Annotated in this window: 44 protein-coding genes and 9 pseudogenes; 34 read left to right on the forward strand and 19 right to left on the reverse strand. The window is 69.7% G+C overall.

Annotated features, from left to right (window positions below; genetic code table 11):
* From ACWCRD_RS14945 to ACWCRD_RS14975, 7 genes and pseudogenes are all read left to right on the forward strand, one after another.
* Nucleotides 1-321 (forward strand): annotated as a pseudogene (locus ACWCRD_RS14945) (L-rhamnose isomerase); the annotation flags it as partial.
* Nucleotides 322-472: 151 nt separating this feature from the next.
* The gene (locus tag ACWCRD_RS14950; protein WP_450966241.1) at nucleotides 473-2,512 is read left to right on the forward strand and encodes a bifunctional aldolase/short-chain dehydrogenase; all 2,040 of its coding nucleotides are present in this window, start codon (nucleotides 473-475) and stop codon (nucleotides 2,510-2,512) included.
* Nucleotides 2,513-2,520: 8 nt separating this feature from the next.
* Nucleotides 2,521-3,957, forward strand: a complete 1,437-nt coding sequence (locus tag ACWCRD_RS14955; RefSeq protein WP_450966622.1) for a rhamnulokinase — start codon at nucleotides 2,521-2,523, stop codon at nucleotides 3,955-3,957.
* 70 nt (nucleotides 3,958-4,027) lie between these two features.
* Nucleotides 4,028-4,783 (forward strand): (Fe-S)-binding protein, encoded by a 756-nt coding sequence (locus tag ACWCRD_RS14960; protein ID WP_450966242.1) that lies wholly within the window; start codon nucleotides 4,028-4,030, stop codon nucleotides 4,781-4,783.
* A complete protein-coding gene (locus ACWCRD_RS14965; RefSeq protein WP_450966243.1) occupies nucleotides 4,780-6,258 on the forward strand; it encodes a LutB/LldF family L-lactate oxidation iron-sulfur protein in 1,479 nt (492 codons plus the stop codon). Before ACWCRD_RS14960 ends, ACWCRD_RS14965 begins: the two co-directional genes overlap by 4 nt.
* Nucleotides 6,255-6,923, forward strand: coding sequence for a LutC/YkgG family protein (locus ACWCRD_RS14970; protein ID WP_450966244.1), 669 nt, complete (start codon nucleotides 6,255-6,257; stop codon nucleotides 6,921-6,923). The genes ACWCRD_RS14965 and ACWCRD_RS14970 overlap by 4 nt, the downstream gene beginning before the upstream one ends.
* 72 nt (nucleotides 6,924-6,995) lie before the next feature.
* The gene (locus ACWCRD_RS14975) at nucleotides 6,996-7,274 is read left to right on the forward strand and encodes a hypothetical protein (protein WP_450966245.1); all 279 of its coding nucleotides are present in this window, start codon (nucleotides 6,996-6,998) and stop codon (nucleotides 7,272-7,274) included.
* A gap of 76 nt (nucleotides 7,275-7,350) precedes the next feature.
* Here ACWCRD_RS14975 and ACWCRD_RS14980 read toward each other — a convergent pair whose 3' ends face one another.
* Nucleotides 7,351-7,947, reverse strand: a complete 597-nt coding sequence (locus ACWCRD_RS14980; RefSeq protein ID WP_450966246.1) for a hypothetical protein — start codon at nucleotides 7,945-7,947, stop codon at nucleotides 7,351-7,353.
* A 168-nt stretch (nucleotides 7,948-8,115) separates the two neighbouring features.
* Here ACWCRD_RS14980 and ACWCRD_RS14985 point away from each other — a divergent pair, with 168 nt between their 5' ends.
* Both ACWCRD_RS14985 and ACWCRD_RS14990 read left to right on the forward strand, forming a co-directional pair.
* The gene (locus tag ACWCRD_RS14985) at nucleotides 8,116-8,973 is read left to right on the forward strand and encodes an AAA family ATPase (protein ID WP_450966623.1); all 858 of its coding nucleotides are present in this window, start codon (nucleotides 8,116-8,118) and stop codon (nucleotides 8,971-8,973) included.
* 59 nt (nucleotides 8,974-9,032) lie between these two features.
* Nucleotides 9,033-10,325 carry a vWA domain-containing protein gene (locus tag ACWCRD_RS14990; RefSeq protein ID WP_450966624.1) on the forward strand — a complete coding sequence of 431 codons (1,293 nt, stop codon included), beginning with the start codon at nucleotides 9,033-9,035 and terminating at the stop codon, nucleotides 10,323-10,325.
* Nucleotides 10,326-10,328: 3 nt separating this feature from the next.
* On the opposite strand, the gene ACWCRD_RS14995 is transcribed toward ACWCRD_RS14990, so the two are convergent.
* Entirely contained in the window at nucleotides 10,329-10,691 is a 363-nt protein-coding gene (locus ACWCRD_RS14995; protein ID WP_450966247.1) for a cupin domain-containing protein, read from the reverse strand.
* Between the two features lie 170 nt (nucleotides 10,692-10,861).
* Here ACWCRD_RS14995 and ACWCRD_RS15000 point away from each other — a divergent pair, with 170 nt between their 5' ends.
* Complete coding sequence (locus ACWCRD_RS15000) at nucleotides 10,862-11,257, forward strand: nuclear transport factor 2 family protein (RefSeq protein ID WP_450966248.1); 396 nt, start codon at nucleotides 10,862-10,864, stop codon at nucleotides 11,255-11,257.
* Here ACWCRD_RS15000 and ACWCRD_RS15005 read toward each other — a convergent pair.
* From ACWCRD_RS15005 to ACWCRD_RS15015, 3 genes are read right to left on the reverse strand one after another with little or no spacing between them, the layout of a single operon-like run.
* The gene (locus tag ACWCRD_RS15005) at nucleotides 11,252-12,235 is read right to left on the reverse strand and encodes a threo-3-hydroxy-L-aspartate ammonia-lyase (RefSeq protein WP_450966249.1); all 984 of its coding nucleotides are present in this window, start codon (nucleotides 12,233-12,235) and stop codon (nucleotides 11,252-11,254) included. The genes ACWCRD_RS15000 and ACWCRD_RS15005 overlap by 6 nt on opposite strands.
* A complete protein-coding gene (locus tag ACWCRD_RS15010) occupies nucleotides 12,232-12,918 on the reverse strand; it encodes a helix-turn-helix transcriptional regulator (RefSeq protein WP_450966625.1) in 687 nt (228 codons plus the stop codon). The genes ACWCRD_RS15005 and ACWCRD_RS15010 overlap by 4 nt, the downstream gene beginning before the upstream one ends.
* Nucleotides 12,919-12,931: 13 nt before the next feature.
* The gene (locus ACWCRD_RS15015; RefSeq protein WP_450966250.1) at nucleotides 12,932-14,296 is read right to left on the reverse strand and encodes a competence protein CoiA family protein; all 1,365 of its coding nucleotides are present in this window, start codon (nucleotides 14,294-14,296) and stop codon (nucleotides 12,932-12,934) included.
* A gap of 210 nt (nucleotides 14,297-14,506) precedes the next feature.
* Here ACWCRD_RS15015 and lat point away from each other — a divergent pair, with 210 nt between their 5' ends.
* The 4 genes from lat to ACWCRD_RS15035 all read left to right on the forward strand — a co-directional run bounded on the left by lat (nucleotide 14,507) and on the right by ACWCRD_RS15035 (nucleotide 21,485).
* Entirely contained in the window at nucleotides 14,507-15,847 is a 1,341-nt protein-coding gene (gene lat, locus ACWCRD_RS15020) for an L-lysine 6-transaminase (protein WP_450966251.1), read from the forward strand.
* Nucleotides 15,848-15,894: 47 nt separating this feature from the next.
* On the forward strand, nucleotides 15,895-17,448 hold the full coding sequence (locus ACWCRD_RS15025; protein ID WP_450966252.1) for an aldehyde dehydrogenase family protein: 1,554 nt from the start codon (nucleotides 15,895-15,897) through the stop codon (nucleotides 17,446-17,448).
* Nucleotides 17,445-19,610: a thiamine pyrophosphate-dependent enzyme gene (locus tag ACWCRD_RS15030; RefSeq protein WP_450966253.1), complete on the forward strand. Its 2,166-nt coding sequence runs from the start codon at nucleotides 17,445-17,447 to the stop codon at nucleotides 19,608-19,610. The genes ACWCRD_RS15025 and ACWCRD_RS15030 overlap by 4 nt, the downstream gene beginning before the upstream one ends.
* A 204-nt stretch (nucleotides 19,611-19,814) precedes the next feature.
* The gene (locus ACWCRD_RS15035; RefSeq protein ID WP_450966254.1) at nucleotides 19,815-21,485 is read left to right on the forward strand and encodes an alkaline phosphatase family protein; all 1,671 of its coding nucleotides are present in this window, start codon (nucleotides 19,815-19,817) and stop codon (nucleotides 21,483-21,485) included.
* Nucleotides 21,486-21,520: 35 nt separating this feature from the next.
* On the opposite strand, the gene ACWCRD_RS15040 is transcribed toward ACWCRD_RS15035, so the two are convergent.
* Nucleotides 21,521-23,464 carry an RICIN domain-containing protein gene (locus ACWCRD_RS15040; RefSeq protein WP_450966255.1) on the reverse strand — a complete coding sequence of 648 codons (1,944 nt, stop codon included), beginning with the start codon at nucleotides 23,462-23,464 and terminating at the stop codon, nucleotides 21,521-21,523.
* A 494-nt stretch (nucleotides 23,465-23,958) separates the two neighbouring features.
* On the opposite strand from ACWCRD_RS15040, the gene ACWCRD_RS15045 reads away from it, so the two are divergent.
* The 6 genes and pseudogenes from ACWCRD_RS15045 to ACWCRD_RS15070 form a co-directional block, all read left to right on the forward strand.
* Entirely contained in the window at nucleotides 23,959-26,649 is a 2,691-nt protein-coding gene (locus tag ACWCRD_RS15045) for an RICIN domain-containing protein (protein ID WP_450966256.1), read from the forward strand.
* Between the two features lie 148 nt (nucleotides 26,650-26,797).
* Entirely contained in the window at nucleotides 26,798-28,354 is a 1,557-nt protein-coding gene (locus ACWCRD_RS15050) for an alpha-L-arabinofuranosidase B (protein WP_450966257.1), read from the forward strand.
* Nucleotides 28,355-28,473: 119 nt separating this feature from the next.
* Nucleotides 28,474-30,042 (forward strand): annotated as a pseudogene (locus ACWCRD_RS15055) (alpha-L-arabinofuranosidase B).
* Nucleotides 30,043-30,215: 173 nt separating this feature from the next.
* Nucleotides 30,216-30,602: a hypothetical protein gene (locus ACWCRD_RS15060; RefSeq protein WP_450966626.1), complete on the forward strand. Its 387-nt coding sequence runs from the start codon at nucleotides 30,216-30,218 to the stop codon at nucleotides 30,600-30,602.
* A gap of 9 nt (nucleotides 30,603-30,611) precedes the next feature.
* A complete protein-coding gene (locus ACWCRD_RS15065; protein ID WP_450966258.1) occupies nucleotides 30,612-31,832 on the forward strand; it encodes a metallophosphoesterase in 1,221 nt (406 codons plus the stop codon).
* Nucleotides 31,833-32,005: 173 nt separating this feature from the next.
* Nucleotides 32,006-32,134 (forward strand): annotated as a pseudogene (locus ACWCRD_RS15070) (IS110 family transposase); the annotation flags it as partial.
* 35 nt (nucleotides 32,135-32,169) lie between these two features.
* On the opposite strand, the gene ACWCRD_RS15075 reads toward ACWCRD_RS15070, so the two are convergent.
* Nucleotides 32,170-32,769, reverse strand: coding sequence for an ATP-binding protein (locus ACWCRD_RS15075; RefSeq protein WP_450966259.1), 600 nt, complete (start codon nucleotides 32,767-32,769; stop codon nucleotides 32,170-32,172).
* Nucleotides 32,770-33,068: 299 nt separating this feature from the next.
* Nucleotides 33,069-33,320 carry a hypothetical protein gene (locus tag ACWCRD_RS15080; RefSeq protein ID WP_450966260.1) on the reverse strand — a complete coding sequence of 84 codons (252 nt, stop codon included), beginning with the start codon at nucleotides 33,318-33,320 and terminating at the stop codon, nucleotides 33,069-33,071.
* A 570-nt stretch (nucleotides 33,321-33,890) separates the two neighbouring features.
* On the opposite strand from ACWCRD_RS15080, the gene ACWCRD_RS15085 reads away from it, so the two are divergent.
* From ACWCRD_RS15085 to ACWCRD_RS15100, 4 genes and pseudogenes are all read left to right on the forward strand, one after another.
* On the forward strand, nucleotides 33,891-34,148 hold the full coding sequence (locus ACWCRD_RS15085; protein WP_450966261.1) for a mycothiol transferase: 258 nt from the start codon (nucleotides 33,891-33,893) through the stop codon (nucleotides 34,146-34,148).
* Nucleotides 34,149-34,225: 77 nt separating this feature from the next.
* A pseudogene (locus ACWCRD_RS15090) lies at nucleotides 34,226-34,353 on the forward strand (alpha/beta fold hydrolase); the annotation flags it as partial.
* Between the two features lie 106 nt (nucleotides 34,354-34,459).
* A complete protein-coding gene (locus tag ACWCRD_RS15095) occupies nucleotides 34,460-36,136 on the forward strand; it encodes a CocE/NonD family hydrolase (RefSeq protein ID WP_450966262.1) in 1,677 nt (558 codons plus the stop codon).
* Nucleotides 36,137-36,414: 278 nt separating this feature from the next.
* Nucleotides 36,415-36,918, forward strand: coding sequence for a DUF4760 domain-containing protein (locus ACWCRD_RS15100; protein ID WP_450966627.1), 504 nt, complete (start codon nucleotides 36,415-36,417; stop codon nucleotides 36,916-36,918).
* 6 nt (nucleotides 36,919-36,924) lie between these two features.
* On the opposite strand, the pseudogene ACWCRD_RS15105 reads toward ACWCRD_RS15100, so the two are convergent.
* Nucleotides 36,925-37,597: pseudogene (locus tag ACWCRD_RS15105) on the reverse strand (transposase family protein); the annotation flags it as partial.
* On the opposite strand from ACWCRD_RS15105, the pseudogene ACWCRD_RS15110 reads away from it, so the two are divergent.
* The 3 genes and pseudogenes from ACWCRD_RS15110 to ACWCRD_RS15120 all read left to right on the forward strand — a co-directional run.
* Nucleotides 37,593-38,024: pseudogene (locus tag ACWCRD_RS15110) on the forward strand (CbiX/SirB N-terminal domain-containing protein); the annotation flags it as partial. The pseudogenes ACWCRD_RS15105 and ACWCRD_RS15110 overlap by 5 nt on opposite strands.
* A gap of 683 nt (nucleotides 38,025-38,707) precedes the next feature.
* Complete coding sequence (locus tag ACWCRD_RS15115; protein WP_450966263.1) at nucleotides 38,708-39,634, forward strand: AraC-like ligand-binding domain-containing protein; 927 nt, start codon at nucleotides 38,708-38,710, stop codon at nucleotides 39,632-39,634.
* 261 nt (nucleotides 39,635-39,895) lie between these two features.
* Nucleotides 39,896-40,102: pseudogene (locus ACWCRD_RS15120) on the forward strand (M23 family metallopeptidase); the annotation flags it as partial.
* 24 nt (nucleotides 40,103-40,126) lie between these two features.
* Here ACWCRD_RS15120 and ACWCRD_RS15125 read toward each other — a convergent pair.
* Complete coding sequence (locus ACWCRD_RS15125) at nucleotides 40,127-40,924, reverse strand: maleylpyruvate isomerase family mycothiol-dependent enzyme (protein ID WP_450966264.1); 798 nt, start codon at nucleotides 40,922-40,924, stop codon at nucleotides 40,127-40,129.
* 149 nt (nucleotides 40,925-41,073) lie between these two features.
* Nucleotides 41,074-42,582 carry an MFS transporter gene (locus tag ACWCRD_RS15130; RefSeq protein ID WP_450966265.1) on the reverse strand — a complete coding sequence of 503 codons (1,509 nt, stop codon included), beginning with the start codon at nucleotides 42,580-42,582 and terminating at the stop codon, nucleotides 41,074-41,076.
* A 130-nt stretch (nucleotides 42,583-42,712) separates the two neighbouring features.
* On the opposite strand from ACWCRD_RS15130, the gene ACWCRD_RS15135 reads away from it, so the two are divergent.
* Nucleotides 42,713-43,150, forward strand: coding sequence for a MarR family winged helix-turn-helix transcriptional regulator (locus ACWCRD_RS15135; RefSeq protein WP_450966266.1), 438 nt, complete (start codon nucleotides 42,713-42,715; stop codon nucleotides 43,148-43,150).
* A gap of 8 nt (nucleotides 43,151-43,158) precedes the next feature.
* Here the strand turns inward: ACWCRD_RS15135 and ACWCRD_RS15140 are convergent, their stop codons facing one another.
* Together ACWCRD_RS15140 and ACWCRD_RS15145 are read right to left on the reverse strand one after the other, a co-directional pair.
* Nucleotides 43,159-43,962, reverse strand: a complete 804-nt coding sequence (locus ACWCRD_RS15140; RefSeq protein WP_450966267.1) for an SDR family NAD(P)-dependent oxidoreductase — start codon at nucleotides 43,960-43,962, stop codon at nucleotides 43,159-43,161.
* Complete coding sequence (locus ACWCRD_RS15145; protein ID WP_450966268.1) at nucleotides 43,959-44,966, reverse strand: NADP-dependent oxidoreductase; 1,008 nt, start codon at nucleotides 44,964-44,966, stop codon at nucleotides 43,959-43,961. Before ACWCRD_RS15145 ends, ACWCRD_RS15140 begins: the two co-directional genes overlap by 4 nt.
* 214 nt (nucleotides 44,967-45,180) lie before the next feature.
* On the opposite strand from ACWCRD_RS15145, the gene ACWCRD_RS15150 reads away from it, so the two are divergent.
* Nucleotides 45,181-45,690: a DUF485 domain-containing protein gene (locus tag ACWCRD_RS15150; protein ID WP_450966269.1), complete on the forward strand. Its 510-nt coding sequence runs from the start codon at nucleotides 45,181-45,183 to the stop codon at nucleotides 45,688-45,690.
* Nucleotides 45,687-47,303 carry a sodium/solute symporter gene (locus ACWCRD_RS15155; RefSeq protein ID WP_450966270.1) on the forward strand — a complete coding sequence of 539 codons (1,617 nt, stop codon included), beginning with the start codon at nucleotides 45,687-45,689 and terminating at the stop codon, nucleotides 47,301-47,303. The genes ACWCRD_RS15150 and ACWCRD_RS15155 overlap by 4 nt, the downstream gene beginning before the upstream one ends.
* Nucleotides 47,304-47,319: 16 nt before the next feature.
* Here the strand turns inward: ACWCRD_RS15155 and ACWCRD_RS15160 are convergent, their stop codons facing one another.
* Together ACWCRD_RS15160 and ACWCRD_RS15165 are read right to left on the reverse strand one after the other, a co-directional pair.
* On the reverse strand, nucleotides 47,320-49,740 hold the full coding sequence (locus tag ACWCRD_RS15160; RefSeq protein ID WP_450966271.1) for a SpoIIE family protein phosphatase: 2,421 nt from the start codon (nucleotides 49,738-49,740) through the stop codon (nucleotides 47,320-47,322).
* Between the two features lie 58 nt (nucleotides 49,741-49,798).
* Complete coding sequence (locus tag ACWCRD_RS15165) at nucleotides 49,799-50,794, reverse strand: PucR family transcriptional regulator (RefSeq protein ID WP_450966272.1); 996 nt, start codon at nucleotides 50,792-50,794, stop codon at nucleotides 49,799-49,801.
* Between the two features lie 420 nt (nucleotides 50,795-51,214).
* Between ACWCRD_RS15165 and ACWCRD_RS15170 the strand changes: the two genes are divergently transcribed.
* On the forward strand, nucleotides 51,215-51,865 hold the full coding sequence (locus tag ACWCRD_RS15170) for a carboxymuconolactone decarboxylase family protein (RefSeq protein ID WP_450966273.1): 651 nt from the start codon (nucleotides 51,215-51,217) through the stop codon (nucleotides 51,863-51,865).
* A pseudogene (locus ACWCRD_RS15175) lies at nucleotides 51,858-52,493 on the forward strand (SDR family NAD(P)-dependent oxidoreductase); the annotation flags it as partial. The gene ACWCRD_RS15170 and the pseudogene ACWCRD_RS15175, both read left to right, overlap by 8 nt.
* An 84-nt stretch (nucleotides 52,494-52,577) precedes the next feature.
* On the opposite strand, the pseudogene ACWCRD_RS15180 reads toward ACWCRD_RS15175, so the two are convergent.
* The 4 genes and pseudogenes from ACWCRD_RS15180 to ACWCRD_RS15195 all read right to left on the reverse strand — a co-directional run.
* Nucleotides 52,578-53,042 (reverse strand): annotated as a pseudogene (locus ACWCRD_RS15180) (SDR family NAD(P)-dependent oxidoreductase); the annotation flags it as partial.
* Nucleotides 53,043-53,064: 22 nt separating this feature from the next.
* Nucleotides 53,065-53,757 carry a TetR/AcrR family transcriptional regulator gene (locus ACWCRD_RS15185; protein ID WP_450966274.1) on the reverse strand — a complete coding sequence of 231 codons (693 nt, stop codon included), beginning with the start codon at nucleotides 53,755-53,757 and terminating at the stop codon, nucleotides 53,065-53,067.
* 99 nt (nucleotides 53,758-53,856) lie between these two features.
* The gene (locus ACWCRD_RS15190) at nucleotides 53,857-54,483 is read right to left on the reverse strand and encodes an HAD family hydrolase (protein ID WP_450762636.1); all 627 of its coding nucleotides are present in this window, start codon (nucleotides 54,481-54,483) and stop codon (nucleotides 53,857-53,859) included.
* Nucleotides 54,483-55,682, reverse strand: coding sequence for an acetyl-CoA C-acyltransferase (locus ACWCRD_RS15195; RefSeq protein ID WP_450966275.1), 1,200 nt, complete (start codon nucleotides 55,680-55,682; stop codon nucleotides 54,483-54,485). The genes ACWCRD_RS15190 and ACWCRD_RS15195 overlap by 1 nt, the downstream gene beginning before the upstream one ends.
* A gap of 161 nt (nucleotides 55,683-55,843) precedes the next feature.
* Here ACWCRD_RS15195 and ACWCRD_RS15200 point away from each other — a divergent pair, with 161 nt between their 5' ends.
* Entirely contained in the window at nucleotides 55,844-56,731 is an 888-nt protein-coding gene (locus ACWCRD_RS15200; RefSeq protein WP_450966276.1) for an alpha/beta fold hydrolase, read from the forward strand.
* Complete coding sequence (locus tag ACWCRD_RS15205; protein ID WP_450966277.1) at nucleotides 56,728-57,549, forward strand: SCO6745 family protein; 822 nt, start codon at nucleotides 56,728-56,730, stop codon at nucleotides 57,547-57,549. Before ACWCRD_RS15200 ends, ACWCRD_RS15205 begins: the two co-directional genes overlap by 4 nt.
* The last annotated feature ends 122 nt before the right edge of the window (nucleotides 57,550-57,671 follow it).

Below are 57,671 nucleotides of genomic sequence, written 5' to 3' on the forward strand. Positions count from 1 at the left end.
TTCATGCTGGACCAGTGCCACAACATCGAGGCCAAGATCCCCGCCATCATCCGGTCCGTGATGAACGTCCAGGAAGCCACCGCCAAGGCACTGCTCGTCGACCGCGAGGCACTGAACGCCGCTCAGCGCTCGGGCGACGTCCTCGAAGCCAACGCCGTGCTCATGGACGCCTACAACACGGACGTGCGGCCGCTGCTCGCCGACGTCCGCCAGGAGATGGGACTCGATGCCGACCCGATCGGCGCCTACCGCCGCTCCGGATGGGCCCAGAAGATCGTCGAAGAACGCGTCGGCGGACAGCAAGCCGGATGGGGAGCCTGAACACTGCAACTCGTCTGCCTGAACTTGTTGCTTGCAGACTGCCGGCCCGATGCGGCTGGTCGCGCCCGCGCGGCGGAGCCGCAAATTGATACAGCCCCGCGCCCCTATCGGGGCGCTGATCCGCACGTATCTCCAGAAGGACTGAATGGACATGGCATCCCACCCCGAAGCGGCCGCTCTGCTGGCTCGCTCCCATCGCCTCGGTGCTGATCCCCGCAACACCAACTACGCGGGCGGCAACACTTCCGCGAAGGGCACCGACACCGACCCCGTGACGGGGGGTGACGTCGAGTTGATGTGGGTCAAGGGGTCCGGTGGTGACCTCGGCACGCTCACCGAGGCCGGGCTCGCCGCGTTGCGGCTGGATCGGCTGCGGGCCCTGCGGGGGGTCTATCCGGGTGTCGAGCGTGAGGACGAGATGGTCGCCGCGTTCGACTACTGCCTGCACGGGAAGGGGGGTGCCGCTCCCTCCATCGACACCGCGATGCACGGTCTGGTCGACGCCGCCCACGTCGATCATCTGCACCCCGACTCCGGGATCGCACTCGCCTGTGCGGCCGACGGGGAGAAGCTGACCGCCGAGTGTTTCGGCGACACGGTGGTGTGGGTGCCGTGGCGGCGGCCCGGGTTCCAGCTGGGCCTGGACATCGCGGCGGTCAAGGAGGCCAACCCGCAGGCCATCGGGTGCATCCTCGGCGGGCACGGGATCACCGCCTGGGGCGACACCTCCGAGGAGTGCGAGCGCAACTCGCTGCACATCATCCGCACCGCCGAGGCGTTCCTCGTCGAGCGGGGGAAGGACGAGCCGTACGGGCCGGTGATCGAGGGCTACGAGGCGCTGCCCGAGGCCGAGCGGCGGGAGCGGGCGGCGGCGCTGGCGCCGTATGTGCGGGCCGTCGCCTCTCAGGACAAGCCGCAGGTCGGGCACTTCGACGACTCCGATGTCGTGCTGGAGTTCCTGGCGCGGGCCGAGCATCCGCGGCTCGCCGCGCTCGGGACCTCCTGCCCCGACCACTTCCTGCGGACGAAGGTACGGCCGCTCGTGCTCGACCTGCCGCCGGCCGCTCCCGTGGAGGAGGCGATCGCGCGACTGAAGGAGCTGCACGCCGAGTACCGCGAGGAGTACGCCGCCTACTACCAGCGGCACGCGCTGCCGGACTCCCCCGCGATGCGCGGCGCCGACCCGGCGATCGTGCTGGTGCCGGGTGTGGGCATGTTCAGCTTCGGCAAGGACAAGCAGACGGCGCGGGTGGCCGGCGAGTTCTATGTCAACGCCATCAACGTGATGCGCGGGGCCGAGGCCGTGTCGACGTATGCGCCGATCGAGGAGTCGGAGAAGTTCCGCATCGAGTACTGGGCGCTGGAGGAGGCCAAGCTCCAGCGGATGCCGAAGCCCAGGCCGCTCGCCACGCGGGTCGCGCTTGTCACGGGTGCGGGCAGCGGGATCGGGAAGGCCATCGCGGAGCGGCTGGTCGGTGAGGGCGCGTGTGTCGTCGTCGCCGATCTCGATGCGGAGAACGCGGCAGCCGTGGCCGAGGAGCTGGGTGGCCCGGACAAGGCCGTCGCCGTAGCCGTGGACGTGACGGACGAGGAGCAGATCGCCACGGCCTTCAAGGCGGCCGTGCTCGCCTTCGGCGGGGTCGATCTGGTGGTCAACAACGCCGGTATCTCCATCTCCAAGCCGCTGCTGGAGACTTCGGCCAGGGACTGGGACCTGCAGCACGACATCATGGCCCGCGGGTCCTTCCTCGTGTCGCGGGAGGCGGCCCGGGTGATGATCGCGCAGGAACTGGGCGGCGACATCGTCTACATCGCCTCCAAGAACGCCGTCTTCGCCGGGCCCAACAACATCGCCTACTCGGCCACCAAGGCCGACCAGGCTCATCAAGTGCGCCTGCTGGCCGCGGAGTTGGGCGAGCACGGCATCCGCGTCAACGGGGTCAACCCGGACGGTGTGGTGCGCGGTTCCGGGATCTTCGCGGGTGGCTGGGGTGCCCAGCGGGCGGCCGTGTACGGGGTGCCGGAGGAGAAGCTGGGCGAGTTCTACGCCAAGCGGACGATCCTCAAGCGTGAGGTGCTGCCGGAGCATGTCGCGAACGCCGTGTTCGCGCTGACCGGAGGGGAGATGACCCACACCACCGGGCTGCACGTCCCGGTCGACGCCGGCGTCGCGGCCGCCTTCCTGCGGTGAGCGCGCTCGTGAAGTCGTACGCCGCGGTGGACCTCGGCGCGTCCAGCGGGCGTGTCATGGTCGGCCGTGTCGGCCCCGACAGCCTGGAGCTGACCGAGGCGCACCGCTTCCCCAACCGGCCCGTCCGGGTGCCCGAGGGGCTGCGGTGGGACATCCTCTCCCTGTACGGGGGTGTCCTCGACGGACTCAAGGCTGCGGGGCAGGTGGATTCCGTCGGCATCGACAGCTGGGCCGTGGACTACGGGCTGCTGGACGCGGACGGGGCACTGCTCGGCAATCCCGTGCACTACCGGGACTCCCGCACCGAGGGCATGTGTGAGAAGGTGTGGGCGAGCGTGCCCGCCGAGCAGCTGTATGCGGCGACCGGGCTGCAGTACGCGCCCTTCAACACCCTGTACCAGCTGGCCGCGGCAGGGGAGACAGCCCAACTGGCCCATGCCGAGCGGTTGTTGCTCATCCCGGACCTGATGTCCTACTGGCTCACCGGCGAGCAGGGCACCGAACTCACCAACGCCTCCACCACCCAGCTGATCGATCCCCGGACGCGCGAGTGGTCGTACGAGGTCGCCTCCCGGCTGGGGGTCGACCTGGGATTGTTCGCGCCGCTGCGGCAGCCCGGGGATCCGGCGGGTGTGCTGCGGCCTGAGGTGCTGGAGGAGACCGGGCTGCGGGGGCCGGTGCCGGTGACGGCGGTCGGTTCGCACGACACGGCGTCCGCAGTGGCTGCCGTACCGGCCGACGGCGAGCGGTTCGCGTACATCTGCACCGGGACCTGGTCGCTGGCCGGTCTCGAGCTGGACGCACCCGTGCTGAGCGAGGAGAGCCGGGCCGCCAACTTCACCAACGAGCTGGGGCTGGACGGCACGGTCCGCTATCTGCGCAACATCATGGGGCTCTGGCTGCTCCAGGAGTGCGTGCGCGCCTGGGGCGAACCCGAGCTGGGCGAGCTGCTGCCGGCGGCGGCCAAGGTGCCGGCGCTGAGGTCGGTGGTGGATGCCGGGGATGCGGTGTTCCTGGCGCCCGGGCGGATGCCGGAGCGGATCGCCGAGGCGTGCCGTGTCTCGGGACAGCCGGTGCCCGAATCCCCCGCGGAGATCACGCGCTGCATTCTCGACTCGCTGGCCCTGGCCCACCGCCGGGCGATCGAGGACGCCCAGCGGCTGGCCGGGCATCCGGTCGACGTCGTCAATGTCGTCGGCGGCGGCACCCGCAACGCCCTGCTGTGCCAGCTGACCGCCGACGCCTGCGGCCTGCCCGTGGTGGCGGGTCCGACGGAGGCGGCGGCACTGGGGAACGTGCTGGTCCAGGCCCGGGCGCACGGGCTGGTCGGCGATCTCGCGAGCGGGCGGCGCCTGCTCACGCGCACCCAGCCGCTGACCCGCTACGAGCCGCGGGGCGACACCGCCCGGTGGCGTGAGGCGCAGGCCCGGCTCACCGGAAGATGAGGGGGTCTCCCCCACGCCCTGTCCCCCGGCTACCCTTCACTCATCCGATGATCGATCACAAGGAGCCGCGATGCGTGTCGCCCTGTTCCTGACCTGTGTCAACGACACGCTCTATCCGGAGACCGGGCGCGCCGTGGTGAAACTGCTGACCAGGCTGGGCGTCCAAGTTGATTTCCCGATGGCGCAGACCTGCTGCGGGCAGGCGCACTACAACACGGGATATCGGCATGAGGCGGAGCCGCTGGCTCGGCATTTCTCCGATGTCTTCGGGGAGTACGAGGCGATCGTGACGCCGTCCGGGTCGTGCGGGGCGATGGTGCGGGAACTGTATCCGCGGATGGGTGAGCGGGCGCGGGCCGAGGGGCGCGGGGACACGCTCGCGGCGACGCTGGCTCCTGTCGTACCGAAGACGTACGAGCTCACCGAGTTCCTGGTGGACGTGCTCGGGGTCACGGACGTCGGCGCGTACTACCCGCGCCAGGTGACCTATCACCCGACCTGTCATGGGCTGCGCGGCCTGGGGCTCGGCGACCGCCCCCGCCGGCTGCTCCAGGCCGTCAAGGGCCTGGAGCTGGTGGAGCTGCCGGGTGCGGAGGAGTGTTGCGGCTTCGGTGGCACCTTCGCGCTGAAGAACTCCGATGTCTCGGCGGCGATGGGGGCGGACAAGGTGCGCAATGCCGAGTCGACCGGCGCGGAGGTGCTGTGCGCGGCCGACAACTCCTGTCTGATGCACATCGGCGGGACGATGACGCGGCTCAGCAGCGGCATGCGGCCGGTGCACATCGCGGAGATCCTGGCGAGCACGGAGGAGGAGCCGGCCGTATGAGCGGGACGTTCGTAGGGATGCCGGTCTTCCCGAAGGCCGCGCACGAGGCGGTCAACAACCCGACGCTGCGCGGCAATCTGCGGCACGCCACGCACACCATCCGCGCCAAGCGGGCGAAGGCCGTCGCGGAGGTGTCCGACTGGGCGGCGCTGCGCGAGGCGGGCAAGCGGACCAAGGACCATACGCTGCGTCATCTCGACCGGTATCTGGAGCAGTTGGAGGAGTCGGTCACGGCCGCGGGCGGCATCGTGCACTGGGCCGCCGACGCCGACGAGGCCAACCGGATCGTGGCCGGCCTGGTGAAGGGGACCGGCGAGAAGGAGGTCGTCAAGGTCAAGTCGATGGCCACGCAGGAGATCGGCCTCAACGAAGCCCTCGAGGCCGAGGGCATCCGCGCCTACGAGACCGATCTCGCCGAGCTGATCGTGCAGTTGGGCAAGGACCGGCCCTCCCACATCCTGGTCCCGGCGATCCACCGCAACCGCGGCGAGATCCGGGACATCTTCGTGCGCGAGATGAGCGAGTGGGGCCGCCCGGCCCCCGAGGGCCTCACCGACACGCCCGCCGAACTCGCCGAGGCCGCCCGCCTCCACCTGCGGGAGAAGTTCCTGCGCGCCAAGGTCGGCATCTCCGGTGCCAACTTCATGGTCGCCGAGACCGGCACGCTGGTGGTCGTCGAGTCCGAGGGCAACGGGCGGATGTGCCTGACCCTGCCCGAGACGCTGATCTCGGTCGTCGGCATCGAGAAGATCGTGCCGACCTGGCAGGACCTGGAGGTGTTCCTGCAGACCCTGCCCCGCTCCTCCACCGCCGAGCGCATGAACCCGTACACCTCGATGTGGACCGGCACCACGGACGGCGACGGACCGCGCACCTTCCACCTGGTGCTGCTCGACAACGGCCGCACCGACACCCTCGCCGACGAGGTCGGCCGCCAGGCGCTGCGCTGCATCCGATGCTCGGCCTGCCTGAATGTCTGCCCGGTGTACGAGCGGGCGGGCGGCCATGCCTACGGCTCGGTGTATCCCGGCCCGATCGGCGCGATCCTCAGCCCCCAACTCCGGGGCACCGCAAGCGAGATCGACGCCTCCCTGCCGTATGCGTCCTCGCTGTGCGGCGCCTGCTACGAGGTGTGCCCGGTCGCCATCGACATCCCCGAGGTGCTGGTCCATCTACGGGAGCGGGTCGTGGAAGGCGGGCAGGTGACCCGCGAGGGCAACAAGGTGGTGCTGCAGCCCGCGAAGGGCCATGCGGCCGAGCGGGCGGCGATGCGCGCGGCACGCTGGGCGTTCACGCACCCGGGCGCCCTGCGCACCGGCCAGCGGCTCGCCTCGCGCACCCGACGCCTCCATCCACGAACGCTGCCCGGTCCGGGCAAGGCGTGGAGCGGCAGCCGGGATCTGCCGTCGGTGCCCGCGGAACCGTTCCGCGACTGGTGGCAGCGTACGAATGGCGGAAAGGACGGCGCGAAGTGAGCAGCAGGGAACGGATCCTGGGCCGGGTGCGGCGCGCACTCGCGGACGTACCGCGGGACGACACGCCGTACGAGCAGGCAGTATCGCGCGACTATCTGCAGGAGCACGGGGAGCGGGGCGTCGATCAGACGGTGGATCTGCTGGCCGAGAATCTGGCGGACTACCGGGCGATTGTGCACCGTACGGATCCGGAGGAGTTGCCGTACCTCATCATGCGGCTGCTCGCCGAGCGCGGACCCCAGTATGTGCTCGTGCCGCCGGGGCTCCCGCCGGAGTGGATGTCGGCCGCCGATCCCACCCGGATTCACGACCGTGCCGTGAGCACGCCTCACGAGCTGGACAAGGTCGAGAGCGTGGTCACCGGCTGCGCGGTCGCCATCGCCGAGACCGGCACCATTGTCCTGGACGGCAGCCCCGACCAGGGCCGCCGCCGCATCACCCTCGTCCCCGACCACCACATCTGTGTCGTACGAGTCCCGGAGCAGGTCGTCTCGTCCGTGCCCCAGGCCCTCGAACGCCTCGACCCGGCCCGCCCGTTGACCTGGATCTCCGGCCCGTCGGCGACCAGCGACATCGAACTGGACCGGGTCGAGGGGGTGCACGGTCCGCGCACGCTGGAGGTGGTGCTGGTGAGCGGTGGGGCGAGCGGCGACGTCGACTCGTAGCCTCCGTACCTGCTGTTGTACGCCGGTGTGCAGGCGACCGCGAACGCGGGCGTGCCGGAGGATCGTGCGGGTTTGGCCGCGGCCCTGATCACCACCTCTTTCCAATTCGGTTCAGCGCTCGGCCTGGCGGCGTTCAGCGGGATCGCGAGCAGCCGCACCAGCCACCTGCTGGCGGCGCACACCCCGCTCCCGGAGGCGCTCACCGCCGGATTCCAGCGGACCCCGCTGGTCAGCGCCCTCTGCCTCCTGGCAGCCGGAGCCATCGGGCTGCGCGCCTCCCACACCCGCGGCGAGCCCGCCGCCACACCAGAAACCCGACAAGACCTGGAACCCTCCTGCGACCCCGCATGACATGAAGAGATTTCCGGGATGGCGTGGAAAGCCATCCCGGGATTTCACTGTGCCGGGCGTCACCGCGGGGTGCGTGTCAGCAGTACGCGATCGGACAGCCGCGGCGCAGCGAGTGCTGGGCGGCCCGCAGATACAGCGCCACGTAGAACGCGGCGTCCAGGTCCTCACACCACGGGCCGGGCCGGGTGGCGGCCAGAATTTTGGCCGGTCCGTCCAGGAACCACATGGTCAGGTCCAGGTTGTCGTTGGCCGCCGGTATCTCGTCCACGGGCAGTGCGACGGCCGTGGCAAGCCGCTCGGCGAGGCGGAGCACCTGGGGAGCGCCGGCGACCATCGTCTCGTCCGTATAGGCGGAGTCGACGGGGAGCCGGATCTCCTCGTCGAGGGACAGTGGCACCAGCAGTGTCCAGCCGCAGAGCACCTCCTCTTCGGCCCGTGACAGATGCGAGCGGCACAGCGCGCTGAAGCCGTCCATGGGAGGCACCAGCTTCTCCTCGAACGACATCCCCGAGCCGCGCACGAAGTCCGCCTCCTCGGGCACCGAGTCGTACGGCGGCAGACCGCGCCGCCCCAACTCCTCCTCGAGCGCGGAGGCGACGGCTCCTCGGCCGCCCTCCTCCTCGTCATCGTCGAACCACTCCTGCGCACCGACACTGACCAGATAGATCCCCATGCCGGAAACGTACAAGGCGCCACTGACAAGCAGCCCGGCCAGGATGAGAGCGTCCGTGCGCCAGGGCGGCGGCTGCTTCGGCGGCCGGCCCTGGATTTTCCGTGACAGCCGGGGTGAACAAGCGCTTAGATAGTAGCTCCGACCCATGCCGAGCTGGAGGCCCCGTTGCTGTTCTCATCCGTCGACGACGTCTCCGCCCGTCTGGCCGCCACCGGCTATCTCGCCTCGCCCGCGGTCGCCACGACCGTCTTCCTCGCCGACCGCCTGGGCAAGCCGCTGCTGGTGGAGGGACCGGCCGGGGTCGGCAAGACGGAGCTCGCCAAGGCCGTGGCCGAGGTGGCGGGTGCGCGGCTGGTCCGGCTGCAGTGCTACGAGGGCGTCGACGAGTCCCGGGCGCTGTACGAGTGGAACCACGCCAAGCAGCTGCTCCGCATCAGCGCCGGCCGCGACGAGACCTGGGACGAGACGCGCACGGACATCTTCAGCGAGGAGTTCCTGCTCACCCGTCCGCTGCTCACCGCCATCCGCGGCGAGGACCCCAAGGTGCTGCTGATCGACGAGACCGACAAGGCGGACGTCGAGGTGGAGGGCCTGCTCCTGGAGGTGCTGAGCGACTTCCAGGTCACGGTCCCCGAGCTGGGCACGATCACCGCGACCCGCCGCCCCTTCGTCGTCCTCACCTCGAACGCGAGCCGCGAGCTGTCCGAGGCGCTGCGCCGTCGCTGCCTGTTCCTGCACATCGGCTTCCCCGAGCAGGAGCTGGAGCGCCGGATCGTACGGCTGAAGGTGCCCGGCCTGGACGAGGCGCTGGCCGACTCGGTGGTGCGGGTGGTCGGTGCGCTGCGCGCGATGGACCTGCGCAAGGTGCCCTCGGTGGCCGAGACGATCGACTGGGCGCGCACCCTCCTCGCGCTGGGTGCCGACACCCTCGACGAGGGTGTCGTACGCGACAGCCTGGGCGTCCTGCTCAAGCATCAGGACGACGTCCTCAAGGCGGCCGCCAAGCTCGACCTGGACGCCGTGTGACCGCCCCGGGAGTGGCCGAGCGCCTCACCTCGCTGGTCGGGGCGCTACGTGCGCACGGCATGCGGATCGGCACCGGTGAGACCGTGGACGCGGCGCAGGCGGTGGCGGCGCTGGGCCTGGCGGACCGTGAGCTGCTGCGGGAAGGGCTGGCCGCGACGCTGCTGCACGGCCCGGTGCAGCGGCAGGTGTTCGACCCGGTCTTCGACCTGTACTTCCCGCAGGGCGTCGGCGCGCCGGAGGCGGAGCCCGCGGACCGGGACGATCTGCGGGAACGGCTCGCCGCCGCGCTCGCCGCGGGCGACATCGTGCTGATGGGGCAGCTGGCGGCGGAGGCGGTCGACGGCTTCGGCGGATACGGCGCGTCTCCGGGGTCGCAGGGCTGGTCGTCGTACCAGGCGCTGGACCGGCTCCGCCCACAGACCCTGCTGGCCCGCGTCCGCGAGAACGTCCAGACCCGGGACGGCAGTTCCGGGTTCGCCGACCGGCTGCTCGACGACGAGATCAGGCGGCGTATCGAGACGTTCCGCAGACAGGTGGCCGTGGAGGCGCGGCGCCGGATCGCCGAGCAGCGCGACCGGGACGAACTCGCCCGGCGCGCGGTGGGCACCACGCCCGACCGGGTCGACTTCCTGTACGCGGGGAAGCTCCAGCTCGCCGAGTTGCGCAGGACGGTTCAGCCGCTGGCCCGTAAGCTCGCCACCCGGCTCGCGGCCCGCCGGCGCCGCGCCGCCCGCGGCAGCATCGATCTGCGGCGCACCCTGCGCGGTTCCCTGTCCACGGGCGGGGTGCCGATGAAGCCGGTGCTGCGCAGACGCCGTCCCATGCGGCCCGAACTGGTGCTGCTGTGCGATGTGTCGGGGTCGGTGTCCGGGTTCTCGGACTTCACGATGCTGTTGGTGCAGGCGCTGCACGACCAGTTCAGCAAGGTGCGGGTGTTCGCCTTCGTGAACCGGCTCGACGAGGTGACCCGGCTGCTCGAGCACGGCGCGGCCGACCCGGAGGGGCTGGGCGCCCGCATCCGGGCGGAGGCGACGCTCACGGGCTGGCACGGCAGCAGCGACTACGGAGTCGCCCTGGGTGAGTTCGCGGAGCGGTACGGCGACGCGGTGGGCCCGCGCACCACGGTGTTCGTGCTGGGCGACGCCCGTACGAACATGAGCGACCCGAATCTGTCGGCGGTACGGCAGGTGGCCGAACGGGCCCGCCGCGTCTACTGGTTGAACCCCGAGCCGCACGCCCAGTGGGGGACGGGCGACTCCGCCGCACCCGAGTACGCCGAGTTGGTGGAGATGCACGAGTGCCGCAACGCGCGGCAGCTCGGCGCGCTCATTGCGCGCCTGCTGCCGGTGTGACTGCTAGCCCTTCGACTTTGCGTAGTCCGTCGCCATCTGGCCTGCGAAGTCGTAGACCACGCATGGCTCGTCGCTGACCACCCAGGCATCGTGTCCCGGCGATATCACGAACACGTCGCCCGGTCCGACCTCCTGCTCCGCACCGTCGTCCATGCGTACCCGCATGCGTCCGGAGACGCAGTACCCGTTGTGATGGACCTGGCAGGTGTCCGTCCCGGCGATCGGAGCCACGGATTCCGACCACTTCCAGCCGGGTTCGAAGGTCCCCACCGCGAAGTCGAGTCCGGTCATATGGACGGCTTCGAGGTGTCCGCGCGGGAAATCTCGCCGCTCGTCGGGCTTCTCGACAGCCTTGATCTCAAGCATGACGGCTCCCTTCCTTGCGAGCCCCGCCCACCACACCATCGTCCGCCGGTCCAGCCGGGACCGCCATCCGGGATGCGGAGAAAACACCGATGAGCGGACAACTGGGTCGAACGAGCGGAGAATGGTGCGAGGCCGCTTTCGCCGAACCACCCAGAAAGGTGGCGATCACCGTGGCTGAACACCCCCACGCACAACTCGTCCGCACGGGCTACGAGGCCTTCTCGCGCGGCGACATGGACACCCTGCGCTCGATGATGACGGGCGACGCCACGCACCATGTACCCGGAAGCCACCAGCTGTCCGGCGACTGCAAGGGAATCGACGCTGTCCTCGACTACTACCGCCGGCTCTACGAGGAGACGGGCGGCACGTTCAAGGTCGAGCTGCGCAAGGTCATGGTGGACGGCCGCGGCCACGCGGTTTCCATGCACCACTTCACCGCCCAGCGCGGCGACAAGCGGGTCGATGAGGACGGAGCCATCGTCTTCCGGGTCGTCGGGGACAAGATCACCGACCTTGACGAGTGCGTCGCCGACATCGACACGGTCAACGAGTTCTGGTCATGACGCCGTCGCCCGGCCGCACAGCCGGGCGAAGCGGTCCGCGTCCACGTTTCCGCCGGAGACGATGACACCGATCCGGCGCGGAAGGGAGCCCGCACGCCCGGCGAGCAGGGCGGCCAGCGGGGTGGCCCCGCTGGGCTCGACGACGATCTTCAGGCGCTCGAAGGCGAACCGCATGGCGTCGCGGATCTCGTCGTCGGAGACGAGGGCGATGCCGTCGACGAGCCGCCGGTTGACGGAGAACGTCAGCTCGCCGGGCGTGTCCAGGGCCTGCCCGTCGGCGATGGTGCGCGGCACGGGGATGCTGACGCGCCGGCCCGCCTCCAGGGACCGCTTGGTGTCGTCCCCGGCCTCGGGTTCGACGCCGATCACCCGGATCCCGGGGTGCAGCCCCTTGGCCGCGGTGGCGGACCCGGCGATCAGCCCGCCGCCGCCGACGGGCACCATCAGCGCGTCCAACTCCCCTGTTTCCTCGAGGAGTTCGAGCGCGGCCGTACCCTGCCCGGCCATGACGTGCGGGTGCTCGTAGGGCGGGATGAGGGCGAGGCCCCGCTCGGCGGCCAGGGCCTGGCCGACGGCGACGCGGTCCTCGGTGTAGCGGTCGTACGTCACGATCTCGGCGCCGTAGCCGACGGTGGCGTCCACCTTGGAGCGCGGGGCGTCCTCGGGCATGACGATGACGGCGGTGGTGCCCAGTTCGCGGGCGGCGAGGGCGACGGCCTGGGCGTGGTTGCCGGAGGAGTAGGCGGCGATGCCGCGGGCCAGTTGCTCGGGGGTGAGCCGGGAGGCCGCGTTGTAGGCGCCGCGGAACTTGAAGGCCCCGACGCGCTGGAAGTTCTCGCACTTGAGGAAGACCTCGGCGTCGACGAGCTCGTCGAGCGTGCGGGAGCGCAGTACGGGGGTGCGGTGGGCGACGCCCTTGAGCCGCTCGGCGGCCTCGCGGACGGTGTCGAGGGTGACCGGCGGGGTGGTGGTCGTCACGCGTGTCCTCCAGCGGGGGTCGGGTCGGTGGCGGCTCGGGCCTGGGCGAGGTAGCTGTAGGCGGAGGCGCGGGAGATGCCGAGCCGGGCGGCGACCTGCTCGATCGCGCGGCGCACGGCGAACACGCCGTGTTCGTCGAGCCTGCGGAACAGGTCGAGTCGCTCGGCCCGGTCCAGTGCGGCCCAGCTCTGGTTCCGCCCCAGCCGGTGGGCGTCGAGGATGGCGTCCACGACGGAGTCGATGTCGTTGCCGAAGGCCGTGACCGGCGGCTCGGCGGTCCCGGCGCTGAGGCCCGCCAGTGCGCCGAGCAGGGCGTGGGCCTCGTTGACCGCGCCGATGTCCACGTTGACGCACAGTGCGCCGAACACCGCTCCGCTGGAGTCGCGCAGCACCATCGTGGACGACTTGACCAGCTTTCCGGCCGGGGTGCGGGTGACGTAGTTGAGGTCGTCGGCCGCCTCGTCACCGCGTGCCAGCACCTTCATGCCGATCTCGCTCATCGCCCCGCCCACGGCCCGCCCGGTCACCTCCCCGGCGACGGCGACGACCGACTTCTCCGGTTGCCGGTAGTCGTGCAGGACCACCTCGCACACCGGGCCGAACGTCGCCGCGATCCCGTCGACGACCGGTCTGAGCGCGGCGAGGATCGCGTCCCGCTCGGCGTCGTGGGCCTGCTCGTCAATCACGCCACCTAGACTACTGGTCCAGCCTCTGGACGGAAAGTCCAGATGTGGTGTCGTGGTTCGCGGCGTACGTCAGGGCCTCCCGTGCGGCATGACGGTCGCCGACCGTCTCCCACCAGGGGTGCGTGTGCATCTCCTCGGCGAGGCGACGGCAGCGCTCCCGGGCGTCCGCGAGGCGCTCGCGCTGCTCACCGGTGATCTCCGCGCGTCCGGCCGCGATGTCCATGCCGCTGGGAAGGCGCGCGGCGATGTCCGCGCAGTGCTCCAGCGCCCGGGTGAAGGTCCGGCGGGCGGCGACCAGATCGCCGGGTATGACGAACTCGCCCACGATGAAGGGCCGCGAGAACTCGGACGACCCCGGCTCGGTGTGCCACAGCGAGGCGTCGATGGGCCGTTCGTCGTCACGCGCCCGGGTGAGTTCGCTGTGAAGACCCGCCTCCAGGTGGTCACCGGCCTCCCACGCACCGGCCCGAGGCGCGGGCACGAGACCCACCCCGTCGGCGCGGGGCAGCACCGACTGGCCGGGCAGGGGCTCGGGGCGGCCTTCGAGGAACTCGTCCTTGTCCGTCGGGGTGACCCACATGTGCCAGCCGCGCCGGCCCGCCGGGTGGGGCAGGTACAGCGAGACGAGTTCGCCCGTGGCCGTGCGCCGGATGACGTCGTCGTAGTAGAGGCCGCGCACCGGTTCCCACAGCGCGTGCCGCCCACCGCAGCGGCCGGCGCCCTGCTGGGGGCAGGGCACCGGATTGCTCCAGTCGCAGCGGGACATGTGCAGTTGCTTGATGCCGCCGCGCACCGGCAGGGCCGCGCGGTCGGTCACGTCCCGCCAGCTCTGTACGTTCAGCCGGGCCCAGGGCGCGCGGTCTATGGGGATCGCGTTCTCGTTGTTGACGAGCCACAGCGGGGTGAGCCCGTCCCGGAATGCGCTGCGGGTGCGCTCGTCGACGGAACCGCCGGCTATGGCCGCAAGCTGTATCTCGTACGCGAGCCGGTGACGGTCGCCGCCTTCCACGGTCACGTCCGTACGGCGCTTTCCGCCCTCGGCCCCTTCGGCTCCCGTGACCCGGAATCCCTCCCCCGCGGCGACCTTGGCGGTGTATTCCCTCAGCGCCTTGTGGAGATCGCTTTCGTCCTTCGTCTCGGGGCGCTCCCCTTTGGCCACGTGCATGGCGTGCGGGCGGCCGTTGACCTTGCGGATGGCCATGAAGCCGGGACAGATGAACCCCTCGTCCTCATGGGCTTCCAGGCAGTACAGAAGATCGGGCTGGTAGTTGCCGTAGATCTCGTCGAGCAGCCGCGGGTATTCGGGGTGCCCGAGATCCGCCTCGGTCAGGTCGAGCGTGATGCCGAGGCCCCTGTGCCAGACGCAGTAGGTCATATGGCGAGAGTAGGACGCACCACTGACAATCGGCCTAAGTCATGATCAGTAACGCAGGTCGAGCCGTCGGACAAGCCCCTCCCGGCGGCATTCACACCTACCCGTGCACGAAATCTTGCGGCAATATCGCCGACACACCTAAGATAATTTCGTTACTCCTCGTGACTGACGAAACATCTCCTGTTCGCGGCTATCGAGAGTAGGTGTCCCATGACGGTTGCTGCTGCGTCGACGATCCACCCGGGCGAGGTGCACGAAAGACTCGGCCGTCATGTGCTGACCGACGGTTTCAAGCTGGTGCTCGACCCGCTCGCCAGTCGGGGCTCGTGGATCGTGGATGCACGCACCAGTGAGAAGTTCCTCGACCTCTACTCGTTCTTCGCGTCCGCCCCGCTGGGCCTCAACGCGCCGGGCATCGTGGACGATCCGGAGTTCATGACCCTGCTTGCGCAGGTGGCGGCCAACAAGCCCGCCAACCCCGACATGTACACCGCGCACTACGCCGAGTTCGTCGAGACGTTCGCCCGGGTGCTGGGGGATCCGGAGCTGCCGAGGCTGTTCTTCGTGGAGGGCGGGGCGCTCGCCGTCGAGAACGCGCTGAAGACGGCGTTCGACTGGAAGAGCCGCCGCAACGAGGCCGCGGGCCGCTCCCCCGACCTGGGCACCAAGGTGCTCCACCTCCGCCGCGCCTTCCACGGCCGCAGCGGTTACACCCTTTCGCTGACCAACACCGAGCCCAACAAGACGGCCCGCTTCCCGCAGTTCGACTGGCCCCGCATCGACGTACCCGCGATGCGCTTCCCCCTCGAACGGCACCTCGCCGAGGTGGAGGAGGCCGAGCAACGAGCCCTCGCACAGGCGCGCCGGGCCTTCGAGGACAACCCGCACGACGTCGCCTGCTTCATCGCCGAGCCGATCCAGGGCGAGGGCGGCGACAACCACATGCGCCCCGAGTTCCTCCAGGCGATGCAGGCGCTGTGCCACGAGCACGACGCGCTGTTCGTGCTCGACGAGGTGCAGACCGGTGTGGGCATCACCGGCACCACCTGGGCGTACCAGCAACTCGGCCTGGAGCCGGACATCGTGGCCTTCGCCAAGAAGGTCCAGCTCGGCGGCATCATGGCCGGCCGCCGGGTCGACCAGGTGCCCGACAACGTCCTGCGGGTCTCCGGGCGGATCAACTCCACCTGGGGCGGCGGGCTGGTGGACATGGTCCGCGCCCGGCGCATCATGGAGATCATCGAACGAGACGATCTGGTGGCGCATGCCGCCGCCGTGGGATCGTGGTTCGTCGCCGAACTGCGTGACCTCGAAGTCCGGCACGCGGCGGTGGCGTCCAACGCGCGCGGACGCGGGCTGATGAGCGCCATCGACCTGCCGGACAGCGGCGCCCGCGACGAGGCGGTACGCCGGTTGCGCACCGAGGAGCAGGTGATCGCATTGCCGTGCGGTGAGCGTTCGATGCGCTTCCGTCCCGCCCTGTCCATCACCCAGGACGAGCTCGCCCTCGCCCTGCGGGCTCTCGACCGGGTCCTCGCCGGCCTGCACTGACCCTCCCTGCGGACACCGCCCCACCCCAGCGGACAAGGAGCAATGTCATGGCCCGTTCCGTCGCCTCGATCGTTGCCGGCCACCCGGTCGCCGGCGCCCCCGGCGGGACTCTTCAACGCCCCAATCCCGGCCGTACCGCCGAGGTGGTCACCGAGATCTCGCTCGGGGACGCCTCGACGTTCGTCGAGGCCGCCAAGGCCGCGAAGGCGGCCCAGCGGTCCTGGTCCGACGTCCCGGCGCCGGTGCGCGGATCCGCGATCGGAAAGATCGGCCGGCTCGTCGAGGCCAACAAGGACCGGCTCGCCCGCATCGTCACCGAAGAGATCGGCAAGCCGCTCGCGGAGGCACTCGGCGAGGTGCAGGAGATCATCGACACCTGCGACTTCTTCCTGGGCGAGGGCCGCCGGCTGTACGGGCAGACGGTGCCCTCGGAGATGCCCGACAAGCAGCTGTTCACCTTCCGCAATCCCGTCGGCGCGGTCGCGGTGATCACCGCGGGCAACTTCCCGGTGGCCGTGCCGGCCTGGTACCTCGTGCCGGCGCTGGTGACCGGCAACACCGCGGTGTGGAAGCCCGCCGAATACGCCGCCGCGAGCGCCAAGGCGCTTTTCGATCTGTTCGTGCACGGCGGCGGCCTGCCCGACGGCGTACTCAACCTCGTGCTGGCCGACGGGGAGCAGACCTACGCCGGTCTGGAGTCCTCCCTCGACGCCGGCCTGGTCGACAAGGTCGGCTTCACCGGGTCCACGCTGGTCGGCCAGAAGATCGGCGCCCTGTGCGGAAGCCACCTGCAGACCCCCTGCCTGGAACTGGGCGGAAAGAACCCCCAGGTGGTCACCCCGAGCGCGAACCTCGACCTGGCGGTGGAAGGTGCGTTGTTCTCCGGATTCGGTACCGCGGGTCAGCGCTGCACCTCCCTGGGGACGCTCGTCGTGCACGAGTCCGTGCACGAGGACTTCCTCGCCCGCTTCGACGCCGCGAGCCGCGCGGCCCGGATCGGCGACGCCTTCGAGGACGTCCTGTACGGCCCGATGCTCGACGAGCGGTTCGCGCAGCGCTACGAGACCTTCCTCGGCTGGATCAAGGACCACCACCGCACCTACGGCTCCGACGGCATCGGACGGATCACGGCCGACAACCCGCGCAAGGGCTTCGTCGGCGACCCCGAAGCGGGCATGTTCTACCACCCGGTGATCGTCGACGGAGTGCGCCGCGACGACGACCTGTTCCTCACCGAGACCTTCGGCCCCATCGTCTCGGTGACCACCTACCGGGACTTCGACGAGGCCCTGGAGCTGGCCAACCTCCACGGCTACGGCCTGTCCGCCGCGATCTACACCACCGACCCGCACGAGGTGTGGACGTTCCGGCGCGGCATCTCCGCCGGCATGGTCAGCGTCAACAACACCACCTCCGGAGCCGAGGCGCACCTGCCGTTCGGCGGCAACGGCAAGTCCGGAAACGGCTCGCGCCAGTCCGGGCAGTGGGTGCTCGACCAGTTCACCCGCTGGCAGTCGATGAACTGGGACCACTCCGGCCGGCTGCAGAAGGCGCAGATGGACGTGGCCGCGCTCGAACCCGACATGGCGTTCCGCCTGTGAGCGGCGTCGACGACCTGGACCGGCACTTCCGCGAGGCGGTGGCCGGTCTGAGGTCTGCCGCCCGGGCTGCGGGCCCAATGGGCTCCCGTACCGCACTCGACCTGTTCGACGCCCAGTCGGAGAGCCGGCACGCCGACTTCGCGGCACGCTGGATGCAGCAGCAGGGCCGCGGCTACTACACCATCGGATCGAGCGGGCACGAGGGCAACGCCGCGCTCGCCCTCGCGCTGCGGCCCACCGACCCGGCGTTGCTGCACTACCGCTCCGGCGCGTTCTACTGCGCCCGTGCCCGGCAGGCCGGCGGCGTCGACGCGGTCAGGGACATGCTGCTGGGGGTGGCCGCCGGGGCCGAGGAGCCGATCGCCGGCGGCCGGCACAAGGTGTACGGGCGCCGCGAACTGGCCGTGATCCCGCAGACGTCGACCATCGCCTCCCACCTGCCCCGGGCGGTCGGGGTGGCGTGGAGCATCGCGCGCGCCAAGCGGCTCGGAACCGAGTGCGCCTGGCCCGGTGACGCCGTCGTCTGCTGTTCCTTCGGCGATGCCTCGGTCAACCACTCCACGGCGGCGGGCGCCATCAACAGCGCCTGCCACGCCGCCTACCAGGGCCTGCCGATGCCGATCCTGTTCGTCTGCGAGGACAACGGCCTGGGCATCAGCGTGCCGACCCCGCCCGACTGGGTGCGGCGCGCCTACGGCGACCGGCCCGCCCTTGCCTACTTCGCCGCGGACGGCTGCGATCCGCAGGCCGCGTACGACACCGCCCGCGAGGCGGTGGCCCATGTACGCAAGCACCGCCGGCCCGCGTTCCTGCACCTGTCCATGGTGCGCTTCCTCGGCCATGCGGGCTCGGACGCCGAAGCCGCCTACCGGATGCCGTCCGACGTCGCCGCGGACCTGCGCCGCGACCCGCTGCTGGCCACGGCGCGGCTGCTCACAGCCTCCGGCGTCCTCACCCCGCAGGAGGTTCTCGACCGGTACGACGAGGTGGGCGGCCGGGTGTTCGCCGTCGCCAAGGAGGCCCTCGAGAGCGAGCCCCTGACCACCGCCACACAGATCGCCGCCCCCATCGCACCCCGCCGCGCCGACCTCGTGGCGACTGCGGCACGCCGAACGAGCGAAGCATCCGCGGCGCCCGTGGGCGAGCCCGTCACCGTCGCCCAGGCCATCACCCACACGCTCGCCGACCTGCTCGGCAGCCACCCGGAGCTGGTCGTCTTCGGCGAGGACGTCGGCCGCAAAGGCGGGGTCTACGGACTGACCAGGGGCCTGCAACGGCGCTTCGGCACCGCCCGGGTCTTCGACACCCTCCTCGACGAGCAGGCCATCCTCGGGCTCGCGCTGGGGGCGGGCCTGTCCGGGCTGCTGCCGGTGGCGGAGATCCAATACCTCGCGTATCTGCACAATGCCGAGGACCAACTACGCGGCGAGGCCGCCACGTTGCCGTTCTTCTCCCAGGGCCAGTACCGCAACCCCCTCGTGGTGCGCATCGCCGGCTACGGCTACCAGCGCGGCTTCGGCGGCCACTTCCACAACGACAACGCGGTGGGCGCCCTGCGCGACATTCCCGGCCTGGTCATCGCCTCCCCGTCACGCCCCGACGACGCCGCCGCGATGCTGCGCACCTGCGTGGCCGCGGCGAAGGTGGACGGCACCATCAGCGCCTTCCTCGAACCGATCGCGCTCTACCACGCCCGGGATCTCCACGAAGACGGGGACAACGCCTGGCTCACCCCCTACCCACCACCCGCCGACCACGTACCGATCGGCCGGGCACGCACCTACGGCACCGGCACGGACCTGACCATCGTGACCTTCGGCAACGGCCTGCGCATCTCGCTTCGGACCGCGCGCCGGCTGGAGCAACAGGGCGTCGCCTGCCGGGTCGTCGACCTGCGCTGGCTGGCCCCCCTGCCGGTCGACGACCTGCTGCGGGAAGCCCGGGCGACGGGCCGTGTGCTCGTGGTCGACGAGACCCGCCGTACGGGAGGCGTGTCGGAGGGGGTCGTCACCGCCCTGGTCGACGCCGGATTCAGCGGCGCGGTCCGACGGGTCACCAGCGCGGACAGCTTCGTCCCGCTGGGGCAGGCGGCGCAGTTGGTGCTCGTGTCGGAGGACGATGTTCAGCGGGCCGCGGGCGAATTGCTCTCAGAGGTCCGCTGAGGCCAGGCGGGGGGAGGGCCCGTCCACCGTACGGGAGTTGTCCGGGGCCCGGCGGGCGGCGTCGGCAGCGCACCTCTTTGCGTGCGCCGATGCGTTTCTTTGGCAGGACGCGGTCCGTACGTCCGCTCCCGTACACGTTGTGCCCTTCCCATGTCGTTGCACGGTTCGCCGCCGCCCCCCGCGCCGTACAACCAAGGAGCTCCGTTGTTCCGACGTCCAGTCCGTCCCGCCCGTACCGTCGCCGCGGCAGCAGCCGCGCTCGCCGCCGCGGGCGCCCTCACCGCCACCGCCACCGCGCCCGCCGCGGCACACGCGCCGGCGCAGGCGCAGGCTCGCGCCCGGCATGTCCTGCTGCTGTCCGTCGACGGCCTGCACCAGTCCGACCTGGCCTGGTACATCGACCGCCACCCCGACTCGGCGCTCGCCCGACTCGTCGGCGGCGGTGTGGAGTACACCCACGCGAGAACCACCATCCCCTCCGACTCGTTCCCCGGCATGGTCGGCCAGCTCACCGGCGGCGACCCGGGCACCACGGGCGTCTACTACGACGACACCTACGACGCCGCACTCCTCCCGGCCGGCACGACCGCCTGCGCGGGTGCCAAGCCGGGCGTCGAGGTCGACCTCACCGAGGACCTCGACAAGAACAAGGACTCCCTCGACGCCGGTCAGGGCCTCGCGGGACTGCCCGGCAGCATCCTGAAGATGACGGGAGACGCCGCGAGCCTCATCGACCCGTCGAAGCTGCCGGTCGACCCGAAGACGTGCAAGCCGCTCTACCCGCACGGCTACCTGAAGGTGAACACGGTCTTCGACGTGGCCCGCAAGGCCGGGCTGCGGACCGCGTGGTCCGACAAGCACGTCGCGTACGACATCCTCAACGGGCCGAGCGGCAAGGGCATCCAGGACCTGTTCGCCCCCGAGATCAACAGCCAGGCCATCGGCTACCCCGCCGGCAAGGACTGGACGAAGGACAACGCGGCGACCGAGCAGTACGACGGCTACAAAGTGCGGGCCGTGCTGAACGAGATCGACGGCTACGACCACGGCCGCACCCACCACGTCGGCACCCCGGCGGTCTTCGGCATGAACTTCCAGTCGGTGTCGACCGCCCAGAAGCTGCCCTCCTCAAACGGGCTGACGGGCGGCTACCAGGCCAAGGGCGTTCCCGGGCCGCTGCTGGCGAAGAACCTCGACTTCGTCGACCAGCAGGTCGGGGCGTTCCTCGCCGAGCTCCACAAGCAGCACCTGGACCGCAGCACGACGGTCGTCCTCTCGGCCAAGCACGGCCAGTCGCCGACCGACCCGAAGGCGCTGACCCGTATCGACGACGGCCCCCTCCTGGACGGGCTCAACGCCGCGTGGAAGGCCGCCCACCCGGGCGCCGGCGACCTGGTCGCGCATGCCGTGGACGACGACGCGATGCTCCTGTGGCTCACCGACCGCTCCAAGGCCGCCACCGGCTTCGCCAAGGCGTACCTGCTCGCTCAGTCCGGCACCGGCAACGGCATCGACGGAGCAGCCAAGCCCTTCACGGCAAGCGGCCTGAAGACCCTGTACGCGGGTGCCGAGGCCGCCCGCTACTTCCACGTCCGCCCGGGCGACTCCCGCGTTCCCGACCTGTTCGGCATCACCCGGTACGGCGTCGTCTACACCGGCGGCAAGAGCAAGATCGCCGAACACGGGGGCGCCCACGCCGACGACCTCGACGTCCCGCTCGTCGTCTCCGGCGCCGCCACCCCGCGAGGAGTGCGCGTCGGCGACTCGGTACGGACCACGCAGATCGCCCCGACGATCCTGCGGCTCCTGGGCCTCAACTCCCGGTCCCTGGACGCCGTGCGCATCGAACACACTCGGGCGCTCCCCCTGCGCTGAGAGGTGTCCGGGAGGCGCGAGTTGGGCGCCTGGCCCTACGACGGGATGATCTGCCACTGCTGCTGGGCGCCGGCGGTGTAGGCCCACTGGTTGATGGCGGCTCCGTCGGCGGTGGAGCCGCTGTCGACGTTGAGGGACAGGCCGCTCAGCCGGTTGGTCAGGAGGTAGTAGCCGTCGCCGGTGGGGGTGATGGCCCAGTGCTGCTGGGGCGCGCTGGCATCGCCCCAGATATCGGCGCCTCCGCCGTTCACGCGGGAGAGCCCGCCGATTTCCATGAGTGTGCCGCTGTTGACGTTGCGGATCTTGTAGTAGCCGGAGTCGGCCCTGGCTATCGTCCACTTCTGGTTGGCGTGGTTCTGCCAGGGCCACTGCAGGATGGCGGTGTTGTCGGCGGTCTTGGCGCCCGAGACGTCGGCGACCTTGCCGCTGTGGCGCGCGACGAGGCGGTACGCGGTGCCGTCGCCCGGGAAGAGGGTGGACACCAGGGCGGGTGTCGCGGCGCGGCCGCCGATGCGCAGGTTGCCGATGTTGGCGTAGCCGCCGGTGCCGGCGGTGACCTGGATGCGGACGAAGGCGGCGTTGCGGGCCGGCCACTCGACGACTTTGGTGGTGCGGTCTCCGGCCCAGGAGGCGGTGGCGACCTGGGTGAAGGTGACACCGTCGGTGCTGGTGGAGATGGCGCAGGCGGTGATGTCACCGTCGGTGGAGTTGGTGCGGTTCCACTGCTTGGGCAGGTACTCCAGGGTGGAGATGTTGCTCCATACGCCGCCGAGGTCGATGGTGATGGTCTGGGGCAGTGTGAGGCCCCAGGTGGACCAGCAGGTCTCGAAGCCCTTGTCGCTGAGCCCGTCGATGGCGTTCATGGGGCCTTCGCCGGTGTGGTACGCGGTGGCGTAGGCGGCCACGGGGGTGACCGGGTGTTCGGCGCGGAGCATCTGGGCGGGCAGGGGCGGCCGCGAGGTGTCGGGTCCGCTCCAGGCGGCGCCGACCTCGGAGAGCCGGTTGACGATGTTGGTGTCCAGCACACCGTTGCGGTTGGGCGGGCAGTTGAGGATGAACGAGGTGTACTTGGGCTCCAGGTCCGCCAGATGGGAGAGGATGGAGTCCCTGCTCATCGGGTCGGTCGTGGGCGTCGTCGGATGCCAGAACCACCCGTTGCTGATCGTCTGGCCCTGCAGCGAGGCGTAGGTGTTGCCTGCCGGTGAGGTGATGCCGAGGGGCTCCTCGAAGTAGATCGCGTCGCCGAGGTAGGGCACCGACAGCCCGCCGTGGTCGATCATCACGATGTCGGGCTGCAGGGACTTCACATGTTCCCTGATGCGCTGGTAGGGGACGGCCTGCTGGCCCATCTGCCAGGCGTAGCCGTCGGTGACGAACATGTCGATGGTGCCGTAGTTGGTGAGCAGTTCGGTGATCTGGTTGAGGATGTAGGTGATGTCACCGGGCTGGATGGCCTGGTCCGAGGCGACTTTGTGGCGCGTGTCGTAGGCCTGGACGCTGTACGTGCGGTCCCAGATCGAGAAGTACAGGCCGACCTTCAGGCCCTGGGCCCGGAAGGCGGTCACGTACTGCGCGACGACGTCGTGCTTGTAGGAGCTGTTGGCGACGTTGTAGGTGTTGTGGGCACTGGGCCAGAGGCAGAAGCCGTCGTGGTGCTTGGTGGTCAGGACGCCGTAGCTCATCTTCGCCGCCGCCGCTGCCGCCGCCCACTGGGCGCAGTCGACCGCCGTGGGTGCGAACAGAGCCGGGTTCTGGTTGGGGGCGGCCCACTCCTGGTTGGTGAACGTGCCCATGTTGAAGTGGTTGAACATGCCGAACCGCAAGTTCACCAGGTTGCTGAGATTGGTCTGCAGGTCCGCGGCAGCCGCTTCAGGGAGCAGGCCGGAGAATCCGGGAACCACGGGCAGCGCGCTCGCGGCCACAGCGGCGGCCGCGGAGCCCAACAGGGTACGACGGGACAGTCTTCTTCCTGACGGCATAGATGTACTCCCGGTCTCGGGCGGCTCTGGGCACCATCCGCTGAGTTACGCATGAAGTTCAGTGATGTAACTGCGCCGTGTCAACAGTTAAGTGGATGAAAGTGCTCGGACAGAGCGTCAGACGGGCCGCCTTGCCCGCTTCATGACGGTTCGTTCCATCGATACATGCCATGTTTCACAGAGAAGCAGAGCGAAGCTCAGCCGGAGAGCCCCAAGCGCAGAATGAATACTACTCATTCTGAGAATCATGGTTTCGCTGGAGCGGCCTGGACGGGACTCCATCGGCGGTCGGCCGTCGCGCTAATGGCGCTCTCACCAGGCCTGATTCCCCGCCTCGGGATGGTGTGCACAACGCGCGGACCGCGACGTCGACACGTCCCGCTTGTTGCGTCTGTGAAAAATAGGCGTTCCTATCGTCTTGACCGACCCACCTTCTTGCACTGATAAATGCAACTCATAAGAAACCCGGGGGGTTCGGAGGAAGGACACCACAGATGAGACCCCTACGCATCGGCGCGGGGACGGTCAAGGCGCTCGCGGCGGCGGCCGTCGTCTTCGCCGCCGTACTGCCCGCTCAGCCCGCCTACGCGGCCACGACGAACTTCTACGTCGACCCTGTCAACGGCAGTGACAGCAACTCGGGAACCAGCACCGCCGCGGCGTTCAGGACCATCCAGGCCGCCCAGGCCGCGGTCCGGACCGTCAACACGAACATGTCCGACGACATCGTCGTGAACCTGCGCGGAGGCACCTACCCCCTCACCGCCCCCATCACCTTCGGCACCGGTGACTCGGGCACGAACGGCCACACCGTGGTCTACCAGGCCTACAACGGCGAGACACCCGTCATCACCGGCAGCAAGGCGATCACCGGCTGGACCGCGGCCACCAACGGCGAGTACAAGGCGCCGGTGGGCAGCCTCAACTTCCGCCAGCTGTACGTCAACGGGGTCCGCGCCACCCGCGCCCGCTTCCCCGACCTCGGCTCGGACTTCCAGCTCCAGGGCAGCGACAAGACCAGCAAGCTGCTGAAGGTGCTCAGTTCACAGGTCTCCAACTGGAACCACCTCGACCAGGTCGAGATGATGCTGGAAACGCAGTGGGGCGAGAGCTACCTGCGGCTGAAGTCGATCAGCTCCGCCAACGGCACCGCCAACGTGTCGATCCAGGACCACGAGGCGGGCATCCTCTTCCCACGCCCGTTCCCTGTCCTCTCCAACGGCTCTCCCCTGCACTTCGAGAACGCCCACGAGTTCCTCAACGAACCGGGCGAGTTCTACGTCGACACCGCCGCGCAGACGGTCTACTACAAGCCCCGCCCCGGCGAGGACATGTCCACGGCCAGCGTGCAGGCCCCGTCGGTGCAGACGCGCTTCGACATCAAGGGCACCAGCCTCGACAGCCCCGCTCACGACCTGCGCTTCTCCGGGCTCACCTTCACCGGGACCACCTGGATGGAGGCGACGAACAACGGCTACCTCAACGGCCAGGGCGGCAACTACAACCTCTCGGCCGATACCTCCAACAACCAATATGTGGGACGCCCGCCGGCGGGGGCCCAGGCCTCGGACGCCGACCGCCTGTCCTTCACGGGCAACACCTTCACGCAGATGGGCGCCACCGCCCTCGACCTGTCCCACGGCGTGCACGACAGCACCGTGACCGGCAACGTCATCTACGACACTGCCGGCAACGGGATCATGGTCGGCAAGTTCTCCGACCCGACCGTGGAGTTCCACACCGTCTACAACCCGCCCACCTCACCAGCGGGTGAAGACGCCCGGGAGGTGGTCAAGAACGTCACGGTCAAGGACAACCTGATCACCCGGATCGGTGAGGACTACCTGGGCACCGCGGGGATCAACGCGGGCTTCGTCAACAGCACCACGATCGACCACAACGACATCTCCGATGCCCCGTGGGCCGGTATCTCGCTGGGCTGGGGCTGGCAGTCGGCGGCCAACGCCGAGGGCAACAACAGCGTCAGCTACAACCGGATCGGCAACGTGATGAACCGGCTGTGCGACTCCGCCGGCATCTACCACCTCTCCAACGACCCCGGCACGGTCATCAACGGCAACTACATCCACGACGTGATACGCACGCCCGCTGCCTGCGGCTCGGCGGTGTCCGGCCTGTACCTCGACGAGGGCTCGAACAACATGACCCTGTCGAACAACGTGCTGTCCCACACCGACGGCTTCATCAACCAGAACCGCAACGGCTCCGACGTCACGCTCACCAACAACACGACGTCCGGCGACTCCGTCATCAAGGCCTCCGGTCTTGAGCCCGCGTACCAGGGGCTGGCAGCGAAGCTCAACCTCGCCTACCACAAGCCGGCGTCCGCCTCCTCGGTCAACGGCTCCGCCTGGGACGCGGCCAAAGCCAACGACAACAACGGTGCCACCGGCTGGTCGCCGACCGGGAGCGACACCTCCGCCTGGTGGCAGGTCGACCTGGGACAGGCCTACCAGCTCGGACAGTTCTCCCTGACCACCCGTCAGGACCTGGACCAGCCCGAGACCCGCGGCAACTTCGAGATCCGGGCCTCCAACGACCCGTCCTTCGCCACCTACACCGTCGTCGGACGCCAGACGAGCACCCTGCCGCTCGCCTCGACGCTCACGGGCAACATCGACGTCCGCCAGAAGTTCCGCTATGTGCGGGTCGCCAAGACCGACGGCGCCTACTTCTTCATCGCGGACTTCAGTGTGCAGCAGGCCGGCGGGGCGCTGGAGGACGCCACCGGCACACCGACCATCAACCCGTCGACGAACTACACGATCAAGAACGTCAACAGCGGCAAGCTGATGGACGTGTACCAGAACTCCACCGCCGACGGCGGGAGCGTCATCCAGTGGCCGAGCAACGGTGGTGCCAACCAGCAGTGGAACATCGTTCCGGTCAGCGGGCAGCTCTACAAGATCGTGAACAGGAACAGCGGCAAGGCCCTCGACATCAACAACTCCAGCCACCGGACGGGGACCGCGCTGCAGCAGTACACCTACAACGGCGGCAACAACCAGCTGTGGTACTTCGAGCCGACCAGCGGTGGGTACGTCATCCGCAACTTCGAGAGCAGGCAGGTCCTGGAGGTCGGCGGCGGATCGACGGCCGACGGAGCCGCCATCAGTCAGTGGATGCCGCTGAACCAGTCCAACCAGGCTTGGACGATCCAGTGACAGCGTGACCCGAGGCGTCGGCGAATCCGCTCGCCAGGACGGGTCCGCCTGCCCTCAACACCCCTCAGCCCGCCCCCACCCAGCCACACGACGAAACCCGGTTGGGGCGCGGCTTGGTGTCCCGTAACGATGAACAAGGGAGTACACGATGTCTGAACTGATCATATTCCGAAGACTGCGCCGGGGGGTGGTTGCCTGCCTGGCCACGGTGGCGCTCGCCCTCACCGGCCTTGTCGCCTTCACCGGCACCTCGCAGGCCGCTGCACAAGGGCCCTGCGACATCTACGCGGCCGGCGGCACACCGTGCGTCGCTGCGCACAGCACGACCCGCGCGCTGTTCGCCTCCTACAACGGCCCGCTCTACCAGGTGCAGCGGGCGTCGGACAGCGCGTCGCACGACATCGGCGTACTGGCGGCCGGAGGCGTAGCCAACGCCGCGGCCCAGGACTCGTTCTGCGCGGGCACCACCTGCGCCATCACCCGCGTCTACGACCAGACCGGCGGCGGCAACACCCTCGTCTACCAGGGGCCCGGCGGGACCGGCGGCGCCGACACCGCGGCCACTGCGACCACCGAAGCGATCGGTGTGGGCGGCCAGAAGGCGTACGCGCTCTACATCAACCCCGGCAACAGCTACTTTGCCTACAACTCCTCCGGAGGCGTGCCGACCGGCAGCTCACCTGAGGGCGAGTACATGGTCACCAGCGGCACCCACGTCAACAACAAGTGCTGCTTCGACTACGGCAACACCGAGATCGACCACCACGCCGACGGCAACGGCGCCATGGACGCGATCAACTTCGGCACGGAATGCTGGTTCGGCGGCTGCAGCGGAACCGGACCGTGGGTGCAGGCGGACATCGAGAACGGGCTGTTCAGCGGTGGCAGCAAGACATGGAACCCCAACCAGGTACCCCAGACCAGCCGCTTCGTCACCGCGATGCTCAAGAACAACGGCACCACCCAGATGGCGCTGAAGGGTGCCAACGCGCAGTCCGGAAGCCTGACGCAGCTCTACAACGGCGCGCTGCCCAGCGGCTGGAGCCCGATGCACAAGCAGGGCGCCATCATCCTCGGCAGCGGCGGCGACTGCTGCCAGGCCAACACCAACGCCAGCGCGGGCACCTTCTACGAGGGCGCCATGGTCAAGGGCTACCCCTCCGAGGCCACCGACGCCGCCGTCCAGGCCAACATCACCGCGGCCGGCTACAGCACCAACACCTCCACCCCCTTCACCCCGGGCTCGAAGGTGTCGCTGCAGGCCACCACCTCCTGCTGCACCGGCGACTACCTGCAGCACGACACCAGCGACGACAAGGTCGTGATCGCGCCGGTGACCTCCAGCAGCTCGACCACCGACAAGGGTGACGCCACCTGGATCGTCCGCGCCGGCCTGGCCGACAGCAGCTGTGTCTCCTTCGAGTCGGCCAACACTTCCGGCAAGTACCTGCGGCACTACGCCTTCCAGCTCCACCTGCAACCCAACGACGGCTCCAGCCAGTTCGCCGCCGATGCCACCTTCTGCGCCAAGCCGGGCAACAGCGGCACGGGATACTCCCTGCAGTCCTTCAACTACCCGTCCAAATACATCCGCCACTACCGACTCACCGGTTACGTGGCAAGCAACGGCGGCACCAACGCCTGGGACACCACGTCGTCGTGGGCCCAGGACACCAGCTGGCTCGCCGCCGCACCCTGGAGCTGACGAACAAGGGAAGTGTCGACGCGCCCCAGTCTGTTCACAGAGTCGGACATCGTCCGAAAAACCGAACCGCGGGGTGCGTCGGCACTTCACCGCACAACCACCTCGTGAAGGAGCATTTCATGATCAAGCCACCGTGGATACGCAGCGTCAGACGCGCACTGCTGGCGGCCGGTGCCACCGCCGCCCTCGCCGCCGGCCTGCTCACCGCCACGGCCGCCCCTTCGCAGGCCGCCACCCAGTAGCCATGCGACATCTACGCGGCAGGCGGCACCCCCTGCGTCGCCGCGCACAGCACCACCCGCGCCCTGTACGGGGCGTACAACGGCCCGCTGTACCAGGTCAAGCGCGCCTCCGACAACGCGACCAAGGACATCGGCCTGCTGAGCGCCGGCGGATACGCCGACGCCGCGCAGCAGGACTCCTTCTGCGCGAACACCAGCTGCGTCATCACCGTCATCTACGACCAGTCGCCCAAGCACAACAACCTCACCCAGGCGCTGAGGGGCCACTGGCCCGGGCCTGCGGAGAACGGCAACGACAACCTGGCCAACGCCTTCGAGGCGCCGGTCACCGTCGGCGGGCACAAGGCATACGGTGTCTACATCGCCCCCGGCACCGGCTACCGCAACAACAACACCAACGGCATCGCCACCGGCGACCAGCCCGAGGGCATGTACGCCATCTTCGACGGCACGCACGTCAACGGCGGCTGCTGCTTCGACTACGGCAACGCCGAGACGACCGGCAACGACGACGGCAACGGCACCATGGAGGCCATCTACTTCGGCACCAGCACCGGCTGGGGCCGCGGCAGCGGCACCGGCCCCTGGATCATGGCCGACCTGGAGAACGGCCTGTTCTCCGGGGTCAACCGCGGCCTCAACGCGGGCGACCCGACCATCAACCACCGGTTCACGACCGCCATCGTCAAGGGCGGCCCGAACCACTGGGCCATCCGCGGCGGCAACGCCCAGTCGGGCAGCCTGTCCACCTTCTACGACGGCGTGCGCCCCAACGACACGGGCTACAACCCGATGAAGAAGCAGGGCGCGATCATCCTCGGCATCGGCGGCGACAACAGCAACACCGGCCAAGGCACCTTCTACGAAGGCGTCATGACCTCGGGCTACCCCTCGGACGCCACCGAGAACGCCGTCCAGGCCAACATCACCGCCGCCGGCTACAACAGCGGCTCGACCAGCACCGGCTCGCTGACGCCCGGCTCCCGGATCTCCCTGCAGGCCACCACCGCCCCCTGCTGCACCTCGCACTACCTGCGCCACGACGACACCGACACCAAGGTCGTCATCTCCAGCATCAACGCCTCCAGCCCGGCCACCGACAAGGCCGACGCCACCTGGATCGTCCGCGCCGGCCTGGCCAACACCTCCTGCCTGTCCTTCGAGTCCGCCGACAAGCCCGGGCAGTTCCTGCGCCACTCCAACTACCAGCTCTACCTCAACACCGACAACGGCGGCAGCTCCTTCGCGCAGGACGCCACCTTCTGCCCCACCACGGGCAACAGCGGCGCCGGCCACTCCTTCCAGTCCGTCAACTTCCCCACGAAGTACATCCGTCACTACAACTACACGGCCTACATAGCCGCCAACGGCGGCTCCAACGCCTGGGACAACACGACGTCATGGGCCCAGGACACCAGTTGGCTCACCGCATCCCCCTGGAGCTGACAAGCAACCGGCCTCTCTGAGCGCCTCCGGCAGCGAGTACGGCCTCCCCGCACAAACGCGGGGAGGCCGCTCGGCCGGAAGGCCCCCCGAGCACCGTCGTCCCGCAGTCGAGCGGAAACCGGGCGGTGTCATGCGCGGCCGTAGGGTGATGTGCCATGTGAAGCCTGGCCCGTCTGCCGAAGGCCCATCTTCATCTGCACCTCGAGGGCGCGATGCGTCCAGCCATGCTCGTGGAACTGGCCGGCGAGCGTGGCGACCAAGTACCGGACACGGGCGGCGACTTCGCGTCGTTCGAGGACTTCGCGCCTTTGTACAGTGCCGCAGCACGGCTGGTCCGCGAGGGCCCACGGGAGAACCTGCTGAGGCTGGCGCGGGAGGTGGTCGAGGACGCCGCTGCGGACGGAGCCGTACGGGCCGAGCCGCATGTGAACCCCCTGACCCGCGTCGGCGTCCGTGGCCGTCGCCGCGAGACCCATCTCCAGGGGTACCCCCACGAACGCCCGTCCGGCCACCCCCAGGACGAGCGGATACAGTGCGCGAGACGACAGCCCGGTTGGTGAGGGGGAAGCGTGACAGACACCAGCAACACCCAGCACGTCGACGGTGAAGCGCAGGCGCCGCGGCGGAGCCGGCTTCTGCGCCTGATGCGCTACCTCCCTCTCATCGCCCCCGTCCTGCTGTGGACCGTGCCCTGCTGGGTGCTCCTGTACACCGGCCAGCATTGGCCGCTGCCGGTCGCACTGGCCGGCACCGCCCTGTTCGCCCTCGGTCTGACCGGTATGCCGCTCGCGATGGTGCGCGGTCACGGCCGGCGCCAGCACGACCGCGCGGCGATCGTCGGTGACACCCTGCTGGGCACGAGCTGGGTTCTGTTCACCTGGTCCGTTCTGCTCGGCGTCTTCTTGCGGGCCGCCCTCACCGTGGCCGATGTCGGGGAGGGTCAGGACCGGGCCCGCATCGTCACGTGGGCCGTACTCGGGGTGAGCGCCGTACTGCTCGGCTGGGGTTACGCCGAGGCCCGTCGCGTGCCACGCGTGCGCAGGCTCGACGTACGCCTCCCGCGCCTGGGCACCGGCTTGGACGGCCTCCGCGTCGTCCTCATCACCGACACCCACTACGGCCCGCTCGACCGCGCCCGCTGGTCGGCCCGGGTGTGCGAGACGGTGAACACTCTGGACGCCGACCTGGTCTGCCACACCGGCGACATCGCGGACGGCACCGCCGAACGCCGCCGCGCCCAAGCCCTCCCCCTCGGTACCGTGCGCGCCACCCATGCCCGCGTCTACGTCACCGGCAACCACGAGTACTACAGCGAGGCCCAGGGCTGGGTCGACCTGATGGACGAGCTGGGCTGGGAGCCGCTGCGCAACCGCCACCTGCTGCTGGAACGCGGGGGCGACACTCTCGTGGTCGCCGGCGTGGACGATGTCACCGCCGAGTCCTCGGGCCTGCCGGGCCACCGCGCCCATCTCGCCGGAGCCTTGGACGGAGCCGACCCCGACCTCCCCGTCCTGCTCCTGGCCCACCAGCCCAAGTTCGTCCATCAGGCGGCAGCCGACGGTATCGACCTCCAACTCTCCGGCCACACCCACGGCGGCCAGATCTGGCCCTTCCATCACCTGGTCCGCATCGACCAGCCCGTCGTCGCGGGCCTGAGCCGCCACGGCGCCCGCACCCTTCTCTACACCAGCCGCGGCACCGGATTCTGGGGCCCGCCGTTCCGCGTCTTCGCCCCCAGCGAGATCACCCTGCTCGCACTCCGCGCACCGCACCTGCCCACCTCGCCGTAGCACAGAGCGGAGCAGCGCAATTGCTTGGAGCGGTCCACACACGAACGCAACTGCAACGACCCTGCGCACAACAGCGCCGAAGGCAGGGTTCCCTACTCGGCGCCGGGCCCCGTCTCCTGGAAGTCGAACAATCTGTCTCGGTGTTGCTCAGCATCCGGCACTGCGAGGAGCCACGCCGGTTCTACGACCGCAAACGCGCCGAGGGCAAGCGCCACATCCAGGCCGTGCTCGCTCTCGTCCGCCGCCGCGTCAACGTCCTCTGGGCCCTCCTGCGCGACGCGCCAACCGCTCTCGCGGCTTGACAGACCACATTGGGAATCAGTGTTCTACGGCGAGGTCATTGACGAGGCGCACCTGTCCGGCCTCCTGGCCCGCTTCCGGAAGCTCGGCCTGCTGATCGTGGAAATGCGAGCGATCCCTCGCGGTGGAGGCGTTCTGCCGGTTCTCGGCAAACCGCCTCCGTCCCTGGCGGGCCGGCCACGTCTCCGATGGCGTCGTCGGCCAGCAGAACCGTCGCGACGACGCGCTTGCCCACCGGTTCACGGTGAACTTCGAAGTGCGGGCAGATGGCCATGACGAGCTCCAGCCCGTGCTGTCCTACCCGGCTTGGGTCGGCGCCATGGACCACGGGCATCCCCGGCTCGGTGTCCCACACACTCACGCGGAGGGCGCCGTCGTTCAGCTCGAGTGTCAGCAGCATCGGGCCCGGGGCGAACTTGTGGGCGTTGGTCACCAGCTCGCTCACGACCAGCTGCACCATGCCCATCGCGCCGGCGGACACAGGAACCCCGTGATCGGCCTGCAGATCCTCCAGGAACCTCCGGGCCAGATCACGTGCCTCGCCGATCTCCTCGCAGCCCTCGAACGCAGCTGACTCCGATATCGACCTGCTGACCAGCGACGTTTCCCATTCATCGCCCTCGGTCGCCTGGCCCATACGCGGCTCGCCTCACATCCCACACTCATGCCTGAAAAGCCGGATACCCGCAGATGCCGACTCCAGGCGCAACAATCCGGGCAACGCGATCGTGCACCACCCAGACGGCCCACGGCTCTCTCTGTCTCGGGCTACTTGCTGGACGGCGTGGGATGGCGTCCTCACCGTCTCCATGCCGGTCAGCGGCTCTGACAGTCCTTCGAAAGCGGGAAGTCGTGAACCCCCTCGCTGCTCTCGAGGAGACCCCGCCGGGGGGCGACTGACTGACCTCGGGAAGGTACTTGAAGCCGTCGCCCGGTTCAGGTGGCCTTCCCGGACGGTTCGCCGCGCAGGAGGCCGGGGCGGGCATCGGCGAGGGCGAAGGCCCGCGGGAGGCCACCCACGAGAACGTCGTCGATGCGGTAGCGCCGTGCTCGTTCGTCCCGCTGGAGGAGAGGCCCGGCGCCGTCCGGGCCGATGTGCCGCTGCACCGCCTTGACGCTGGTCAGGGTGCCGCCGATCTTCGATGGCGGGATCGGGTTCGTCGGGTGGCCGGCGAAGTGGTGCTGCACGTCCGCGTCGGAGGCGGGTGCCGCCCAGCTCGGTGGTCCGTAGCAGGACTGCCCGGGCCCCGGGCACCAGCGAGGCACTCATGTGGAACAGCAGCTGGTCCGTCCAGCCGTCAGCGAGGTCGTCGGCGGCGAGGTCCTGCGGGCCGGACTGCGGGTCCGCAGCGGGTGCGTCCGGCCGGGCGACCGGGACGTCCGGCCGCAGCCCATCGGCGGCCTGGACGGCGGCGATCGCCTGCTCGTATGTGTCCGTCTCGGTGTCGATCGTCAGCCGCACGACACCCCTCCCGTGATGATGTGCTCGCCGCCCCATCCTTCCCGGCTCCCGGCGTCCACTGTCCACAGGGGACCCGCCCGAGGCTGCCGGTAGGTCCAGTTCGAGGTAGCCGAGTTCGTCGATTTTGAGCAGGTCGACGCGTCCGTAGCGGGGTGCCCACTGACAACACTGCCGGAGGACGATCCCCCGCTTGGCGGGCAATCGACCACGCCGCAGAACTCTCTTGGTGGTGCAGGCCAGGGCGGCCACCGGGTAACTCCCGCGCGGCCGCAGAGATTCGGGGACGCTGGGTGGCCGTGACTGAAAATTTGAGCGAAACAACTCCGGTCAGTGAGGTCAGGGCGGTTCTCCGGGCCCTGGACGAACAGCGGCACCACATTCTCGGCATCCTCGACGGGCTCGACGCGAAGGATCTGCGACGGCCCGCGCTGGCTTCCGGATGGCACTGCCTGGGGCTGGTCCAGCACCTCGCGCTGGATGTGGAGCGGTTCCGGTTCTGTGCCACTCCACCCCGGCGAATCACCGGGCCCACTCCGGGGTGGGGACACCGCTGACCACCACTTGGGCCAGGAGGCTGGAGCGGGTGGCACCGGCTACCCGACCGTGGCGCGAGCCGTGTACCAGGCCCTGTGACTTGCCCCGGCCCTCGGACCGGGAGGCCAACAAGCAGCTCTTGCCGGCCGCCGACTTCACGCAGGTGCCGAAGGCCGGCCACTCATCGCCCTGGAACGGCCCGACGTGCTGAACGCGGCGGCGTGAGCGTCCCGAGACCGCCGTGGTCACCCCCGATCGGGGGTGACGCGCAGGGGAGGACCTAGTCGACCATCTTCTCGAGAAGACGTCGTGGCAGGCAAAGGAGCAGCGCATGATGGAGATCCGGGTCGAGTTCGACGTACCCGCCAAGATGCGTGACGGCACGGTGCTGCGGGCGGATGTCTACCGGCCCGGCGGCAGCGGACCGTGGCCGGTCCTGCTGAGCCGCCTGCCGTACGGGAAGCAGATGCCCCTGGCGGTCGCCGTCCTCGATCCCCTGGCGGCGGCTCGGCGTGGCTTCATCGTGGTCCTCCAGGACACCCGCGGCCGGTTCGCCTCCGAGGGTGAGTGGGAGCCGTGGACGTACGAGGAGAGCGACGGGTACGACACCGTGCGGTGGGCTGCCGCCCTTCCCGGCGCGAACGGCTCCGTCGGCATGATCGGCGCCAGCTATTTCGGCAACACGCAGTGGATGGCGGCGCTCTCCAAGCCGCCTGAGCTCAAGGCGATCGCACCGATGGTCACATGGTCCGATCCGGACGACGGGCTGTGGACGCGCGGCGGTGCGATCGAACTCGGCATCACCGCGCCCTGGACCCTCATGATGGGTGCCGACGCGCTGATGCGCCGGCACGGTGCCGACCCCGCCGCGCTGGGCGGCAGCCTCGGCAGGCTCGTACAGGATCTCGACGGCCTGGCCGACGGCGGCTACGGCGAACTGCCCGCAGGGCACTTTCCCGCGTTCGTCCGCCACGATCTTCCCGATCTGGGCTATGAGCGGTCCCGGCGGGAGCCCGAGTGGGCACGGGCCTGCCGGGTCAAGGGCCGGCACGACGAGGTGGACCTGCCCACCTTCCAGGTCGGCGGCTGGTACGACATCTTCACCCAGGGCACGCTCGACAACTTCGCCGCCATGCGCCGCGCCGGCCGGTCCGCCACGCTGATCATGGGGCCGTGGACTCACGCCAACCAGCAGCACGTCATCGGCGACGTCAACTTCGGGTTCGGCGCGAACTCCGCCTTCATGGGCATGCGCGGACCCCTGCACGGCCTCCAGCTCGACTGGTACGAGCGCACGATCGGCGACAGGGAGGCGCTGGAGCCGGACACGGGCAGGGTGCTGCTGTTCGTCATGGGCGTCAACCAGTGGCGCGAGGAGACGGAATGGCCCCTCTCGCGGGCCGTGGACACGGACTTCCACCTGCGCGCGGACGGACGTCTGACCCATGAGCCGCCGTCAGCCGCCGAGGCCCCCGAGGAGTTCGCCTACGACCCGATGAACCCGGTGCCGACAGTCGGCGGAGCCCTGTTGCTGACCGACGACTTCCGGCCCGGGCCGCTCGACCAGACGGCCGTGGAGGCGCGCGAGGACGTCCTCGTCTTCACCACCGAACCGCTCACCGAGGACGTCGAGGTGACCGGCCGGATCCGGGCAGTGCTGTTCGCCGCAACGGACGGCCCCTCGACCGACTGGGTGGCGCGCCTGTGCGACGTCGACGAGCACGGCGTCTCCCGCAACGTGACCGACGGCATCGTGCGGGTACGGGCGGCGACACCGGGTGATCCCGCGGAGCACGTCGTGGACCTGTGGTCGACCAGCATCGTCTTCCGGGCAGGGCACCGCATACGGGTCCAGGTCACCTCCAGCAACTTCCCCCGCTGGGACCGCAACCTCAACACCGGCGAACCCGAGGAGAGCGCGACCACTGCCCGAGTGGCCCGCCAGCAGGTCTTCCACGACGACGCCCGACCCTCCCGCATCGTCCTGCCAGTGGTTCCGGGGTCCTGACCACAACAACTAGATGATCGATTCCAAGGGGTGCTTGCAGAGGGTGTGGGGATGGGCGGTCAGGCGTCGGGATCGAACTCCGGGTGCGTGAACTGCACGGGCTTGCCCAGCGGCCGGGCGTAGGCGATTTCGGCTCGGGCGCTGTTTCTTGGGGGGTCCCACGCCGTAGCTCAAGCGTGTGTCATCGCTCCAAGGCCTGGGCAGCCTCAGTACACCGCTGGGGAAAAACCGGATTACTTGGGGGGGATGTGAATATAGCGGCACTGCTTGTCTCGGTTGTGGCTCTTTTAGTTTCAGGGGCAGCCTCGTATTCTCAGCTGAGACTGGCTAAACACGCCAATACTCTTCCCGTTCTCGTTGAACTATTCCGGGAGCACAGAAGTGACTATCTCGCAGAAGCGCGCCGTTTTGTGCACCAGGAACTGCCTGATCGCGACGTTTCGGAAGGGCTGGACAGCCTTTCTCGCGAGGAGGCGAAAAAAGCCCGGGATCTCGCATGGTTTTATGACAACTTGGGAGCTCTCGTGGCTCATGGAATAGTCGATATCGAGCCGGTCTCTGGATACCTGGGCGGCTCAGTTATCTCCACCTGGGAAAGCATGCGGCCACTTATAGTGGCTCACCGCACTCGAAGGATGGCGGCTGGAAGGGATGATGGAATTCAGTGGCAGGGCTATTACGAGAACCTTTACCATCTGGTCAGGCTGAATCCTCCCGCCACAGTGCGCAACGGGCTTGATCGGTGGTCCCTGAACGCTGAGGGTAGTGCTGGGATTCAATGAGCCTCTTCAGCGTTGCCGCTCCAGGGTGAGGATGGCTTTGGCGATTGACGTCATGCGGCTTGGGCTGCATCGGGACCTCCGGAAGATGCGCCAGGACTTCAGGCGTGCGACGCCGCGTTCGACCGGTGCCCGTGCTGCGGCCAGGGCCCGGTTGAGGGTCTTCTCGGTGGGGCTGAGTCTTTGCGGGGGGTTGCGTTTGATCCCCGTGGTCAGCCAGGGGCCGCCGCCCTGGTAGGCGAGGTCGGCCAGGATGGGGACGCCCTGGCGCTCGCAGATGCGGATGGTCCTGTGGATGCGAGCAGCGGTCAGGTCGTGAGTCCGGCCCGGCAGCGCGGGTGAGAGCCACAGCAGATGGCCGTTCGGATCGGTGACCACCTGCACGTTCACCCCGTGGCGGCGGTGCTTGTGGGAGTAGTGGGCCCGTCCGTCGCCGACCCGGTCGCACTCGGCGAGCGTGCCGTCCAGCAGGACGAAGTCCGCGTCGGCCCCACGCAGGACTTTCAGCAGACCGGGGGCGCGTTCGGCGAGCAGGTGGACTACCGCGCAAGGTGTAGGCATGGGCGGTGGACTCGCTGATCCCGAGTCCGGCAGCAATCTTCGCCAGGTTGATGCGTTCGCGCAGGTACACCGGTGCCACCATCGCGCGTTGAGACGGGCGGAGCTCGCAGCGCCGGTCCCCGCTGCTCCTCGCCGTCCTCGAACGGCTTTTGTACGAGGCGGGACTGACGTCCGCCGGCAAGTCCTCGACCGGGGTCGTGCTGGCCTCGGCGGGGTCTTCGGACCCGGAGGCGATCGCAGTGATCGCTGACATCGCGCGGGAGTGGCAGCACACCGGTGGTTGGTGCGCCGTGCGACCTGCGTTCGCCTCCGCATCTCTGCCCCGCACCTAGGACGCGGTACGAGAACTCCGGGGGCTCGGGTGCGAGCGGGACGCCGTCGCGCCCTACGTGCTGGCGCCGGGATTCCTGCCGGACCTTATCGCGCGTGGCGCGCAGGGCACGGACGTCGTCGCGGAGGTGACTGGTGCGGCGCCCGAGGTGGCCGCTGTGGTACTGAGCCGTTTCCGCGAAGCGGCATCGGCCGCTTTCTTGTCGCGGATCGCGTGACCGCATGGTTCAAGGTCCGGCGGACGCACCAACCGCATCACCGGTTACGGGACAACGTCTGGTTCATCTCCGCACAGAGCGCGCCGGCGTGGGTCGATGCGTACCGATCGGGCGTCCTCAGAAGGAGCCTCAGGCCCCCCAGTCCGTATAGTCCCAGTTGATCCTGTCGCCGAGGGCACACCATGCGACGCTCTCCGCGCTCGCCCATACCCAGGGACCGTAGTGCATGTACTGGTAGCCGCCCAGGGTCTCGCACTGGATCACTTCGCGGTACCGTCCCGAGGTGCACCAGGTTTTGTTCCCCTGATGGCCCGCGCTGCCGGTCACCCGTTGGCCCAAACATGGGATGGCCAACGCGGAGTCGCTGGACGCGGGGAGGGCGGTCACCGACGAGCCGCTGTCCGCCACCGCGCTAGGTGCGAGCGTCATCGCTCCCCCCAGGACGAGGGCCGTTGAGGCCAATGCCTTTGCGATACGACCTTTGATCATGCAGATCTCCCAGGTGTCGACGAGATGTGTATGCGTCGCCGGCTCGCTCCGCCCGGCGGTTGATCGCTCGTTGACGACCGTAGGCGCAACCCGCGACCCGCAAGCACCCATATGCGCACCGTGACTCTCCAGTTCGTGCACGGTGCACAATTGGGACTGCACCGCACATGCGCACAGGGGGCTGGGAGATCTGCATGACCGACCGCAAGGGTTCCCGATTAAGGGGAACCGAGTCGTTCGAGGCAGTCGCCTCGGCCTTGTTCGCCCCGTTGCGGGTGACCGATCCCGGTCCGCAGCGGTTCGAAGCCGTGGTGGACCACGCGGTCATCGGACCCGTGGTCGTCGCCCGCATCCAGGCCACCGCCGCTACGGTGACGCGGGACAACCGCAGCATCACCTCCAGCGACGTGGAGTGGATGCATTTCACTCTGCACCACCACGGCCCGGTCACGGCGACCCAGGACGACCGGACCACGGCGGTGAGACCCGGTGAACTGTTCGCCTGTGACAACACCCGGCCCTACCGGCTCATCGGTGCCGACCCCAGTGACATGACTGTGCTCTGCGTTCCCCGGGCCAGTCTGGGCAGGCACGCGAACTCCATCAGCCGGCGCACGGCGCTCCCCATATCCACTCAGGGCGGGATCGGAGGACTGCTCGGCCACGCCCTGTCCGCAGCCGACGAGGACCTTCCCCGTCAGCGTGTGTCACGTACGTATCTGGCCGACGCGCTCACCGCACTCCTCCTTGCCGCTTTCGCCGACACCACCCCCGAGCGGGCGTCCGTCGCCAGCGACCTTGCCGACCGTATCCGCGCCTACGCGCTGGCCCAGCTCGGCGACCCCCGCCTCAGTGCGGAACGAGTCGCGCACCAGCACCACATCTCCGTCAGGTACCTCCATGCGCTCTTCAAGGGCAGTGACCTGACCTTCGCCGCCTGGGTCCGCCATGAACGCCTGCTACGGATCCGCCGAGACCTTCTCGACCCCGCCTCCGCGGACATCTCCACGGCCACGCTCGCAGCACGATGGGGAGTACACGACACCAAACACCTCGGCAGGTCCCTGAAACGAGAGTTCGGCGAATCCGTCAGGGACCTACGTCGTAAGCAAATGGACTGAGCGGCAGTACGCGCCCGCCGCTCACAGGCTGGATCCCACCCCGGTCCTCCCGCCTTGATCGGATCGCTGCGGCGGCGACGGGGTTTCAGGTCTGCCCCATCGCGCTTTCGGTAGAGGGCTGTTGGCTGCGACGGAGCCCACCAGGAAGCCGAATCGTCCCCGGTATGCTCGACAGCGGAAGGCGATCCTGCTGGACGCCCACCGGCTGGGGCACGTGGTCCGTACACCTGGAAGCCGGAACCGGACGGGAAAGCCTACGGGCAATGGATCGGGCTGCACGCGGACAACGGCCACATCTCCACCTACTGCCATCTCTCGGAACGGCAGGTGAAGGCCGGTCGGAAGGTCAGTGCCGGAAGGCGGCTCGGCAAGGTCGCCACCGGCAAGGCGACCGGGCCGCATCTGCACTTCGAGATGTCGAAGGGCTCCACCTGGTCCTACGCCGGTGTCGCCAGGCCCAGTTGGTGAGCGTGTGAGGGGGCCGGCGCCTTCTCAGAACGCGGAGTTGGCGAACCAGTGGGTCAGCAAGTGCTCGTCGCCGTCGTGGGCGAAGGCCCCTGCCTGGAAGGGCAGTCGGCCGTAGACGAGGAGGAGCAGGTCGGCCGCGGTTCCCTGGACGGTCGCGTCGGTGGGGGCCGCGGTCGGGTGAGCCGGGTCGAGCCCGAAGCCGTCGGGCCGCAGGCGGACGACCCAGGCGTCGTCCCCGTCGGTCGTGCGGAAGCGGATGGTCGTGTCGGAGCCACGGAGGTCGGCCACCTTGGGCGCGAAGAAGGTGGCGAAGGGCAGATTGACGAGGAACTCGTCGATCCCGTCCACCGCGACCGGGCGGTCGATCGCGGGCCGGAGTCCGAGTGCGACCTCGGCGTCGGCCCGGTGCAGCAGGGTCTCGAAGAGCATCCGGCGTGCCCAGAATCGGGCGTGCTGGTCGGCGCCCCAGGCCCACATCGGCAGGTCCGGGTCGGTGACCGCGAAGGCGTCCGCGGCCACGGTCGCGCTCTCGGCCAGCCAGTCGACGTATCCGTCCTCCTGGCCCGGGAGCTGAAGGTCCACGTCACGCGTGCGCGGGGGTTCCTGGATGCGTGCCCGCAGCAGGACCGAGAACCAGCGGTGGACGCTGCCCGTGTGCCTGACCAGCTCGGCCAGCGTCCAGCCGGGACAGCTGGGCACCGCCGTGGCCAGGTCGGCGTCCTTGACCGCCGCGACGAACCGGGCGGTCTCCGCCGCGACCGCGGTGCGGTGATCGACCGACGTGGCAGCGGGCGCGTGCTGGGTGTGGTCGGACGTCGTCATCGTGACATGCCTTTCGGAGACTGCGGGTTCAAGGAGACTGCTGGATGAGGACTGCTCTGTCTTGGCTGAACCTCTCGATGATTCCGGACGGCGACAACGCCTGAAGACAGTGGCAGAGCCTGAAGACAGCGGCAGCGCCTGAAGCACGGTCACACGAGCTCGGCACCTGCCTCCGCCTCCGCAAGCCCCGCCGTCGAGGAGTCCGCGACCTTCCTCGGCACGGACGTACGAGGGGCGTGCGACGACTTGATGCCGACGAGGGCCACGGCGACGACCAGGCCGAAGGCCGCTCCGGCGATCACGAAGGTCGTCGTGAACTGGCTCTCCTGGGGCAGGGCGGGCCCTCCGCCCGGCAGCGGGATGGTCTTCGACGCCAGCAGCGAGGTGATCACCGCGCTTGCGACGGCGCTGCCGACCGAGCGGGAGATGGAGTTGATGCCGTTGGCGATGCCGGACTGGTGGGCGGGCACGCCGGCGACGATGAGCGCGGGCATGGCGGCGTAGCCGAAGCTGATCGCCAGGCCGATGACCATGCCGGCGCCGATCACCGAGGCCGTCACATCGTGCGCGACGCTCAGCCACGTGAAGCCGAGCACTCCGAAGCAGGCCCCGGCGGCCAGTGTGAAGCGCGCGCCGAGCCGGCGCACCAGGACCCCGCCGAACTGGGCGCCCACGAGCGAGACGAGTGTGGTCGGCAGCAGATACACGACGGAAGCTTCGAGCACGGAAGCGCCGAAGCCGTAGCCGACGACGCCTTCCGGCATCTGGACGAGGTACGAGACACCGATGAACTGGGCGAACATCGCGAAGCCCAGCAGCAGCCCGGCCAGGTTGGTGAAGAGAACAGGCCGGTGGACGAACATCTTCATGTCCACCATGGGTTCCTTGACCCGGCGCTCGGCGACGACCCACACCGCCGCCATGACGACGGCCCCGGCGAAGGAGCCGAGCGTACGGCCGGACGTCCATCCCCACTCGTGTCCCTGCGAGACCGGCAGAAGCAGCAGCACCAGCAGCATCGCCAGGGTGCCCGCGCCCAGCCAGTCCGTGCGCCCGCCCGTGGTCGTCCGGGAAGCGGGCACGGTGAACAGCACACCCGCCAGCGCCATCACCGCGAGCACCACCGCGAGCCAGAAGACCCGGTGGTAGTCGGGGTCGGAGCCGCGGGTGAGAAGCCCGGCACCGACCAGCGCGAGTCCGCTGCCGAACGCGAGCGTGCCGCTGACCAGGGCCATGGCGCCGTGCAGCTTCTCCGGCCTGATCTCCTCACGCAGGATGGAGAGGGCCAGCGGGAAGATCGCGGTGGCCGCACCCTGCATCACTCGGGCGACGATCAGCCACGTCAGCGAGGTGGTGGTGGCGGCGAGCACCGAGCCCGCGATCATCACGAGCAGCACCCCCACGAGGGTGGGCTTCTTGCCGTGCTGGTCGCCGAAGCGGCCGAGCAGCGGTGTGAAGACCGCGGCCGACAGAAGCGTGGCGGTGGTCACCCAGCTGACGTTGGCCGTGGTCGCCCGCAGGTCGCTCTGGATGATTCCCAGGATCGGGACGACGAGCGTCTGCATCATCGAGACGACCATTGCGGCGAGGCCCAGCACCAGGACGACCGCGGTGTCTGCTGACTGTCTCCGGGGCGCCGTCTGCTGCGCGTGAGGCACGGATCTCTTCCCTACGTGAGAGCTCGACGAACTACTTGAGAACATCGAAGCTTGAGAACTTCAAGTAATGAGGGAGACCGTAGCCATCGATATTTGAGATCGTCAAGTTTTCCGGCGTAAGGTGACGCTCATGACAGCACCCTCTCGCGTCGACACCTCCAGGCTCATGGAGCTGCTCTCGGTGTCCCTGGCTGCCTACTACGGCGACTTCACGGTCGCCGCCGCGAGCGAGAACCTCACGGCCAGCCAGGGCAAGACGCTCAACGTGCTGCGCCGGGGACCCGCCTCCATGAGCACGCTGGCCACCACGCTGACCTGCGACGCCTCCAACATGACCGGAATCGTCGACCGGCTGGAGAAGCGCGGCCTGGTGCGCCGCGAGCCGAGCCCCTCCGATCGGCGCGTCAAGAACGTCCTGCTCACCGAGGAGGGCGAGCAGGTCATCGACGTGATCCGCGGGAAGATGAACAAGACGCTGGCCGGGCTGAGCAGACTCAGCGAGCAGGAGCAGGACACTCTGTACACACTGCTCGAGCGCGCGTTCGCCGCTCAGCCCACCACGGCCTGACGGTCTTCTCAGACACCGGCAGGCTCGCCGGGACCAGGGACCGTACGGAACCGGAACGGCTCCGGATCGCGGCCGGGCTGGATGAACCAGCACTCCCCCGTGCCGTCTCCGGTGAGGATCCGCAGCACGGTGTCCGCCACGACCTCGGCCGGAATGACCGACAGCCCCTGCTTGGAGAGCATGTCGCGCAGCGGATCGATGATCCGCGACTCCGCGAAGCCGGGGCAGACGGCGTTGAAGCGCACGTTGTCCGCCGCGAGAGCCGGCCCCAGGGAGCGGGCAAGCCCTACGACCGCGTGCTTGTTGGCCGCGTACAGAGGATCGAGCGGTACGGCGGCAAGGCCCGCCAGGGACGCGGTCGCCACGATGGCCCCTCCCCCGCGGGCCCGCAGCGCCGGCAGCACCGCATGGGTGCCGAAGACCACGCCGTCGAGGTTGGCTCCCATCGCGCGACGGTAGCGTGCCAGGTCGAAGTCCTCACCGACGCCGCATCCGGTCGCCACCCCGGCGTTGAGCAAGGCGATGTCGACGCCGCCGTACTGCTCCTGGGCGAAGTCCACCAGCGCGCGGTTGGCGTCGGGATCGGAGACGTCGCAGGCACGGAAACGGCCGCCGACCATGTCGGCCACCTCGCGGCCGCCCCGCGCGTCGAGGTCCGCGACGACCACGCGCGCCCCCGCCTCCGCCAGCGCCAGCGCCGTGGCCCGGCCCAGTCCACTGGCACCGCCGGTGACGATCGCCACCTTGCCCTGGAGCGCGGCGCCGTCCGCCTGTCCCGGCCGGGCTGCGACGGCGCTCTCGACGGCCGTCATGCCAGCTCCAGGACGAGCTTGCCGACGTTCTCCCCGCGGAAGAGCATCCCCAGCGTCTCGGGGAAGTCGTCCACGCTCCCCTTCACCGCATGCTCCTTGACCTTGATGCGGCCGGCCCCGATCCAGGCGGAGATCTCCTGCGCCGCCTGCGCGTAGCGCTTGGCGTAGTCGAAGACGACGAAGCCCTCCATGCGGGCGCGGCGCACCAGCAGCGAGAGGTAGTTGGACGGGCCCTTGACCGGCGTGGCGTTGTTGTACTGGCTGATCGCACCGCAGACCACGACCCGCGCGTGCATCGCCAGCCTCGTCAGGGCCGCGTCGAGGATGTCCCCTCCGACATTGTCGAAGTAGACGTCGATGCCGTCGGGGGCCTCCCGGCGCAGCGCCTTCCTGACGTCCTCGGCGCGGTAGTCGATGGCCGCGTCGAATCCCAGCTCGTCGACGAGCATGGCGCACTTCTCCGGGCCTCCGGCGATGCCCACGACCCGGCAGCCCTTGGCCTTCGCGATCTGGCCGGCGATCGTGCCGACCGCCCCGGCCGCCCCCGACACCACGACGGTCTCACCGTCCTTCAGCGCCCCGACGTCCAGCAGACCGAAGTAGGCGGTCATGCCGGGCATGCCCAGCGCGCCGAGATACGTCGAGGGCGGGGCGAGGGAGGTGTCGACCTTCAGGGCACCCTTGCCGTCGGAAACCACGTACTCCTGGACGCCGAACGTGCCGACCACGTGATCGCCCGGCTGGAAGTCGGGGTGATTCGACGAGGTGACCTCGATGACCGACCCGGCGCGCATCACCTCGCCGATGCCCACCGGCGGCAGGTAGGAGGGACGGTCGTCCAGCCAGCCCCGCATCGCCGGGTCCAGGGAGATGACGCGCGTCCGGCCCGCGAATCGGCCCGGGCCCGGCTCGTCGACGGGCCCTGAGAAGTGCTCCCAGTCCTCGGGCTTGACCTCGCCCACGGGGCGGGCTGCCAGACGGATCTGGCGGTTGGTCGCAGACATCGCGCCTCCTGTCGTTCACGGCTTCCGCCGCAGGGTACCGACCAGTAGGTATGCCTGGTGCATGATGTTCGCCACACGCCGGCACGCCGCCCGCCGACCTGCACCCAGAGAGCCGTACCGACCCCGAAACGTGACCCGCGATGACCTTATGGGCATTCCAACCAGTCGGTATCGTGCGCCGCTCACAGCCATCGCCGTAGCGGAAGGCCCTGCGATGACATTCGCCGACGAGAACCGGTATCCACCCTCGGACACGGGGTGGCCGCCGCCCCACCCCGAGCACCAGCGGTACGGACACAACGCCCCGCGGTACGAGCCGTACGGGCAAGCCCCCTGGACCGAGTCGTACGGGCAGGCTTCGCGGACCGAGCCGTACGGACAGGCTTCCTGGGACGAGCCGTACGCGCACGGGACCCAGCGGCCCGATGCCGACCTCGCCGCCCTGCGCTCGGCCTACCGCGCGCTCCGCCGGATCTCCACCCTCACCGCGCTCGGCTCCTTCGTGGTGTATGTCGTGCTGTCCTGCTACGCGCCTGGCCTGATGGGGGCCAGTGTCGCCGGGGAGCTCAGCCTGGGAATGGCCCTGGGGGTCTTCCAGCTCATCGTCACCTTCGCGGCGGTCTCCTGGTACGGACGCAGCGCACAGCGCTCGGTGGATCCGTTGGCCCTGGCCGTGAGGGAGCGGGCGGTCCCCGCCGGCCGGAACGCGGGGACGGCGAGATGAACGGCTTCGGCTCCGGGACGCAGGCTGTCGTCCTGGTCCTGTTCACCACGCTGGTCACCGTCACGCTGATGATGTGCGTGATGGCGGGACCGGAACGCGACGATCTGACGAACTTCTACACCGGCTACCGCTCGCTCACCCCGCTCAAGAACGGCCTGGCCATCGCGGGCGACTACATCTCCGCGGCCACGGTCCTGAGCACCACGGGCATCATCGCGCTCGCCGGTTACGACGGCTACGTCCTCGCGGTCAGCACGGCTCTGTCCCTGGTCCTGCTGATGTTCCTGCTGGCCGAACCCCTGCGCAACGCCGGCCAATTCACCATGGGTGACGTCCTGGCCCGCAACATGCCCGGGCGGGCGGTGCGGGTCGCCGCCTGCGTCGTGACGCTCTCGGCGACCGTGCCCTTCCTCGTCGTCCAGCTCTCCGGGGCCGGGTCACTGCTCACCTTCATCCTGGGCATCCCGCACATGGCGGGCGCCAGGACGGCCTGCATCGTCATCGTCGGCAGCCTGATGATCATTTACTCGGCGCTCGGCGGTATGCGGGGCACCGCGCTCATCCAGATGATCAAGATCGTGATCCTGATCGGCACCAGTTTCGTCGTCGCCGCTCTGGTGCTGAACCGATTCGACTGGAATCCCGGCGACGTCCTCAGGGCGGCCCAGCAGGGCAGCGGCGCAGGCCCGGCCTTCCTCCAGCAGGGCCTTCAGCTGGGCACCTCGGCCGTCGATCGGCTGGACTTCGTCGGTCTCCAGATCACCGTGGTCCTCGGCGTGGCCTGTCTCCCCCACATCACGATGCGTCTGTACTCCGCGCAGGACGTGCCGGCCGTGCGGCGCTCCATGTCGTGGGCGGTCGGCACGGTCACCACCTTCTGTCTGCTCGTGATCGTCATGGGTACGGGCGCGGCGGCGCTGGTGGGATCGCGGTACATCACCGCGGCCGACCCGCAGGGCCGGACGTCGGTGCTCATGCTGTCGCAGGTGCTCGGCGGAGCCTCCTCCTCCGCGGGTGCGATGATTCTCTACTCGGCCGTGGCGGGCATGGTGTTCATCACCCTGCTGTCGTCGGTCGCGGGGATGACCCTGGCCGCGGCCTCCTCGCTCGCCCACGACCTGTTCGCCCACGCGGCCCGGCGGGGACAGGCCGAGCCGCGTACGGAGATGACGGTGGCGGCGTGGACGAGCGTGGGTGTGGGAACCGTGGCCATCGGGCTCGCCACGCTCGTCCAGAACTGGAACGTCGGTGTGCTGACCACTCTGGCCATCTGCGTGGGCGCGTCGGCGGTGGCACCCGCGCTCACCTACTCCCTGTTCTGGCGCGGATTCACCCGCACCGGCCTGCTCGCCACCCTCTACGGCGGTGCGGCCTGCGCGTTGCTGCTCATGATCTTCTCCAAGGCCGTCTCGGGCACACCGTCCGCCGTCTTCCCGAACGCCGACTTCGACCTGTTCCCGATGCAGTCCACCGGGCTGATCTCCATCCCGTTCGGCTACCTGGCCGGGTGGCTGGGCAGCCGCCTGGACCACCGGCGTCGCGCCGCCGACAGCCGGGTGAACCGGCGGCTGTACGACGAGAGCGAGGCACGGCTGCTCGCCGCAGCGGAATGACCGCGGCCCGAGAGGGTCAGGTGAGCATGCCGGTCAGTGACTGCTCGGTCCACACGGTCTTGCCCTCGCGGGTGTAGCGGGTGCCCCACCGTTCGGTCATCTGCGCCACCAGGAACAGGCCGCGCCCGCCCTCGTCGGTCGTACGCGCCCGGCGCAGGTGGGGGGAGGTGTGGCTGGTGTCGCTCACCTCGCACACCAGGGTCCGTTCACGGATCAGCCGCAGAGTCGCGGGGCCGCCGGCGTACCGGTGCACGTTGGTGACCAGTTCGCTGGCGATCAGCTCGGTGGTGAACGCCAGATGCTCCAGACCCCATTCGGTCAGCTTGGCCGAGGTCAGCGCCCGTGCGCGGGCAGCACTGGCCGGCTCCGGCGGCAGCTGCCACGAGGCAACGTCGTCGTGCGGCAGCATGCGCGTACGGGCGATCAGCAGGGCGACGTCGTCGCCGGGGCGCGACGGTACGAGGGAGTCGACCACAGCCTGGCATGTTCGCTCCAGGGCGTCCGCCGGGCGGGTGAGCGCCGCGCACAGTTTGGACAGGCCCGCGTCGGGGTCGAGGTGGCGTTCGCCGAGGACGCCGTTGGTGTACAGGCACAGCAGGCTTCCCTCGGCCAGTTCGACCTCCCTGGCCTCGAAGGGCAGACCGCCCAGGCCGAGCGGCGGGCCGGCGGGCAGGTCGAGCGGTGCCACGTGTCCGTCCGGTGTGGTCACCACGGGCGGCGGATGGCCGGCGCGGGCCACGGAACACCGCCGCGAGACCGGGTCGTACACGGCGTACAGGCAGGTGGCACCGACGACCTGCTCGCCCACGGGCCGTTCGCCCGCCGCCTCCTGTTCGACGGCCAGCAGGTTGACCATGTCGTCCAGCCGGGAGAGGACCTCGTCCGGTTCCAGGTCGAGGCTCGCGAGGGTGTGCACGGCGGTCCGCAGCCGGCCCATGGTGGCGGCTGCGTGGATGCCGCGTCCCACCACGTCGCCGACGACGAGGGCGACCCGGGCCCCGGACAGGGGGATCACGTCGAACCAGTCGCCGCCCAGGCCCGGAGCCGCGCTGGCCGGCAGATACCGCAGCGCCACCTCGACGGCCGGCTGGTCCGGGACCGCCCGGGGCAGCAGGCTGCTCTGCAGGGTGAACGCGGTCTGCTGTTGCTGGGTGAAGCGCCGGGCGTTGTCGATGGCGACGGCGGCGCGCGAGGCGAGTTCCTGGGCGAGGGTGAGATCGTCCGCCTCGAAGGGGTCGGGGCGGCGCGAACGCCACAGGGTCATCACGCCCAGCACCAGGCCGCGCGCGGCGAGGGGTACGACGATCAGCGAGTGGACGCCCAGGTCCGGAGCGTGGGCTCCCTGGTGGCCTTCCGTCGAGAGCCAGTCGGGCGGCAGCACCGGTTCCAGGACGGGCCGCCCTTCGGACAGGCTCCTGGCCTGGGGTGAGTCGGGCGCGAAGTCCACCGGCTCGCCGTGGGGGTGCGGTGGGCCGGGTTGCTGGGCCCCCACGCTGCTGGCGCCGAGCCGTACGACGGGCCCCGCCAGGGCCGGTGCCAGTTCCTCGCCGCGCGTCACCGGCTGGAGCAGGTCCACCGACGCGTGGTCGGCGAGATGGGGCACCATCACCTCGGCGAGTTCCCGGGCGGTCTCCGCCACGTCGAGGGTGGTTCCGATACGGCTGCCGGCCTGGTCGAGGAGGGCGAGCCGGCGCTGGGCCCGATGACGGTCGGTGATGTCCTCGATCATCTCGGCCACGCCCAGGACGCGGCCCGCGGGATCCTCCATGCGGAAGGACGAGACGAGGGCGACCCGTTCCCGTCCCGGCTCCTGCTCCAGGCGGACGAACTGCTCGGAGTAGACGAGCGGTCTGCCGGTCTCCATCACCTGGCGCACACGGTCCACGGCCTTGCGTGCGTCGTCGGGGATGAGCATCTGCCCGCTGGGCAGCCCCTCGAAGCCCGCCGCCGGGACGCCGCTGAAGCGTTCGATGGCCCGGTTGACCCGGAGAAGCCGCAGGTCGGTGCCGTGCACGACCAGGCCGATCGGGCTCTGGCGGTACAACCCGTCGAGAACTGCGCGGTCCCGCTGCCACTCCAGGACGTCGGCCGCGAGTGCCCCGGCCAGGAGCCACTCACAGGTCTGGCCGTCGCGGGAGAGCGCATGGGCCCTGAGCCCCATCTCCACGAGCCGCCCGTCGCGGTGGCGCACCTTCAGCACCCCGAACCAGCCGCCGGCCTTCCTGCACTTTGCCGCGGCCTCCCTGGCGGCCGGCATTTCGCTCAGGCCGACAAGGACCTCGAAGGCCGGACGGCCGATCACGGCCGTGTCGGGATGGCCGAGCAGCTCCTGCGCCCGCCGGTTCCATCCGACCACGACTCCCCGGTCGTCGAGCACCGCCAGGGCGACGAGGTGCAGGGCGAACGGATCGTCGTGGCTTTCGCTGAACTCCGTCATCCGCTTCTCCACCGCTGTACCGGGACAGTCCCACTCTGACAACGTCCGTAGCCCGCCGCTACGGGACCGCGCCATGAACGGGGCCCGCCTGGCCGCGCGGGGGTGTCCTCAGGTCGCGTGCCGCCAGGGCCCAGCTGAGCTCCGCAGCGGTATCCGCACTGTCCAGGCCGACACCGGTCAGCTCCTCGAACCGGCGCAGCCGGTAGCGGACGGTGTTGACATGGACGTGTGCGCTGCGGGCGACCTCGCGGATGTGCCGCCCCTTCTCCAGGTATCCCCGCACCGACTCCTCGATGAGCGCTCCGAACTCACCCTCCGCCTCGAGTGGGCGCAGATAGCGGTCGATCAGCAACTCGGCGAGTTCCGGTTCGGAGACGACGGCCACCCGCCAGGAAAGGTCGCTCAGGTCGTACACGCCGCGCAGACCGTACGCACGGGCGGCATCCAGCAGCCGGCCGGCCGTGCGGAAGGAGCGGTGCGCCGCGGTGAGGTCCGTCGGCGGGCCGAGCCCAGCCGTCACCTCCAGATCGCCCGTCTCCGGCTTCGCCTCGACGACTCCGGCGACGGCGTCGTCCAGCACGGTGAGCAGCGCGCCTCGGCCGTTCCTGCGGGCGTGGGACTCCAGGGAGCGTTCGAGCGCGTCAGGACCGAGGTCGCCGTTCGGTACGGCTCTGACGGCCCGGTACGGCCGCGACGGGTCCAGTCCGTAGATCGCCGCACCGCTGTGGATCTCTACGGCGCTCAGCGTGCCGTAGAGCAGTCCGCGCAGGAAGTCGGCGCGGCGGCCGGCGTCGGACAGGGCGGAGGCGACCTCCGCCTGCCGGTGGACCGCGGCGATCCGCAGGCCGGCGACGTTCGCGAACTCCCACAGGCACTTGGTTCGGTCGACGACGAGGCCGGGGTCCAGACCGTGTTCGGTCGCCTCGGCGATGAACAGATCCCGGATCGCGCTCAGCGCCCGGCGGAAGGCGCGGAGCCCGTCGTCGAGCGGGACGCCCCGCGCGACCCGGTCCCGGGCCACGTCGGCTTCGTCGAAGTCCTCCGGCGCGGGCACCGTCCCTCCCGCAGCACGGTGAGAGCCCGCTGGAAGTGCCGATGCCAGATCTGGCCGAGGAGTTCGCGCGGGACCGCACGGTAGGACGGGACGTGGTCCGCCAGATCCCCGTGCAACCGCCCGCCCACGTACCGCTGTTGCGCGGCCATCGCGGCGATGACCTGTTCGAGGGGCGCCGCCGCGCCCGACTGTCCGGGCATGGACCTCACCTTCCCCCCTCCGGCACCCGGCCGTTGTGCGAGTGAACAATATGCGGCCCTCCGGCCTTGGCCGGGGAGCCGTCGACAACTCCCCGCCCCTGAAAGCACAGTGGCACGGCGGGCACGGAGCCCATCGGCGCACGCGGCAGGGCGCCGATCGACCGTGCTCCCCCCGCCCTCGTGCCACCGGCCCACCCCGACGAACCGTGCGGAGACCGCCATGACCGACGAGCACCATGACCGCCCCCACCACCCCGGCGCCGACACCGGCCCGCGCCTCGCGCCGCTGGCCGAGGACGACTGGGACCCGGCCACCCGGGAGCTGCTCGCCCTGATTCCCCGGGACGCCGACGGCCGCCTCGCCAACGTCTTCACCACCTTGGTACGGCACCCCGACCTCTTCCGGCACTTCCTGCCGTTCGGCAGCCATCTGCTGCGCGACGGCCGTCTTCCCGCTCGGACCAGGGAACTGCTGATCCTGCGCACCGCGTACCACACCCGGGCAGCCTACGAATGGGGACGCCATGTACCGCCGGCCCGGGCCGCCGGGGTCACCGACGAGGAGATCCGACGGATCGGCGCGGGCCCGGACGCCCAGGGGTGGACGCCGGCCGACGTCCATCTGCTGCTCGCCGCCGACGAACTGCACCGGGACGCACGCCTGTCCGCGGCCACCTGGTCCGCTCTCGCGGCCGACCACGACGAGGCACAGCTGATCGAGCTCACCATGCTCGTCGGCCAGTACCACATGGTCGCGTTCTTCCTGAACTCCGCCGGTACCCGGCTCGAGCCCGACTTCGAGTCGGAAACCCTGCCCGCGCCCACCGGAGCCGGCGCGGACGCGGCGGACGGGACACACGGCGATGCCTGAGGCCCTGCAGCCCGCGCCCCACCCGGCCGGTCTCCTGACCGGCCGGAACGTACTGGTCGTCGGTGCCGGCACGCGTCCCAGCGACGATCCGAAGGCCCCCGTGGGCAACGGGCCGGCGATCGCCGTGCTCGCCGCCCGCGAGGGAGCGGCCTGCGCCGACGTCTCCCCCTCCGCCGCGGCGGCCACGGCCGCCCTGGTCGATGAGGAGGGCACCCGAGGCATCGCCGTGGTCGGTGACGCCACGGATCCCGGCGAGTCCTCGTCCATGGTCGCCGAGGCCCTCCGCGAGCTCGGTGCGCTCGACGCGCTCGTGGTCAACGTCGGCATCGGACTGGGCGCGGGCCTGGCGGACACCTCACCGCAGCAGTGGGAACTTGTGCTCTCGCTCAACCTGGGCGCTCCCTTCCTCGCCGCCAAGTACGCACTGCCCGTGCTCGCCGACGGAGGCTCGGTCGTCTTCGTCGGTTCCGTGGCGGGACTGCGCGCGGCCACCGACTCGCCCGCCTACGACAGTTCCAAGGCGGGCCTGTTCGGACTCACCCGCCATGTGGCCAAGGAGGGCGCGCCGCGCGGGATCCGCGCCAACCTGGTCGTGCCCGGTCTGATCGACACGCCGATGGGCCGCGAGGCCTCGGCCGGGCGGGCGTCGCGCTCGGCCTCGTTCACCCGCATACCGCTCGGGCGCCAGCAGTTGTGCCGCGCGGATGTGGGCGCGCAGGTTGACGTCGATCGACAGGTCCCAGTCCTGCTCGCTCGCGTCGAGGCCGGGTGCGCCGGCGATGCCCGCGTTGGCGAAGTAGAGGTCGACCGGGCCGAACGTGCTCTCCGCCAGGTCGATCAGCTCTTGGATCTGGGGGGTGTCCGACGCGTCCGCGCCGGCGCTGACAGTGCTCCCCGGACGGTCGGCGTTGACCCTGTCCGACACCGCCCGCGCGCTGTCCGTGTCGAGGTCCGTGACGACGACCCGGGCACCCTCGCGAGCGAGCCGCGCGACCAGCGCGCTGCCGATACCGCCGGCACCACCGGTGACGATGGCGACTCTTCGTGCAACGTTCACAGCGAACCCTCTCCGGAGATGGTGGGACCGTGCACCGTCCGCCCGAACTGTATAGTTGAATCCGACGTCAGGTTCAATAGTTGGGCGTGCGTCACCCCACCCAGGGGGTGGTGGGGGCATCGCCCCGGCTCAGGCCGCCGGATCAGCGGTGGTCAGGGAACCGCAGCGCGTTCGCCCAGAGCCGGCTGACCGTGGACACGAGCTCCTCGAAGTCCACCGGCGTGCCTTCTTCCTCGCGCTCACCGAGCACGAAGGCGTTGTAGGCCATGACGCTGACCATGCCCGACAGCGCACGGGAGGCCAGTATCGGATCGACGTCCCGGTCTGCGGCACCCTGCGCCTGCAGGTCGGCGATACCGCGGGCATTGCGGCGGATGAACGCGTCGGCGCGCCGGCTCCGGAATGTACGGAACTCCGGTTCGACCTGCGCCACTTGCTCGAGCAGCGCCATCAGCTTCGCGTTGCGCTTGTACGCCTGGAGATACGCGCGATTGCTCGCCTCGAGCACCGCATAGGGGTCGTCGGCATCCTCCACCCGGGCCATGCCGGGGTGCAGCATGTCCTCCTGCGCCTCCAGGAGGACGGCGGCGAGCACCTCTTCCTTGCCCGCGAAGTAGGTGTAGAACGACCCCGCCGCGCACTGCGCCTCTTTGGTGATGTCGGTCAGGCGGGCGTCGAGGTAGCCGTCCCGTTCGAACACCTTCCGCGCGGCCTTCACCAGAGCGGCCCGCGTCCGCGCTCCGCGCTTCGTCGCGGGCGGCTCACGAAGGTGCGACAGGGGCGCCATGGGGGGTGGCTGCTCGCCGTCGATCTCCTCGGGCGCGGTGGTGTCCATCGCGGGAACCTTACTTGAATCCGACGCCATAGTCACAAACTGCGTCCGTCCGAAGAAGGCCGAAGAGGCCCATCCAGCAATTCCCGAGCGGTCGATCGATCAGGCGCCGATCCCGAAGCTTTCGGCGAGCCGACGGCGGGTGTCGGCGGCGCTGGTGTGCAGTACGCCGCCGATCCCGATCCGTGCCGCCCCGTCGAGGTTCTGCTGCAGGTCGTCGATCATGACCGCCTCCTCGGGGTCGACGCAGAGACGTTCACAGGCGATCGCGTAGATCCGCCGGGAGGGTTTGCGGATCCCGACCATGGCGGAGATGACGACCACGTCGGCGAGCGAGGCCAGATCGACACCGTCGTACGTACCGGTACCGAAGGAATTGGACACCAACGCGACGGGATGCCCGGCGGCTCGGAGATCGCCGAGCAGGGCGAGCATGTCCTGGTCGATCGACATGCCTGCTTGCATGCGGGCGGTGAGCCCCTCGGCCTGGACGTCTGCACCGTGAGCCCGGAGACGTTCGGCGAATCCTCTCTCGAAGGCTTCGGCGTCGATACGGCCGCACTCGTGGTCGGACAGCAGGGCGCGTGACGGCTGGTCCCGGCTGAGGAGCTCCAGCGGCAGGCGCGGATCGCCGCCGAGGGAGGCGCCGAAGTCGGTGAACGCCTGCAGCACGCTGGAGGTGATGACCCCGCCGAAGTCGACCAGGACCGCGGTTCTGGTCTTCTCCATCAGGCGACCTCGAACAGTCCGGCCGCACCCATTCCGCCGCCGACGCACATCGAGATCACCACGTACCGGACCCCGAGGCGCTTGCCCTCGACCAGCGCGTGTCCCACCAGTCGGGCACCGGTCATTCCGTACGGGTGACCGACCGAGATCGCGCCGCCGTTGACGTTGAACCGCTCGGGGTCGATGCGCAGCTCGTCGCGGCAGTACAACGCCTGGGAGGCGAACGCCTCGTTGAGCTCCCACAGGCCGATGTCGTCGACGGTGAGGTTGTGCTGCTTCAGCAGCTTCGGGATGGCGAACACCGGCCCGATGCCCATCTCGTCCGGGCCGCAACCGGCGACGGCCATGCCCCGGTAGATGCCCAGCGGTTCCAGTCCGCGGCGCTCGGCCTCCCTGGACTCCATCAGCACCGACGCCGAAGCCCCGTCCGAGAGCTGCGAGGAGTTGCCCGCCGTCACGCTGGACTGCGCGCTCACCTGGCCGTCGGGCAGCACCGGCGCCAGACCGGCCAGGCCTTCGAGCGTCGTCGACGCGCGGTTGCCCTCGTCCCGGGTCAGGGTGACCTTCTCGCGCCGCACCTCTCCCGACTGCTTGTCGAGCACCTTCTTGACGCTGTCGAGGGCGACGATCTCCTGGTCGAACCGGCCGGCCTCCTGCGCCGCCGCGGTGCGCTGCTGCGACAGCAGCGCGAACTCGTCCTGGCGTTCCCGGCTCACGCCGTAGCGTTCGGCGACGATCTCCGCCGTCTGCAGCATCGGCAGGTAGATGCTCGGCTTGCGCTCGACCAGCCAGGGATCCGTCATGCGGTGGGTGTTCATGTGCTCGTTCTGCACAAGGGAGATCGACTCGACGCCCCCGCCTACCGTGACCTGCATGCCGTCGGCGACGATCTGCTTTGCGGCCGTCGCGATGGCCATCAGGCCCGACGAGCACTGCCGGTCGATCGTCATCCCCGACACGGTGTCCGGGAGCCCGGCGCGGAGAACGGCCTGGCGGGCGACATTGAAACCGGATGCCCCCTGCTGCGCGGCGCAGCCGAAGAGCACGTCCTCGACCTCGCCTCCCTCGAGCCCGGCACGCCGTACGGCGTGAGCCAGGGCATGGGCGGCGAGTTCCTGCGTCTGGGTGTCGTTGAACGCGCCGCGGTACGCCTTTCCGATCGGCGTCCGTGCCGTCGAAACGATGACTGCTTCCCTCATGTCGCCTCACTGTCTCTGGTGGCCCGACGCCACGTTATAGTTGAACCCGGCGTCAAGTTCAATAGCGTCCTGCCTCCGCCAGGAAGCAGGCGCGCCCGCGGCCTTGACAGTCCGCCTCTGCACCTGGAGGCTACCGACCAGTCGGTATGGAAGGGCGGGTCGTGACCGAGCTGAGCATCTCCACCAGTGCGGGCGTCTTCGACGCGATCGAGGGGGGCCCACCGGAGGGCCTGCCGGTGCTGTTGCTGCACGGCTTCCCACAGACGGCGCCGGCCTGGGAACGGCAGATCGCGGCGTTGGCCGCGCAGGGCTACCGGGTGGTGGCGCCCGACCAGCGCGGCTACTCCCCCGGCGCCCGCCCCGAGGACTATCGCATGAGCCTTCTCGTCGACGACGTGGTCGCGATCACGGAGGAACTGGGGTGGTCGACGTTCGACCTGGCCCGCCACGACTGGGGCGGCGCGGTGGCCTGGTGGACCGCGAACGCCCACCCCGGCCGCGTACGCACCCTCACGGTTGTCTCGACACCGCATCCCGGAGCCCTGGCCACCGCCCTGCGCACCGACGAGGACCAGCGTGAGCGCTCGCACTACATGATCGACTGGCGCGATGTGCCCGCGACCGAGGAGCGCATGCTGGCCCACGATGCCCAACTGCTTCGCGCCCTCTACGCCGGGAAGGTCCCGCAGGACAGTGTCGAGGCCTACATACGGCACCTGTCCCGGCCGGGCGCTCTCACCGGCGCGCTGAACTGGTACCGGGCAGGCCGCCCCGACGGCAGGATCGGCACGATCGAGGTGCCCACGCTGTACGTCTGGAGCACGAACGACAGGGCGTTCGGCGCGGCGCCGGCACACGGGACCGGGCGGTGGGTGGAGGGGCCGCACCGCTTCGAAACCCTCCAGGGCGTCAGCCACTGGGTTCCCGAGGAGGCACCCGACGCGCTGAACCGTCTGCTGCTCGAACACCTGCGAACGCACGGCTGGTACCCGAGTACGAAACCACAGCGAACACCCCGTTGGCCGACTATCCGAAGAGGTGACCCGTGAGGACAGCGCGTACGGCCTGGCGCGGACTCGAGCCCGTGCACGGCATGATCTACTTCGTCCCCGAGGCGAGGCGACGGTACGCCGACCTCGGACTGAGCGGACGCGCAGGCTACTTCACCTCGCGGAGCGCCGCGTTCGGCCGGGCCTCCGCCGAGTTGGTCATCTCGACCTTCTACAACTTCAACCCCGGTCTCGTACGGCAGGCACTCGACGGCGCCTGGGACGCGACGACCCCGCAGCAGGTGCTGGACGCCCGGTACGCCGCCGCTGGCGAAGCCTTGCGGCGGGCTGGAATCCACGAACTGCCCGAGCTGGACGAGGTCCTGGCGCTGACCCGGCGGGCCGCCGAGGCGGCCTGCGAACACGCTCAGGGCCGCCCACTCTTCGCCGCGCACGCCGCCCTGCCCTGGCCGGAGGAGCCGGTGCTGCGACTGTGGCACGCCCAGACGCTGCTACGGGAGTTCCGTGGCGACGGCCATGTGGCGTGCCTGCTGAGCGAGGGCGTCGGAGGCCTGGAAGCCCTCGTGCTGCACGCCGCCACGGGTGAGGTTCCCGTCGACTTCCTCAAGATGAGCCGCGCATGGCCCGAGGAGGAGTGGGCCGGCACCCAGGAGAGCCTCCGTGAGCGGGGCCTCCTCGACGGCGACTCCCTCAGCGCGGAGGGCGTCACCCTCCGCCGGCACATCGAGGACCGCACCGACCGTCTGGCCCTTCCCGCCTACGCCGCCCTGGGCGACGCCGACTGCGAGCGTCTCGCCGAACTCGCCGGCTCCTTCGGACGAGCCGTCCTCGAAGCCGGCCTTCTCAAGCTCGGCTGACCCGGCCTGTCCGCCCGGCACCCTCAAGTGACGACCATGTCCGTCCAGTCGTCGTTGGCGTCCTGTGCTTCGGCGAGAACGTTCCAGGTGCCGGCGAGGGCGTTGTGGTCGAAGTCCCGTGC

Source organism: Streptomyces sp. NPDC002092, assembly GCF_053593775.1.

Coding starts and splice junctions, on each gene's coding strand:
- ACWCRD_RS14950 (WP_450966241.1), top strand. CDS start 473: ATGGCATCCCACCCCGAAGCGGCCGCTCTGCTGGCTCGCTCCCATCGC.
- ACWCRD_RS14960 (WP_450966242.1), top strand. CDS start 4,028: ATGCGTGTCGCCCTGTTCCTGACCTGTGTCAACGACACGCTCTATCCG.
- ACWCRD_RS14965 (WP_450966243.1), top strand. CDS start 4,780: ATGAGCGGGACGTTCGTAGGGATGCCGGTCTTCCCGAAGGCCGCGCAC.
- ACWCRD_RS14980 (WP_450966246.1), bottom strand. CDS start 7,947: ATGGGGATCTATCTGGTCAGTGTCGGTGCGCAGGAGTGGTTCGACGAT.
- ACWCRD_RS14990 (WP_450966624.1), top strand. CDS start 9,033: ATGCGGATCGGCACCGGTGAGACCGTGGACGCGGCGCAGGCGGTGGCG.
- ACWCRD_RS14995 (WP_450966247.1), bottom strand. CDS start 10,691: ATGCTTGAGATCAAGGCTGTCGAGAAGCCCGACGAGCGGCGAGATTTC.
- ACWCRD_RS15015 (WP_450966250.1), bottom strand. CDS start 14,296: ATGACCTACTGCGTCTGGCACAGGGGCCTCGGCATCACGCTCGACCTG.
- lat (WP_450966251.1), top strand. CDS start 14,507: ATGACGGTTGCTGCTGCGTCGACGATCCACCCGGGCGAGGTGCACGAA.
- ACWCRD_RS15025 (WP_450966252.1), top strand. CDS start 15,895: ATGGCCCGTTCCGTCGCCTCGATCGTTGCCGGCCACCCGGTCGCCGGC.
- ACWCRD_RS15040 (WP_450966255.1), bottom strand. CDS start 23,464: ATGCCGTCAGGAAGAAGACTGTCCCGTCGTACCCTGTTGGGCTCCGCG.
- ACWCRD_RS15045 (WP_450966256.1), top strand. CDS start 23,959: ATGAGACCCCTACGCATCGGCGCGGGGACGGTCAAGGCGCTCGCGGCG.
- ACWCRD_RS15050 (WP_450966257.1), top strand. CDS start 26,798: ATGTCTGAACTGATCATATTCCGAAGACTGCGCCGGGGGGTGGTTGCC.
- ACWCRD_RS15075 (WP_450966259.1), bottom strand. CDS start 32,769: ATGGGCCAGGCGACCGAGGGCGATGAATGGGAAACGTCGCTGGTCAGC.
- ACWCRD_RS15095 (WP_450966262.1), top strand. CDS start 34,460: ATGATGGAGATCCGGGTCGAGTTCGACGTACCCGCCAAGATGCGTGAC.
- ACWCRD_RS15115 (WP_450966263.1), top strand. CDS start 38,708: ATGACCGACCGCAAGGGTTCCCGATTAAGGGGAACCGAGTCGTTCGAG.
- ACWCRD_RS15125 (WP_450966264.1), bottom strand. CDS start 40,924: ATGACGACGTCCGACCACACCCAGCACGCGCCCGCTGCCACGTCGGTC.
- ACWCRD_RS15135 (WP_450966266.1), top strand. CDS start 42,713: ATGACAGCACCCTCTCGCGTCGACACCTCCAGGCTCATGGAGCTGCTC.
- ACWCRD_RS15140 (WP_450966267.1), bottom strand. CDS start 43,962: ATGACGGCCGTCGAGAGCGCCGTCGCAGCCCGGCCGGGACAGGCGGAC.
- ACWCRD_RS15145 (WP_450966268.1), bottom strand. CDS start 44,966: ATGTCTGCGACCAACCGCCAGATCCGTCTGGCAGCCCGCCCCGTGGGC.
- ACWCRD_RS15150 (WP_450966269.1), top strand. CDS start 45,181: ATGACATTCGCCGACGAGAACCGGTATCCACCCTCGGACACGGGGTGG.
- ACWCRD_RS15155 (WP_450966270.1), top strand. CDS start 45,687: ATGAACGGCTTCGGCTCCGGGACGCAGGCTGTCGTCCTGGTCCTGTTC.
- ACWCRD_RS15160 (WP_450966271.1), bottom strand. CDS start 49,740: ATGACGGAGTTCAGCGAAAGCCACGACGATCCGTTCGCCCTGCACCTC.
- ACWCRD_RS15170 (WP_450966273.1), top strand. CDS start 51,215: ATGACCGACGAGCACCATGACCGCCCCCACCACCCCGGCGCCGACACC.
- ACWCRD_RS15185 (WP_450966274.1), bottom strand. CDS start 53,757: ATGGACACCACCGCGCCCGAGGAGATCGACGGCGAGCAGCCACCCCCC.
- ACWCRD_RS15190 (WP_450762636.1), bottom strand. CDS start 54,483: ATGGAGAAGACCAGAACCGCGGTCCTGGTCGACTTCGGCGGGGTCATC.
- ACWCRD_RS15195 (WP_450966275.1), bottom strand. CDS start 55,682: ATGAGGGAAGCAGTCATCGTTTCGACGGCACGGACGCCGATCGGAAAG.